The 57,671-nt window shown below is 64.2% G+C and carries 57 protein-coding genes and 1 riboswitch (2 of these 58 cut by a window edge); of the genes, 21 read left to right on the top strand and 36 right to left on the bottom strand.

Annotated elements, in window-relative coordinates:
- The 4 genes in view from KGZ40_03085 to KGZ40_03070 are tightly spaced (at most 29 nt apart) and all read left to right on the top strand, a layout consistent with a single transcriptional unit that may run on beyond the window.
- Positions 1–817 carry the 3' portion of a menaquinone biosynthesis protein gene (locus tag KGZ40_03085; GenBank protein MBS3956501.1) on the top strand. The gene continues 23 nt to the left of window position 1, outside the view, so 817 of the gene's 840 nt are visible here — the last part of the coding sequence; the start codon falls outside the window, past its left edge; its stop codon occupies positions 815–817.
- A 29-nt stretch (positions 818–846) separates the two neighbouring features.
- Entirely contained in the window at positions 847–1,926 is a 1,080-nt protein-coding gene (gene mqnC / locus KGZ40_03080; protein MBS3956500.1) for a dehypoxanthine futalosine cyclase, read from the top strand.
- 24 nt (positions 1,927–1,950) lie between these two features.
- On the top strand, positions 1,951–2,796 hold the full coding sequence (locus KGZ40_03075) for an MTAP family purine nucleoside phosphorylase (GenBank protein MBS3956499.1): 846 nt from the start codon (positions 1,951–1,953) through the stop codon (positions 2,794–2,796).
- Between the two features lie 2 nt (positions 2,797–2,798).
- Positions 2,799–4,088 carry an amidohydrolase family protein gene (locus KGZ40_03070; protein MBS3956498.1) on the top strand — a complete coding sequence of 430 codons (1,290 nt, stop codon included), beginning with the start codon at positions 2,799–2,801 and terminating at the stop codon, positions 4,086–4,088.
- A 7-nt stretch (positions 4,089–4,095) separates the two neighbouring features.
- On the opposite strand, the gene KGZ40_03065 is transcribed toward KGZ40_03070, so the two are convergent.
- The 7 genes from KGZ40_03065 to cysK form a co-directional block, all read right to left on the bottom strand.
- Positions 4,096–4,803 carry an ABC transporter ATP-binding protein gene (locus KGZ40_03065; GenBank protein ID MBS3956497.1) on the bottom strand — a complete coding sequence of 236 codons (708 nt, stop codon included), beginning with the start codon at positions 4,801–4,803 and terminating at the stop codon, positions 4,096–4,098.
- A gap of 12 nt (positions 4,804–4,815) precedes the next feature.
- The gene (locus KGZ40_03060; protein ID MBS3956496.1) at positions 4,816–5,598 is read right to left on the bottom strand and encodes an ABC transporter ATP-binding protein; all 783 of its coding nucleotides are present in this window, start codon (positions 5,596–5,598) and stop codon (positions 4,816–4,818) included.
- Positions 5,599–5,624: 26 nt separating this feature from the next.
- Positions 5,625–6,842, bottom strand: coding sequence for a branched-chain amino acid ABC transporter permease (locus tag KGZ40_03055; GenBank protein ID MBS3956495.1), 1,218 nt, complete (start codon positions 6,840–6,842; stop codon positions 5,625–5,627).
- Positions 6,843–6,844: 2 nt separating this feature from the next.
- Positions 6,845–7,714 carry a branched-chain amino acid ABC transporter permease gene (locus KGZ40_03050; GenBank protein MBS3956494.1) on the bottom strand — a complete coding sequence of 290 codons (870 nt, stop codon included), beginning with the start codon at positions 7,712–7,714 and terminating at the stop codon, positions 6,845–6,847.
- Between the two features lie 204 nt (positions 7,715–7,918).
- Positions 7,919–9,127 (bottom strand): branched-chain amino acid ABC transporter substrate-binding protein, encoded by a 1,209-nt coding sequence (locus KGZ40_03045; protein MBS3956493.1) that lies wholly within the window; start codon positions 9,125–9,127, stop codon positions 7,919–7,921.
- A gap of 208 nt (positions 9,128–9,335) precedes the next feature.
- Positions 9,336–9,752 carry an Rrf2 family transcriptional regulator gene (locus KGZ40_03040; protein ID MBS3956492.1) on the bottom strand — a complete coding sequence of 139 codons (417 nt, stop codon included), beginning with the start codon at positions 9,750–9,752 and terminating at the stop codon, positions 9,336–9,338.
- Positions 9,752–10,711, bottom strand: coding sequence for a cysteine synthase A (gene cysK / locus KGZ40_03035; GenBank protein ID MBS3956491.1), 960 nt, complete (start codon positions 10,709–10,711; stop codon positions 9,752–9,754). Before cysK ends, KGZ40_03040 begins: the two co-directional genes overlap by 1 nt.
- Positions 10,712–10,951: 240 nt before the next feature.
- Here cysK and KGZ40_03030 point away from each other — a divergent pair, with 240 nt between their 5' ends.
- Both KGZ40_03030 and KGZ40_03025 read left to right on the top strand, forming a co-directional pair.
- Complete coding sequence (locus KGZ40_03030) at positions 10,952–11,404, top strand: NfeD family protein (protein ID MBS3956490.1); 453 nt, start codon at positions 10,952–10,954, stop codon at positions 11,402–11,404.
- Positions 11,405–11,438: 34 nt separating this feature from the next.
- Positions 11,439–12,362: an SPFH/Band 7/PHB domain protein gene (locus KGZ40_03025; protein ID MBS3956489.1), complete on the top strand. Its 924-nt coding sequence runs from the start codon at positions 11,439–11,441 to the stop codon at positions 12,360–12,362.
- Between the two features lie 53 nt (positions 12,363–12,415).
- On the opposite strand, the gene KGZ40_03020 is transcribed toward KGZ40_03025, so the two are convergent.
- Together KGZ40_03020 and KGZ40_03015 are read right to left on the bottom strand one after the other, a co-directional pair.
- Positions 12,416–13,069 (bottom strand): Rieske 2Fe-2S domain-containing protein, encoded by a 654-nt coding sequence (locus KGZ40_03020; GenBank protein MBS3956488.1) that lies wholly within the window; start codon positions 13,067–13,069, stop codon positions 12,416–12,418.
- A complete protein-coding gene (locus tag KGZ40_03015; GenBank protein ID MBS3956487.1) occupies positions 13,066–13,311 on the bottom strand; it encodes a glutaredoxin family protein in 246 nt (81 codons plus the stop codon). The genes KGZ40_03020 and KGZ40_03015 overlap by 4 nt, the downstream gene beginning before the upstream one ends.
- Before the next feature lie 113 nt (positions 13,312–13,424).
- Between KGZ40_03015 and KGZ40_03010 the strand changes: the two genes are divergently transcribed.
- The 7 genes from KGZ40_03010 (at position 13,425) to KGZ40_02980 (ending at position 19,599) form a co-directional block, all read left to right on the top strand.
- Entirely contained in the window at positions 13,425–14,699 is a 1,275-nt protein-coding gene (locus KGZ40_03010; protein MBS3956486.1) for an NAD(P)/FAD-dependent oxidoreductase, read from the top strand.
- A gap of 91 nt (positions 14,700–14,790) precedes the next feature.
- The gene (locus tag KGZ40_03005) at positions 14,791–16,503 is read left to right on the top strand and encodes an ammonia-forming cytochrome c nitrite reductase subunit c552 (protein ID MBS3956485.1); all 1,713 of its coding nucleotides are present in this window, start codon (positions 14,791–14,793) and stop codon (positions 16,501–16,503) included.
- A 274-nt stretch (positions 16,504–16,777) separates the two neighbouring features.
- Positions 16,778–17,203: a DUF1284 domain-containing protein gene (locus KGZ40_03000; GenBank protein ID MBS3956484.1), complete on the top strand. Its 426-nt coding sequence runs from the start codon at positions 16,778–16,780 to the stop codon at positions 17,201–17,203.
- Positions 17,204–17,509: 306 nt separating this feature from the next.
- A complete protein-coding gene (gene msrA, locus KGZ40_02995) occupies positions 17,510–18,031 on the top strand; it encodes a peptide-methionine (S)-S-oxide reductase MsrA (GenBank protein MBS3956483.1) in 522 nt (173 codons plus the stop codon).
- A 236-nt stretch (positions 18,032–18,267) separates the two neighbouring features.
- Positions 18,268–18,456, top strand: coding sequence for a type II toxin-antitoxin system Phd/YefM family antitoxin (locus KGZ40_02990; GenBank protein MBS3956482.1), 189 nt, complete (start codon positions 18,268–18,270; stop codon positions 18,454–18,456).
- Between the two features lie 3 nt (positions 18,457–18,459).
- Positions 18,460–18,729, top strand: coding sequence for a type II toxin-antitoxin system RelE/ParE family toxin (locus KGZ40_02985; protein MBS3956481.1), 270 nt, complete (start codon positions 18,460–18,462; stop codon positions 18,727–18,729).
- A gap of 231 nt (positions 18,730–18,960) precedes the next feature.
- Complete coding sequence (locus KGZ40_02980; GenBank protein ID MBS3956480.1) at positions 18,961–19,599, top strand: DUF1016 family protein; 639 nt, start codon at positions 18,961–18,963, stop codon at positions 19,597–19,599.
- A 32-nt stretch (positions 19,600–19,631) separates the two neighbouring features.
- Here the strand turns inward: KGZ40_02980 and KGZ40_02975 are convergent, their stop codons facing one another.
- The 16 genes from KGZ40_02975 to KGZ40_02900 form a co-directional block, all read right to left on the bottom strand.
- Positions 19,632–20,648, bottom strand: coding sequence for a hypothetical protein (locus KGZ40_02975; GenBank protein MBS3956479.1), 1,017 nt, complete (start codon positions 20,646–20,648; stop codon positions 19,632–19,634).
- The gene (locus tag KGZ40_02970; GenBank protein ID MBS3956478.1) at positions 20,638–21,252 is read right to left on the bottom strand and encodes a hypothetical protein; all 615 of its coding nucleotides are present in this window, start codon (positions 21,250–21,252) and stop codon (positions 20,638–20,640) included. Before KGZ40_02970 ends, KGZ40_02975 begins: the two co-directional genes overlap by 11 nt.
- 163 nt (positions 21,253–21,415) lie before the next feature.
- The gene (locus KGZ40_02965; protein MBS3956477.1) at positions 21,416–21,841 is read right to left on the bottom strand and encodes a type II toxin-antitoxin system VapC family toxin; all 426 of its coding nucleotides are present in this window, start codon (positions 21,839–21,841) and stop codon (positions 21,416–21,418) included.
- Positions 21,838–22,107, bottom strand: a complete 270-nt coding sequence (locus tag KGZ40_02960; GenBank protein ID MBS3956476.1) for a hypothetical protein — start codon at positions 22,105–22,107, stop codon at positions 21,838–21,840. The genes KGZ40_02965 and KGZ40_02960 overlap by 4 nt, the downstream gene beginning before the upstream one ends.
- A 141-nt stretch (positions 22,108–22,248) precedes the next feature.
- The gene (locus tag KGZ40_02955) at positions 22,249–23,514 is read right to left on the bottom strand and encodes an ABC transporter ATP-binding protein (GenBank protein MBS3956475.1); all 1,266 of its coding nucleotides are present in this window, start codon (positions 23,512–23,514) and stop codon (positions 22,249–22,251) included.
- Complete coding sequence (locus KGZ40_02950; GenBank protein MBS3956474.1) at positions 23,511–24,500, bottom strand: iron ABC transporter permease; 990 nt, start codon at positions 24,498–24,500, stop codon at positions 23,511–23,513. Before KGZ40_02950 ends, KGZ40_02955 begins: the two co-directional genes overlap by 4 nt.
- A gap of 55 nt (positions 24,501–24,555) precedes the next feature.
- On the bottom strand, positions 24,556–25,503 hold the full coding sequence (locus KGZ40_02945; GenBank protein MBS3956473.1) for a cobalamin-binding protein: 948 nt from the start codon (positions 25,501–25,503) through the stop codon (positions 24,556–24,558).
- A gap of 245 nt (positions 25,504–25,748) precedes the next feature.
- Positions 25,749–25,886, bottom strand: a riboswitch (cobalamin riboswitch).
- A gap of 104 nt (positions 25,887–25,990) precedes the next feature.
- On the bottom strand, positions 25,991–26,641 hold the full coding sequence (locus KGZ40_02940) for a hypothetical protein (GenBank protein ID MBS3956472.1): 651 nt from the start codon (positions 26,639–26,641) through the stop codon (positions 25,991–25,993).
- Between the two features lie 185 nt (positions 26,642–26,826).
- Positions 26,827–27,525 (bottom strand): hypothetical protein, encoded by a 699-nt coding sequence (locus KGZ40_02935; protein ID MBS3956471.1) that lies wholly within the window; start codon positions 27,523–27,525, stop codon positions 26,827–26,829.
- 119 nt (positions 27,526–27,644) lie between these two features.
- Complete coding sequence (gene cls, locus KGZ40_02930; protein ID MBS3956470.1) at positions 27,645–29,081, bottom strand: cardiolipin synthase; 1,437 nt, start codon at positions 29,079–29,081, stop codon at positions 27,645–27,647.
- A gap of 10 nt (positions 29,082–29,091) precedes the next feature.
- Complete coding sequence (locus tag KGZ40_02925) at positions 29,092–32,109, bottom strand: PAS domain-containing protein (GenBank protein MBS3956469.1); 3,018 nt, start codon at positions 32,107–32,109, stop codon at positions 29,092–29,094.
- Between the two features lie 182 nt (positions 32,110–32,291).
- A complete protein-coding gene (locus tag KGZ40_02920; protein MBS3956468.1) occupies positions 32,292–33,392 on the bottom strand; it encodes an alanine/ornithine racemase family PLP-dependent enzyme in 1,101 nt (366 codons plus the stop codon).
- Positions 33,389–34,777 (bottom strand): glutamate mutase L, encoded by a 1,389-nt coding sequence (locus tag KGZ40_02915; GenBank protein MBS3956467.1) that lies wholly within the window; start codon positions 34,775–34,777, stop codon positions 33,389–33,391. The genes KGZ40_02920 and KGZ40_02915 overlap by 4 nt, the downstream gene beginning before the upstream one ends.
- Positions 34,767–34,916: a hypothetical protein gene (locus KGZ40_02910; GenBank protein MBS3956466.1), complete on the bottom strand. Its 150-nt coding sequence runs from the start codon at positions 34,914–34,916 to the stop codon at positions 34,767–34,769. The genes KGZ40_02915 and KGZ40_02910 overlap by 11 nt, the downstream gene beginning before the upstream one ends.
- Positions 34,913–37,165: a cobalamin-dependent protein gene (locus KGZ40_02905; protein ID MBS3956465.1), complete on the bottom strand. Its 2,253-nt coding sequence runs from the start codon at positions 37,163–37,165 to the stop codon at positions 34,913–34,915. The genes KGZ40_02910 and KGZ40_02905 overlap by 4 nt, the downstream gene beginning before the upstream one ends.
- Positions 37,162–37,524: an ornithine aminomutase gene (locus KGZ40_02900; GenBank protein ID MBS3956464.1), complete on the bottom strand. Its 363-nt coding sequence runs from the start codon at positions 37,522–37,524 to the stop codon at positions 37,162–37,164. Before KGZ40_02900 ends, KGZ40_02905 begins: the two co-directional genes overlap by 4 nt.
- A 73-nt stretch (positions 37,525–37,597) precedes the next feature.
- Between KGZ40_02900 and KGZ40_02895 the strand changes: the two genes are divergently transcribed.
- The gene (locus tag KGZ40_02895; protein MBS3956463.1) at positions 37,598–37,915 is read left to right on the top strand and encodes a type II toxin-antitoxin system HicB family antitoxin; all 318 of its coding nucleotides are present in this window, start codon (positions 37,598–37,600) and stop codon (positions 37,913–37,915) included.
- On the top strand, positions 37,912–38,325 hold the full coding sequence (locus KGZ40_02890) for a type II toxin-antitoxin system VapC family toxin (GenBank protein MBS3956462.1): 414 nt from the start codon (positions 37,912–37,914) through the stop codon (positions 38,323–38,325). The genes KGZ40_02895 and KGZ40_02890 overlap by 4 nt, the downstream gene beginning before the upstream one ends.
- A gap of 27 nt (positions 38,326–38,352) precedes the next feature.
- On the opposite strand, the gene KGZ40_02885 is transcribed toward KGZ40_02890, so the two are convergent.
- The 3 genes from KGZ40_02885 to KGZ40_02875 are packed head-to-tail and all read right to left on the bottom strand — an operon-like array spanning position 38,353 to position 41,120.
- Positions 38,353–39,744 (bottom strand): PLP-dependent lyase/thiolase, encoded by a 1,392-nt coding sequence (locus KGZ40_02885; protein MBS3956461.1) that lies wholly within the window; start codon positions 39,742–39,744, stop codon positions 38,353–38,355.
- 31 nt (positions 39,745–39,775) lie between these two features.
- Positions 39,776–40,123, bottom strand: a complete 348-nt coding sequence (locus tag KGZ40_02880; GenBank protein ID MBS3956460.1) for a 2-amino-4-ketopentanoate thiolase — start codon at positions 40,121–40,123, stop codon at positions 39,776–39,778.
- Positions 40,104–41,120: an NADP-binding protein gene (locus KGZ40_02875; GenBank protein MBS3956459.1), complete on the bottom strand. Its 1,017-nt coding sequence runs from the start codon at positions 41,118–41,120 to the stop codon at positions 40,104–40,106. The genes KGZ40_02880 and KGZ40_02875 overlap by 20 nt, the downstream gene beginning before the upstream one ends.
- 203 nt (positions 41,121–41,323) lie before the next feature.
- Between KGZ40_02875 and KGZ40_02870 the strand changes: the two genes are divergently transcribed.
- Positions 41,324–41,857 (top strand): N-acetyltransferase, encoded by a 534-nt coding sequence (locus KGZ40_02870; GenBank protein MBS3956458.1) that lies wholly within the window; start codon positions 41,324–41,326, stop codon positions 41,855–41,857.
- A gap of 99 nt (positions 41,858–41,956) precedes the next feature.
- Here the strand turns inward: KGZ40_02870 and KGZ40_02865 are convergent, their stop codons facing one another.
- From KGZ40_02865 to KGZ40_02840, 6 genes are all read right to left on the bottom strand, one after another.
- Complete coding sequence (locus KGZ40_02865) at positions 41,957–43,000, bottom strand: hypothetical protein (protein MBS3956457.1); 1,044 nt, start codon at positions 42,998–43,000, stop codon at positions 41,957–41,959.
- A gap of 762 nt (positions 43,001–43,762) precedes the next feature.
- Entirely contained in the window at positions 43,763–44,221 is a 459-nt protein-coding gene (locus KGZ40_02860) for a helix-turn-helix domain-containing protein (protein MBS3956456.1), read from the bottom strand.
- Positions 44,222–44,297: 76 nt separating this feature from the next.
- Complete coding sequence (gene recQ, locus KGZ40_02855) at positions 44,298–46,118, bottom strand: DNA helicase RecQ (protein MBS3956455.1); 1,821 nt, start codon at positions 46,116–46,118, stop codon at positions 44,298–44,300.
- Positions 46,119–46,206: 88 nt separating this feature from the next.
- Positions 46,207–47,115, bottom strand: a complete 909-nt coding sequence (locus KGZ40_02850; protein ID MBS3956454.1) for a DUF1295 domain-containing protein — start codon at positions 47,113–47,115, stop codon at positions 46,207–46,209.
- Between the two features lie 32 nt (positions 47,116–47,147).
- Positions 47,148–48,017, bottom strand: coding sequence for a pirin family protein (locus KGZ40_02845; protein ID MBS3956453.1), 870 nt, complete (start codon positions 48,015–48,017; stop codon positions 47,148–47,150).
- A 59-nt stretch (positions 48,018–48,076) separates the two neighbouring features.
- Positions 48,077–48,496, bottom strand: a complete 420-nt coding sequence (locus tag KGZ40_02840) for a DUF3221 domain-containing protein (GenBank protein MBS3956452.1) — start codon at positions 48,494–48,496, stop codon at positions 48,077–48,079.
- 227 nt (positions 48,497–48,723) lie between these two features.
- Between KGZ40_02840 and KGZ40_02835 the strand changes: the two genes are divergently transcribed.
- From KGZ40_02835 to KGZ40_02815, 5 genes are all read left to right on the top strand, one after another.
- A complete protein-coding gene (locus tag KGZ40_02835) occupies positions 48,724–49,698 on the top strand; it encodes a 4Fe-4S dicluster domain-containing protein (protein MBS3956451.1) in 975 nt (324 codons plus the stop codon).
- Positions 49,695–50,369: a cytochrome b/b6 domain-containing protein gene (locus KGZ40_02830; GenBank protein ID MBS3956450.1), complete on the top strand. Its 675-nt coding sequence runs from the start codon at positions 49,695–49,697 to the stop codon at positions 50,367–50,369. The genes KGZ40_02835 and KGZ40_02830 overlap by 4 nt, the downstream gene beginning before the upstream one ends.
- Before the next feature lie 84 nt (positions 50,370–50,453).
- Positions 50,454–51,899, top strand: coding sequence for a DUF2779 domain-containing protein (locus KGZ40_02825; GenBank protein ID MBS3956449.1), 1,446 nt, complete (start codon positions 50,454–50,456; stop codon positions 51,897–51,899).
- A gap of 75 nt (positions 51,900–51,974) precedes the next feature.
- On the top strand, positions 51,975–54,092 hold the full coding sequence (locus KGZ40_02820; GenBank protein ID MBS3956448.1) for a PAS domain S-box protein: 2,118 nt from the start codon (positions 51,975–51,977) through the stop codon (positions 54,090–54,092).
- A 157-nt stretch (positions 54,093–54,249) separates the two neighbouring features.
- Positions 54,250–55,029 (top strand): hypothetical protein, encoded by a 780-nt coding sequence (locus KGZ40_02815; protein ID MBS3956447.1) that lies wholly within the window; start codon positions 54,250–54,252, stop codon positions 55,027–55,029.
- 187 nt (positions 55,030–55,216) lie between these two features.
- Here the strand turns inward: KGZ40_02815 and KGZ40_02810 are convergent, their stop codons facing one another.
- Both KGZ40_02810 and KGZ40_02805 read right to left on the bottom strand, forming a co-directional pair.
- Positions 55,217–57,526 (bottom strand): hypothetical protein, encoded by a 2,310-nt coding sequence (locus tag KGZ40_02810; GenBank protein ID MBS3956446.1) that lies wholly within the window; start codon positions 57,524–57,526, stop codon positions 55,217–55,219.
- Positions 57,513–57,671 carry the end of a hypothetical protein gene (locus tag KGZ40_02805; protein ID MBS3956445.1) on the bottom strand. The gene runs 465 nt beyond the window's last position, so only the last 159 of its 624 coding nucleotides appear in the window; its start codon lies off the right edge, out of view — the gene reads right to left on this strand; its stop codon occupies positions 57,513–57,515. Before KGZ40_02805 ends, KGZ40_02810 begins: the two co-directional genes overlap by 14 nt.

Here is a 57,671-nt window from a genome sequence, read left to right as displayed (position 1 = left end):
CATCCAGTTTCTCAACTGCCTCCCGCTCTACTACGGGCTTGTGAAGAACGATATGCTGCTCGAAATCGACCTCGTGAAGGCGGCGCCGCGCGACCTGGCGTCCATGCTGCGTGACGGCATTCTTGATGTGGCCCCTATTCCCGCGATCGAGTACGCGCGTCACGCCGATGACTTCGTGCTTCTTCCAGACATCGCGATATCGAGCCACGGCAAGGTCCAGTCGATCCTCCTCCTCTCGAAACAGTCCCCGGCAACACTCAACGATGCGACGGTCGCGCTTGCCGACACCTCGCGGACGTCCCAGGTGCTCACCAGGATCTTGCTCGAACGTCACTGGAACGTCCGTCCCGCCTATGTCGAAATGCCTCCTGATCTCGCGGCGATGATGCGAGAGACAGACGCCGCTCTCCTGATCGGAGACGACGCGCTGCGCGCGTATTGGGAACCGCCAACCGGGCTTACGCTCACCGACCTTGGTGCCGAGTGGACCGCCTGGACCGGCTTGCCGATGGTCTATGCTGTCTGGGCGGTGCGCCGTGAGTTCGCCGCGACCAGTGCCGCGGCGGTCCGCGACGTGGCCGACGCCCTCTCGAAGTCTCTCACGTACTGCCGGTCCCACCTCGACGAGATCTCGTCGTACGCCGCCCGCTGGGAGCGATTCTCGGCCGGACACTTCCGAAGCTACTTCGACGCGCTCCACTTCCGTTTCGAGCCACAATATCGCGACGGTCTGACACGCTACCTAGCCGAAGCGCACGGCATCGGCCAGCTTGAGCGCGTACCGGACATTGAGGTATTCGGAGAGGACACCATGTGACGGCCCGGCGAGATCTCGCCACGTTGGCGATGGCGGCGGCGGGCGGCGAACACCGCCTCTCACCCGCTGAGGCGCTCACATTACTCGAGGAGGCCGACCTCCTCGCGCTCGGCGCGGCAGCCTCCGCAATGCGGGAACGGATGCACCCTGGCGCCGAGGTCACCTTCATCGTCGACCGCAACGTGAACTACACCAACGTCTGCGTGAGCGGGTGTTCGTTCTGCGCATTCTACCGGGACCCCGGCCACGCGGATGCCTACGTGCTCAGCGCGGCCGAGCTGTCCGACAAGGTTGCAGAGACGCTCGAGCTCGGCGGGACGGCCATCCTCCTGCAAGGCGGGATGCACCCGGACCTCGGAATCGAGTGGTACGAGAAGATGCTCGTGCGCATCAAGGCAGCGCACCCTGGGATCCACGTGCACGGGTTTGGCCCTCCAGAGATCGTTCACCTCAGTCACGTGAGCAGAATCGATACTCGTGAGGTGCTGCGGCGGCTGCGTGACGCCGGCCTCGACTCGCTACCGGGCGGAGGAGCTGAGATCCTCGTCGATCGCGTCCGGGCACACCTCTCGCCTAAGAAAGCGACCGCCAAGCAGTGGCTCGGCGTCATGCGCGAAGCGCACGCGCTCGACATCTCGACGACGGCGACCATGATGTTCGGGTCATACGAGACTTCCGCCGAGAGAATAGAGCACATGCGGGCCGTGCGTGAACTGCAAGATGAGGCCGTCTCGCTGGGACGTATCGGCTTTCGCGCGTTTATCCCCTGGTCGTTCCAACCGGGCAATACCGAGTACGGCGAGTCGACCGGTGCGACGCCCGCAAGCGCGTGGGAGTACTTGCGCGTTCTTGCGGTCTCGCGGCTGTTCCTCGACTCGATCGCAAACATCCAGGCCTCGTGGGTCACGCAAGGTGCCAAGGTAGGGCAAATCGCACTCGCGTTTGGAGCGAACGACATGGGCTCTACGATGATCGAGGAGAACGTTGTCGCCGCCGCGGGCACACACTTCATGCTTGCCCGCGAAGAACTGGTGCGGCTGGTCCAGGATGCGGGGTACACGCCCGTGCAGCGCGACACGCTCTACCGGGAAGTCAGACGTTTCTGGTAGCCTCGGCGGAAAGGAGGTAGGCCCATGACTGTCTCGCAGGCGGTCCCCGCAGCCGAGTTCGGTCTTTGCGGCGGAAGCGGCACGCTCTCGATCGGTACGGCGGCGGCGCTTGATGACGGACGCGTGACCGTCATCGCTGACGGCCTTGTCTTCGAGACGCCGTTTGGCAGGTCGCCAGCGTTCACTCACATGCGCATCATCGGACCTCACGGTTCCCGTGACGCCTTGGCGGTTCGCATGCACGGCTGGCGGCGCGGCGTGAAGCGCGCGGACGCGAGCCTGCAGGTATTCTGGGTCTTCCACGCCGCCGGGGTGCGCAAAGTGCTCGCTGACGGCGGGGTCGGATCGCTCAACCACCTGCTCGACCCGCGCGACGTGATGATTCCGGACGACTTCATCGACCTGACCGTGAAGCAAGACATATATGTGAACGGCGACCACCTGCTAATCATGCGTCAGCCGATCTGCCCGTCGCTCGCCTCGCTGCTCTCTGACTCGGCGGGCTCGACGTTTCCCCGCGTCTACCGGCGTGGCACGTATCTCGTAACTGACGGCCCGCGCTTCGAGACCGTGGCCGAAGTCGATTACATGAAGCGCCTCGGCGGTGACATCATCGGCCAGTCCCTCGCGCCAGAGGTCTTCCTCGCACGTGACATCGGCGCCTGTTTCGCGGGCATCTACATCGTGGTCAACTACGGCGAGGGCATAGTACGGCAGTGGGAACACGACGAGCTTAAAGCGGTCTTTTTCGATGAGTCCGCGACCATCGCCCGCTGTCTCATCGACACGCTCAGCGTCGCGACACTCGACGACAGATGCGGTTGCATGGAGCTTCGCAAGCCGAGTCTCCTCGGCCTGCCTGAGGAGTAGCGGTGATCGTCTCGGCGGAGTGGGTTGTGCCCGTCACGCGACCACCGATCCAAGATGGTGCGATCCTCATTCGGGGAGACCTCGTGGCCGAGGTCGGAAGTCGTGCGGAACTTGTCGCGGCCCGTCCCGCCGAACCCGTGTACGACCTCGGGCGATGCACCGTGCTTCCCGGCCTCGTGAACGCGCACACGCATCTCGCGCTGTCGGTCCTTCATGGAGTGGTTCCGTCCGCCCCCTTTCACGAATGGCTTCCTCGCGTCGTGCGAGCGATGCAAGCGCTCACGACCGATGACTTCGCCGCTTCAAGCGCCGCGGGCGCGCAACTCGCGATCGCCTCCGGCACCACTGTCGTCGGCGACATAGCGTATAGCGCCTGCTCCGCGACGATCGCCGAGCAGGCAGGTCTCGCTGGCGTGCACTTCTTCGAAGTGCTCGGCCTGGAGCCCAACGACGCGAGCGCCCGCCTTGCTGATGCGGGCTATTTGGAAGACTCTCACGCCCGCCGGTCAGACCGCGTGCGCCATGGCATCTCGGCACACTCTCCCTACACGGCAAGCCCCGCGCTCATCTCGGCCCTCCACGAACGCGCCGCCGCACAGAGCGTTCCGTTCGCTGTGCATCTCGCGGAGTCTCCGGCTGAGGTCCAGCTTCTTTTCGACGGTACCGGTCCGCTCGCCGCGACTGCCGCACGCTCAATCGCGCAGTTTCAACCGCCAGGCACCACGCCGGCGCGCTACCTCGACCGTCTCGGCGCGCTCGACGGAACCCTCGCCGTCCACTGTGTCCACACCGCAGATGACACCGCGCTTATCGCCGAGAAGTGTGCTGGCATCGCGCTGTGCCCTCGCTCCAACACGTATCTGCAGGTTGGCGATGCTCCAGTCGCCGCACTCGAGGCAGCGGGCGCCCGCATCGCGCTTGGCACCGACAGTCTCGCAAGCAACCACGATCTCGATCTGTTCGAGGAAGCGCGCGCCCTGCGCGTGCTCGCGCCAGGGCTCACAGCCGAGCGGATCGTGCGGATGATGACTATCGACGGCGCGGTCGCTCTCGGTCTCCGACAGCGTTTCGGAGCCTTGGAACCCGGCACGTCCGCTGATCTCGCCGCGTTCGCGGTCGCGGGGCCAGACCCCTACGCGGCCCTCCTCGACTCAGCCGGGCAAAAGACCACTGCCGCGGTGATGTCCGCCGGTGCATGGCGGGTGACTAACGGGCACCACACAAGCGGAAGGGACCACTCGATCGATTCCCGGCTGGCCGAGGCGAAGGCGCGTGCTATCGCCGCACTGTAACGAGCCCTTACATCTCCCCGAGGTACGTCTTGCGAACTCTCTCATTTCTGAGGAGCTCTTTGCCAGTGCCCTCAAGCGCTACGGTGCCTGTCTCAAGCACATATCCGCGATCGGCGACCTGAAGAGCCATTGCGGCGTTTTGCTCAACGAGCAGAATCGTGGTGCCCTCCTCGTTGAGTTTCTTGATGGTTCCAAAGATCACCTCGACGATCACGGGGGCAAGTCCCATCGACGGCTCATCGAGCATCAGGAGCTGTGGGCGCGCCATCATGCCGCGGGCAATTGCGAGCATCTGCTGTTCGCCGCCCGAAAGCGTTCCGCCCTTCTGGGCAAGACGCTCACGCAATCGAGGGAACAGCTCAAGCACATGCTCAAGATCCGCGGCGATCCCATCTTTGTCCTTACGAAGGAACGCGCCCATTTCGAGGTTCTCGCGAATCGTCATCTGCGGGAAGATGCGGCGGCCTTCAGGCACCTGGATCACGCGTTTTGCCGTAACAGCGTGGGACGGCATGCCCGATATCGTCTCGCCGAGAAACTCAATAGTGCCTTCTTTAGGACTGAGTTGGCCGGAAATCGTCTTGAGCGTGGTCGACTTGCCCGCGCCGTTCGCTCCGATGAGCGTGACAATCTCGCCTTCCTGAACCTCGACGCTGATGCCCTTGAGCGCCTCGATCTTGCCGTAGAAGGTATGTATCCCGTTGACTTTCAGCACGTAGGTACCCTCCTATCCCTCGGCCATGAGCGCTTCTGCGCCAGTACCCAGATACGCCTCGATGACTTTGGGATTCCTTCGCACCTCATCGGGCTTGCCCTCGGCGATCATCTCACCGAAGTCGAGCACCGAGATGCGATCCGCGATCTCCATGACGACCTTCATGTCATGCTCTATAAGCAAGACGGTGACTCCCGACTCGCGTATCTTGCCGATGAGCCCAGTAAGGGACGCCGATTCCTGCGGGTTCATCCCCGCAGCCGGTTCGTCGAGAAGCACCAGCTTAGGATCGGTCGCGAGCGCCCTCGCGATCTCCAGCTTACGCTGCTCGCCGTAAGGGAGGTTCATCGCCAGCTCATTCGCCTTCTCTTCAAGCCCCACGAATCGAAGCCGCTTGCGCGCCTCATCTTCCGTGTGTTGCTCTTCCCGCTTGAAGTTGGGCGTGCGGAGCACCGCCATGAGCGGCGTCTCCTTGGTCCTCGTGTGGCGTGCGACCATCACGTTCTCAAGTGTGGTCATGTTCGCGAACAGCCGGATATTTTGGAATGTGCGTGCGATTCCCATGACGCAGACGCGGTGCGCCTTCTTGCCGATAAGCGAAGTGCCCTCAAACTCGATAGTGCCCTCAGTAGGCCGGTAGATGCCGGTAAGAAGATTGAACAGGGTCGTCTTACCCGCCCCATTGGGTCCGATGAGGGCGACGATCTCGCCCTCATCGACGTGAAAGTTCACGTCCGAAAGGGCTTTGAGACCACCGAACTGCATCGTGACGTTCTTGATTTCTAGCATTGGCATATCGCGTCAGCGCCTTTCTTCCGCGCCTAAAGGATGTCGCTGTCGGAGTTGTGCTTGTGCTCGGCTTCCCAGAGCTGCTGGTTCTCCTGCGCGCGGATGTTTTCATTCGCTGGATTGAGCTCGCGGGCTCGGCGCTTGGAAGGCAGGATGCCTTGCGGCCTGAGTGCCATCATGACCACCATGAGACCGCCAAAGATTAAGAAGCGGTAGTCGCCTACGGTGGACGCCTGCTCAGCGGTGAGTACGCCAGAAAGCGCGGGTGACGCCGCGAGCGCGCGAATGACCTCCGGGACAGCGGTAATTATGACAGCGCCGAGAATGGTGCCTGGGATCGAACCCATGCCCCCGAGGACGACCATGCACACCACTAGGACGGATTCCATGAAGTTGAAAGACTCGGGACTGATGAAGCCGACCCAGTACGCGTACGTGTGACCTGCGATGCCTCCCCACGCCGCACCGAGCGCGAACGCCCAGAGCTTTGTCGTCAAGATGTTCACGCCAACCGACGACGCCGCGACCTCGTCCTCGCGCATCGCGACCCAGGCCCGCCCAAGACGGGAGTTGTCGATGCGATTGATAACGAAGATCGCGAAGAGCACGAGCGCAATGATGATGTAGTACCAGTAGAGATCCTTCGAGAACACGAAGTTCCCCGCCGAGAGGTTCTCTCGGACCCACAACTGTCCGGCTGCCGGGGCGACACTCTGACCGATTCCTGGCAGACCGGACGCGCCATTGGTAATCCCCGCGATATCGTTTGTGATCGCGATACGCACGATCTCACCGAAACCAAGTGTGACGATGGCAAGGTAGTCGCCGCGCAGGCGCAACACCGGCGTCCCGATCATGAGTCCAGCGATGACGCCTGGCACTGCGGCGAACGGCAATATGAACCAGTACGACCAGTTCTCCGGTGCTTCGCCGAGAAATCCGACCCCGATGAGCAACTCCTGCATCAGGAATCCGAGGTTCATCCCAGCGTACGCGCCCACCGCGTAAAACGCGATGAAGCCGAGGTTCAGAAGACCCGCTTGGCCAACAACTATGTTGAGTCCGAGCGCAAGTAGCGCGTAGATGCCCACGAGCGCAAAGATCCGCACCATGAACGCGTTACCCACTGACTGGAAATACACCGGCAAGAACAGCGTTACGAGCGCGAGCACGAAGAAGAAGGCGACCTTCCCCGGTGCGGTCGAGAAAAAATCGTTGACTCTGGTGAGTCCGCTTCTGATCGCTGTCATGGCTACACCTTCTCCGCGACGGACTCGCCCAGAATGCCACCGGGCTTGAAGATCAGGACGATAATCAGGATCACGAACGCGATAACGTCCTTGTATCCCGTGCTGATGTACGCGGCGGCAAGTGACTCCAGCAGACCAATCAAAAACCCTCCAAGCATCGCTCCGCGCAGGTTGCCGATTCCGCCGACAACCGCCGCGGCGAACGCCTTGATCCCTGGGATGAAGCCCATGTTGTACTTGATGTTGCCGTAGTACATGCCCGAGAAGATTCCCGCAGCGGCGCCGAGCGCCGGGCCAATGAAGAATGTCAGCGCGATAACGCGATTGATGTCGACCCCCATGAGGCCTGCGGTCTCCCGGTCCTGGGACGTCGCGCGCATTGACTTGCCGAGGCGTGTGCGTGAAACAAAGTTATCGAGCACCAGCATCAACACGATCGTGGTGACGATGATGAGAATCTGCATCGAAGAGATCGTCGCGCCTGCGATCTGGTACGTTTGCACCTCAAAGAGCACCGGGAATGGCAGAGAGCGCGAAGATATCCAGAGCAGCACGGCGTTCTGAAGGAACAGCGACACGCCGATCGCCGAGATGAGCGGCGCAAGACGCGGCGCGTGCCGTAGCGGACGATACGCGAAACGTTCGATGATCACGCCAAGAATTCCGGTCGCGATCATGGCGATCAGAAACGTGAGCAAGTAGAGAAGCAACAGCGCCGGACCGCTCGATGTGAAGAACTCGATACGGGCCAGGCCAGTGAGCGTGAATAGTCCCACATACGCACCGAACATAAACATCTCGGCGTGGGCGAAGTTGATCATCAACAAGATGCCGTACACGAGCGTGTACCCGAGGGCAAGCAGCGCGTACATCCCTCCAAGGGTGATTCCGTTGATGAATTGCTGTACTAAAATACCGAGTTCGGCTGACACGAGTGCTCCATCCGTGATTCGCGTGAATGGCACGGCGCAACGGGGCCATGCCAGTAACTCCGGGCCTGCCCCCACGCCGGCCCGGGCAGGTCACGTCACCGTGTCCCACCCGGGCCGAGTGTTTACGAGACTGCTCGGCTTCCGCTACTCGGTGTAGGGAACCCAGGCGCCATCGCGCACCACATAAGCGGTGATAGCTTTGTTGGTCGTGTCACCGTTCTCGTCAAAGGCGACGGTTCCGGTCACGCCTTCCATGTTGGTAGCCGCAACAGCATCAATGATGGCCTGCTTGCCAGCTGGGGTCACGACTTCAGCGGCGCCGAGATCGGCGGCGACCTTCTTGATCGCCTCGATGATCACCTTGGCTGCGTCATACGCGTAGGTGTCGTACGCCTCGATGGCCTGACCGGGGAACTTCGCCTCGAAGTCCGCCTTGAAATCTAGGCCCTTGGGCTGCTCGGCGAGCGGGAGACCAACTGATGTCGCGAAGTCGCCCTCGGCGTTCGCGGCACCGGCGATATCAACGTACTGCTGGGTGTAGAGGCCGTCTCCACCCATGACCGGACCCTCGAAGCCAGCGTCCTTGGACTGCTTGGCAACGAGCGCGGCCTCGGTGTACATGCCACCGAAGTAGATGAAGTCAGGAGCATCGCTACGGATCTTGGTCACGAGAGCGGTGAAATCCTGATCCTTGACCTGAACCTTGTCGGTCGAGGTCACGGTGCCGCCCTTGGCCTCGAACGCCTTCGCGAACTCTGCCGCTAGGCCCTCGCCATACGGGGTGGAGTCGTCGATCACCGCGACGGTCTTGTAGCCGAGGGTGTCGAAAGCGAACTCAGCCGCGAACGAACCCTGAACCGTGTCGACCGTGCAAACGCGGAAGACGTTCTCGAGACCCTGCAGCGTGAGCTGCGGGTTGGTCGACGCCGGCGAGATCTGGACGATGCCAGCCTCGTTGTACACAGCCGACGTCGGAATCGATACGCCCGAGTTCAGGTGGGCGACCACTCCGACCACCGCACTGTCAGAGACCATCTGATTCGCGGCGTTCACGCCGGTCTTGGGGTCCGCAGCATCGTCGACCGCGAGCATCGTCAGATTGATGCCGAGCTCAGCGAGCTCTGGCGCGGCCTCTTCAATGGCCAGCTGCGCACCGTTGCGGATGCCGAGACCGAGAGCGGCCACATCACCCGTGAAAGGCGAGCTCACGCCGATCTTGACGTCGACGGCGTCGCCCGTGGCACCAGTGTCACCGGTATCCCCGGTCCCAGTGCCGCCACCACAGCCGGTGACGACCATCGCAAGCATCGTCAGCATAGCGATGATGGCGAAGAAACGCTTTCTCTTTGCCACACTCATCCCTGTCCTCCAATTCGCTCCGTGCGGAATCGCACCTGTCACTGCGTCAGCGCACCTGCGCCACCGCTCCCTGCCCCAATCGGTATGCACCGCGTAGGACTGCTGGAGTGTATCAGAACACGCTTGGCGGTAACAAGAACGCCAGTACACACGCGGCCCATTTCCGTCCCGCCCGTCACACGCGCACAATCTCCGGGCCGCATCAGATGTGATACATGAAGCCGTTCATTTCATCCAACTCACGTTGGCGCACGGCTAGTTCCTCAAGATCGATCCCCTTGAAGTGCCGCTCGAGCGACTCAGCGGCGCTCCCCCACATCTCAGAAACCGCCGAGGCGCTCACCCGGGGCACATCGAGAAGATCGCCTTGGACCGCCACGATCACCTCGTACGCGGTGATCTGTCCGGCGAGACGGTTGAGCGCGACTCCGCCGCCCGGACCCCTGCGGCTGCGAACGATCCCGTGACGAACGAGAACGGTGACCTGTTGCTCAACAAATCGCCTCGGCAGTCCGAGACGATCGGCCAGCTCTCCGGCTGGCATCATACGATTCTCAGGGAGGGCCGCGAGTGCGGTCACGGCCCGCATCGCGTAATCGATTCGCTGGGCCACGCGCATCAGCCCAACTCCTCCCAAAGCCGCGTCGACAGGTAGCGCTCGCCAGTGGAAGGCGCGAACGTCACCACGGTCAAGCCCTCCATCTCGGGCCGCGCGGCTACCTCAAGCGCCGCGACAACGTTCGCCCCACTCGATATCCCGCCAAGAATGCCCTCTTCGGCGGCGAGCGTCCGCGCCATGACGAGCGCTCTCTCGCCCTCGACCGGAAACACCTCGTCGAGGACACCAAGATCGAGAGTCATCGGCACGAAGTTGGCGCCGATCCCTTGGATGAGATGCGGTCCAGGCGTGAGCTCCTGGCCCGCGCGAGTCTGCGAGATGATCGGTGACTCGGCCGGCTCGACAGCGATGACCCGTACGCCAGGGAAGCGCTCCTTGAGGTAGCGTCCGGCACCCGACACGGTACCTCCGGTTCCTACGCCCGCGACAAGCGCCCCTATCGGTTCCGCGGCAAGCGCCTGCTCGATCTCAGGGCCGGTGGTCTCATAGTGTGTCCGCGGATTCGCGGGGTTGACAAACTGCCCGACAAGAAACGCTCTCTCGCGTTCAGCGGTGATTTGTTCCGCCGCGGCCACCGCGCCAGCCATCCCCTCGCCAGCAGGAGTAAGCACCAACTCGGCTCCGTACGCCAACAAGAGGCGGCGGCGCTCGATCGACATGCTCTCGGGCATGGTGAGGACGACTTCGTAGCCGCGCGCGGCACCGATCATCGCCAGGGCGATGCCCGTGTTGCCGCTCGTAGGCTCAACAAGCACCGACTTCCCAGGTGATATGCGCCCGCTCGCCTCGGCGTCGTCGATCATGCCGCGAGCGATGCGGTCCTTCACCGAGCCGCCCGGATTTCGCGACTCTAACTTGATGGCGATGCGGCCAGGCAGCCCCGCACCGAGGCGCCTAAGCGCTACAAGCGGAGTGTCCCCTATGGTCAGATCGACCGAAGCAGTAAGTTCATGGCTCATGATGACTCCTTGATCGGCGGCTTCATGGTGATGGTACCACCCTCGAACCCACAATATCGCATCTCTTAAGTGCGCTTACTGCGTATTTATAGCGCTACGTCGCCGCGGATGAGTTAGACAGACGTGGCTGACCGGAAAACCCCCGGCACACGCCGCATTTGGGAATGATTGAGTAGAGTGTCACCAATCTATGAGAAGAGATCCCGCGTCCGACTGACCGATACTCAGGGGTGAACAAAGGTGGAGATCTGGTTCTGGGTTTGGGTCCTGCTTGCGGCGATCTTGCTCATCGCTGAAATGTTTACCGCGACGTTTTTTCTGTTGCCGTTTGCTGTCGGCGCCGCTGCGGCGGCACTCCTCGAATACCTCGGAGCGGATGTCGGATGGCAGTGGATCGCATTCATAGGTGTCTCGAGCGCGATGCTCGTGCTGCTCCGCCGGTATGCGAACCGCCTCACGCACGAACCACCCGTCCGCACGGGGGTCGACCGGCTGCTCGGTTTACCGGGAACGGTGATCGAGGCGATCGACCCGGACTCCGCGACAGGACGCGTCAGAGTGGAACGCGAGGAGTGGCGCGCCGAGTCCTTAAGCGGCGAGAACATTCCCTCGGGCACCCGGGTGACGGTCGAGCGAGTAGTGGGAACGCGCCTGATCGTGCAACCATCAGAAACGGACGTCGCGGCATCGTGAGAGAGCGCCGCGCACGAGCAGAAAGGAACGGATGATGGAGGTCTTCGCCGCTGTGGGGTTCGGCTTGGTCGTCTTGGTCGTACTCTTCGTCTACACGATGCTCGCGATCCGCATCGTGCGCCCGTACGAGAAGGGTATCGTCGAGCGGTTTGGCAAGTACCAAAAGACGCTCGACTCAGGACTTCACTTCATCATCCCGCTCGTCGACCGCATGACCAAAGTCGACATGCGCGAAAATGTCGTCGACGTACCGCCGCAAGAAGTCATCACGAAAGACAACGTCGTGGTCACAGTCGACGCCGTGGTGTATTACGAGGCGACCGACCCCGTGAAGCTCATGTATAACGTGGCCAACTTCTACATGGCCGCGACGAAACTCGCGCAGACCAACCTGCGTAACGTCATCGGAGAGATGCAACTCGACGAATCGCTCACGAGCCGCGAAACCATCAACGCCGCACTACGCCAGATTCTCGATGACGCAACCGACAAGTGGGGCGTGCGCGTGGTGCGCGTCGAACTGCAGCGCATCGAGCCTCCCGTCGACGTCACCGAAGCGATGCACCGCCAGATGAAAGCGGAGCGGACGCGTCGCGCGCTGATTCTTGAGGCCGATGGCGACAAGCAGGCCGCGATTACCCGAGCCGAGGGATCCAAACAGGCAAACATCTTGGAGGCCGAGGGTGAGGCCCAGGCGATCAAGGAAGTTGCTGAGGCAGAGAAGTTCAAGTACCACACCGTCGCCGAGGGCGAGGCGCTCGCGATCAAGTACGTGTTCGCCGCCATCCACGAGGGCAGCCCCACCAACGACCTCATCGCCATTCGCTACCTTGAGGCCCTCAAGGCGATAGCCAACGGCGAGGCGAACAAGGTCTTCTTGCCAATGGAGGTCACCGGGATCATGGGATCGATCGGCGGCATCGCCGAGCTGTTCGCCAAGGAGAAGACCGCCGAGTAACCGAGTAAGACTCAGGACGGGCAGCGGGAGCGCTCAGGCGGCCCGCGCGCCGCTCACACGGTGACGTAGACGTAACCGCCGCGCACCGCGACCGGATACGTCTTGACGTCCGCGCCGGGGTGGTCGGTACTCCCGTCGCGCACATCGTAACGCCACCCGTGCCACGGGCACATCAGCGCATACCCATCGATGAAGCCCTGGCCGAGCGGCCCGAATGCGTGACGGCACACGTTGCCAAGCGCGAAGAACTCGTCGCCGACTCTTACAAGCGCGATCTCCCGCGTGCCGACGCGTACAGTGCGCACACCGCCGGGCGCCAGCTCGTCAGCTGGAACGACCGGGACCTCGGCGGGCCCGGGAGACACCTCGATCACGCCGTGCAGCTCGCTCCCGTCCTCGACATCATGCATGACAAACAAGCCGCACCAGCACTTGCGCAGCTTCGCGAACTCATCGGCGAAAAACGGGATGCAGGGACAGACGACCTTGTAGTCCGCTTTCGGATCCCCAGTGCGCACCCGGCACGGACAGTACACGTCGCCCGTCTCGGCGAGGATCTCCAACTCACTTGCGAGCACCTCATCCACGAATTCCGCGTCGTCGTTGAACACGTAGCCGAGCCTCGCGACAAACGGAGTCATGTACGCCTTGAGGTCCTCGACCGTCGTGTCTTCATGGAATCGCATGCGCACCGACCGGTCGCTCACCCTGCCAGCAACTCCTTGATGCGCTTCTTGTTAAAGCCGACGATGACTTCGTCACCGGCCACCACGACCGGAAAAGACGTGCCACCCGAAAGCCGCTTGACCTCGGCTACGGCGGCTTCCTTCTCCTCGCCATCGAGCAGGTCTACCTCAGTTAGCTCATACTCGACACCAGCCTCGTCGAGAAACTTCTTGGTCATCCGACAGTACGGACACGTGGATAAACCAAACACGATGATCTGCATCAGAACTCCTTGTCGCGAGTGGTACCGGTAACACGCCATCTTGGGGGTTTGTTCCACAACTCGCAGCACGCCGAACGGGTAGAAGCCTACGTAAGCCGAGTGCGAGGAGCATGATGACAGACATCACCCAAATGGAGTGCGCAAAGCCAGGTTCCCGCCGCCGAGTGGTCATCGCCGGAGGCGGATACGGGGGAACCACACTGGCCGTCAGACTCGCGCGTTCGATGCGGCCATCCGACGACATCGAGATCCTCCTCATCGAGCCCAACCCGTGCCAGCAAGCGCTCTCCGAACTCGACCTCGTCGCGGTGGGACCGCCCCGCCCGGAGTTCTGCGAGCTGTGGCACCCCACCGTCTTCCGCGACTTGCCGGTGACCGTCTGCTACAACCGGCTCGATTCCGTCCATGCCGAGCAACGCGCGGTCACCGTTGGTCAGCGTGGCGAGAACGGCCAGCGTGTGGAGTACTGGCGACTCGTGCTGGCGACCGGTGCGATCGCGTTCGTGCCTCCTGTGCCCGGACTCGCGGAGCGCGCGGTCACGATGTGGTCGGTGCACGACGCGCAAGAGCTGCAACGCCGTATCGAGTGGGCGTTCAAGCGAGCGGCCACCCTTTCGGACAGGACAGCCCGTACCAAGGCGCTGTGTTTCACTGTGATCGGCGGCGGAGCGACAGGGATAGAAATCGTCGGGACCCTCGGCCAGATGCTTCCACGCCGTGCGCGAGACGCGGGACTTGACCCCGCGGATCTCAGGATCCGGCTTGTGGAAGGGCGGCCCGAGATCCTCTACGACCTGCCCCGAGCACAGCGCGTCCGCGCGATGGAACGCTTGCGGCGAATGGGGGTCGAGCTATACGTGGGCTCGATGGTCAAACGGGTAGATGATGACGCCGTCGTGCTGGAATCAGGCGAGCGAATCGAGACTCGGGTGCTCGTCTTCTGCGGAGGCGCGAAGGCGGATCCCGACGCGATCAGCTGGGGGCTCGACTTCGACAGCTCGGGACGGCTCGTCTGTGACGAGTACCTTCGCTCGCCTCGGCATCCCGAGATCTACGCCATCGGAGACGTCGCGGCGTTTAGGGATCCGGCGAACAACAAGATCCTGCCGATGCTCGCGCAGTTCGCGATTCGAGAAGGCGAGCACACCGCCGAGAACATCATGCGCGAGGCGCGAGGTGAGAGTCCTGTCGTGTTCAAACCGCATATGCACGGTGAGTTTGTGAGCGTGGGCCCGCGTTGGGGCGTGGGCTGGATGTTCAACATGAACATCTCCGGGGTGCCCGCGATCATCATGAAGCGTGCCACCTACGTCATGTATTGGTTCTCGGTAGGAGGAGCGGGGCTCGCGTGGAAAAGACTCAAAGAGATGCTCGCAATGGCTCGGTAGACCGGCGGCTGGCAGCGGATGCCGTATTCTCCTGCGCTCACGAGTATCTACGGCCTTGCATGGAATCCGGCCGCGAGGGAGGACCAGATCGATGAGAGGACCGCTTCGAGTAGCCGTCATGCTCGCTGCCACGATTTCCGTGACCGCAGCGATGTCGGGGTGTGGAAAGGCGGTCTACGAGCCGGTCGCTGTGACTGACGCGCGCGCCGCATGCGGTGAGTGTCACGCCGATAACGTGGATGCGTACGCCGCGGGACCCCATGCGGCTTCGGGATGCGCGACGTGCCACGAGGACGCCGAGGCCCACGCAGCCGACCCCGAGGGGGTGCGCGCGGTTATCGACTGGCGCGTCGACGCTTGCGCGGAGTGTCATTCATCCATCGCCGGGATGCATCTGTACGATGACAACCTGAAGGTAGGACCGTTTGGCGGTTCGCAGCGAGTGCCGCCGATCCACAAGGTCGAGGAGTTTCCCGAGTACAACACCATAGTGGCCGGGCACGGCTTCGTACGCGACTACCGTGAGGAAGGCGCGCACGTGTGGATGCTCGAAGAGCACTACGAGACGTTGCGCGCCAAGTTCGAGACGTGCCTCCAGTGCAAATCGACCAAGGTCGCGTGGGCGTGGCACACGGGTACACCTCTCACCGTGCCCGCGGACACCTCCATCAAGCTCACGCACACGGCAGGTGACGGCACGCCTGCACGGACCGTCGACATACCGGCAGGCACCGTCGTGAGCCTGTCAACCGACTTCGAGAGCTACGAGGTGAGTGCGACCGCCGTGTTTCCCGACGGACGCGTGTACACTTCGCGGCCATCAGCAAGTGAGGACCCCGCCGAGCACAGAGACATGCTGTGGGCGGCTACTATCGCGACCACCAAAGACACCATGCCGTACGGCATCGGCTGCAACCACTGCCACGATCCACACTCGTCTGAGCTCCGCCTCATCCGGCCCGCTATGGCCGACGCGATAGCCTCGGGCGGTGTCGACGGCCGCGGCGGCGTCAACCCCTACGCCCCTGACATAGTGAACGACGTCGCCTCCGCTTCGCGAAAAGACCTCGAGACTCTGCTGTGTGCCCAGTGCCACGTCGAGTACACGTGCGGCAGGAGCGCAATAGACGGCGTGGTACGTGACCACTACGGTTGGGCGAAAGCCGGTGATCTGCACGAGCACTACTCGCGCACCTTCGGCTACGCGCAAGACTGGACGCACGCGATAATCGGCGCGCCGCTCATCAAGAGCCAGCATCCCGAAGTCGAGCTCGCTTGGAACAGCGTCCACTACAACGCGGGCGCCACCTGCGTCTCATGCCACATGCCCCGCGTGCGCTCCGTGACGGGTGAGTGGGTCAGGAGCCACTGGATGACGAGCCCTTATAAGTACCACGACACCGCCGTGTACGGCGCATTCGCGCAAGCGACCGGATTGGCCGCGGTCATCGGGACGGGGCCGTGCGAAACGTGTCACGGAAACCGGATCGCCGACGCAATCGCCGGACAGCGGGCGGTCTATGAACGCCAGAAGATCGTTCAAGAGTTGCTCGCGCTCTCGGTCACCCGGCTCGGCGCGCTGCGCGAAGCCACTGACGCCGGTCGCACCGTTGACACGACGGCGCACGAAGCGGCCATCGAGGCACACCAGCAAGCCCACGTCCTCTGGGAGAACCTCATCGTGTCAGAGAACTCGATGGGGTTCCACAACTTCGACGAGGTCTTCGATGCGATGGATGATGCGGAACAATTTGCCCGAGAGGCTCTGAAGCGCGCCGGCGAGGCGCTCCCGGCCGAGGAGTAACGCGCGCGGAACAGCGCGGGTGCGTGAAGGCTGCAGAACTTCGCATATGGTACGGTTGTTGCAACGGGCAACTTGTCATCTGGCCGAGTGAGAGCTGAGCCGTGTGCGCACCTTCTATACTGCAGCGATTCGCACTACTCATAGCGATCAGCTCACTCATGTTGGCATCGGTACAGGTCGCGGTCGTGCAAACCTTCTCGAACTTGAAGCCAGCGCCGGTCATGGGACCAGAGTACAACCCGCCTCCACCGTGGATACCCGTGAGTTGACTGCCGTGAGCGTCGAGTCCGGTCCGCGACTCAGGGGACACCACCTCATCTGCTTACAGTTCATGCACGGCAAGGGCCACTCGGCGGAGTTCGCCCGCAACGTGATCGGCGTCCTCGAGCGGCTCACGGAGAGCCCAGGGACGGTCGTGGCTGGTCCGGACGACCTCTGCGCGCGTTGTCCCGCTCTCGTGGACGGCATCTGCGTGGGCACTGTCGAGGGTGAGGGCGAGGCGGTGGTCAGGGTACTCGACGCGCTCGCACTTGAGCTCCTGGAAATGCGCCCGGGAGACGCCTTCGAGTACGGAGCGACCACCCTGGCGGCGCAGCGTATCCTCAAACAGTGGCGCTCACTCGCATGCGCCGGCTGCCCTTCGGAAGCCGACTGCGGCCCGATGATCGATCTCATGCGCCGCTTCCAGCCGCTCGACTGATCTCAGCCGCCGCAGCGAGGGCAGCCTCGACGTCGGCGACCTGACGTGCCCCACAGGCGAGAGCGTCCGCGACAAGCGCAGACACTGTTATCTAGCACAGCGTTTGCTCCGAGGACGGTGGCGCCATCCTTTCCCCCTCGGAATCGAGTCCTCGTGAGTCTCAGGCCTCTCTCGGTCACATACCTACTGTTGGCCGCAGTGCTACTTCCCGCAACGCTCCTCGGCTGTGCGCCTGCTGCTACAGAAAACACCTCGCGTCCCGACCCGGATACGACCGCTTCGCCCGCCATCACTGAAGGAGACGACATGGCCACGATCTATCTCGCCGGAGGGTGTTTCTGGGGTGTCGAGAAGCTCATGGCCTCGGTGCGTGGCGTGAGCTCGACTGAGGCCGGGTACGCCAACGGCACGACCGACTCGCCCACGTACCGCGATGTCGTTACCGGCCGGACCGGATATGCGGAGACCGTGCGCGTGGACTACGACCCGTCCTTCGCACCGCTGCCGTTCCTGCTCGAAATCTTCTTCGAGGCCATCGACCCGACCTCGCTCAACCGGCAGGGCAACGATGTCGGTACGCAGTACCGCACCGGCGTCTACTACAGCGACCCCGCCGACCTTCCGTTCATCGAGCGCTCGGTCGCGAAACTCCAGGAACAGTTCGCGGAGCCTGTCGTCGTCGAGGTCGAGCCGCTGGGCGCCTACGTATCGGCGGAAGAGTACCACCAGGACTATCTCGACAAGAATCCAGGCGGGTACTGCCACATCGACATCCAGCTGTTCGCCAAGGCCGCCGAGGCCGTCCCGGACGCATCGCACTTCGAGTAGCAGAGGGCAGGCGGCGCAGATACTCGAGGTGCTGCATCAAGATCGGCCGAGGGATCTTGTGCTTGCCTGGGAGGCACTTGCTGCCCGGGGAAAAGCCATGGGTGAATCGGGTGGTGAAGTCCGTCGCGGCGCTGAATCGCGTTTCGCCCCTCGCGGCCACACGTTCACTTGCCGACGTCAAAGCTCACCTCTCGGAGATCGTCGATCTCGTCGAGTGACAGCACGAGCGTGTCGTTATCACCCGGCACGGGCGTCCCGCGGCAGTCATCATGAGCGTGCAGGACCTCGCAAGCCTTGAGGAGACGCTAGAGATCCTCTCGGCGCCCGGAGCTCTCGAAGAGATCCGTTCCGCAGAGCGCGAGATCAACCGCGGCCAGTACGTGAGCGCTGCCGAGCTGCGGGCGAAGTACCTCGATTCGGAGTAGCCGATGGAGGCGTACAGGCTGCTGGTCGCCTCATCGGCCGAGCGCACGCTACGCAGACTTCCCGAAGCCGCCGCCGCGGCGATGGTCGAGTTCATGACGGGGCTGCTGCTGGAGAACCCGGCAAGGGTGGGCAAGCCGCTGATGTTCGATCTCGAAGGCTACCTGAATGCCCGGCGCGGCCCGTACCGCGCGATCTACCGTGTAGACGAAGCTGAGCGCGCCGTCCGCGCCGTCCGTATCGAGCACCGCGTGGACGTGTACCGCGCGCGGTGAATGGGTTCCGACCTGGACATTCTTTCGCCAGTGGCGAGAATATCCTGCGGCCCCCACATGCAGTGCCGGACACCGGGCCAACATTTGGCCGCCAGTGGCGGCCAAATCTCTCAGGATCGAATGCGGAGCCACTTTCGTTCGGCGGTAAGACTTCGCACAGAGACCGGTAAGCCCTCGCCTGCACTCTCGGCCCAGGCGCATTCCGCGTCACCCCGAGACAGGGGGCGCTCTATGACGGGCAGAGGTGCCGACCCGAGTCCCGACGTCGTTAGCGACGCATTGTTGGGCGACGTCACGGAACTGATCGAGCGGGCACGGGCCCGCGCTGCTTCGGCGGCCAACACGGAGCTGGTAATGCTCTACTGGAGTGCCGGGAGGCGCGTCCGCCAGGACGTGCTCGGCGATGGGCGTACGGGATACGACATGGATGTACTGAAGGGATTGGCGGCCCGACTCACTGAACGTTACGGCCGCGGGTTCGGCTGGCGAAACCTTTCGCGAATGGTGAAGTTCGCTGAGCTGTATCCCGAGCCGGAGATTTTGCCGCCACTGGCGGCAAAATTGACCTGGACCAACATCGCGGAGCTTCTCACCATCTCTAAGCAGCCCAAACGCGACTTCTACCTTGCGCTGTGCGCGCATGAAGGGTGGACCAAACACACGCGCAGCGATCCATACGTGCTCGACTTCCTCGACCTGCCGCTGCAGCACAGCGAGTCGCAGCTCGAACGGGCGATCCTCGACGAGGTCGAGTGCTTCATGCTCGAACTTGGCGCGGGCTTCACGTTCGTCGGACGGCAAAAGCGCGTGACCATCGAAAGCAAGAATTACGGCGCGCGAGCAGCTGCAGCGGAGGCTGGCTGCGCTTGAGTGAGCGGTGCACTCTTGCCGACTCGACAACCCTATCGGTGCCCGGCGAGTTCGCGGCAGCGTGTGGCCACCTGGTGTACCCCGGCTTCGATCCGGATACTGCCTAGCGTCATCCACCGGTCCATACTCGGCAGATCAAGTTCGAATCCCTCTGCGGCGAGCGCCTCGCTCTGCGCATCGAGCACGTCAGCGAGCCGGACCCACTGCGCCTGCTCGCTGATATCGGCGGACGGCGCCTCCAGGATCGCGACGAGCGCGGGCCACACCCGGTGCCACGCCACGGATTCGGGGGCCTCGGGCAGCGCGTCTGTAAGAAGGCCTACGATGCGGTAGTCCACACGTCTGCCGCGCACGCGCTTCTCGACCTGAGCGGCGTCGAAAAGTGAGCCCAGGTAATCCGCAACGACCGACTGGTTGTACGCCGCGTACTCGGCAATCAGTCGGCCATGCGCCCACTCATGGGTCAGCAGATACGTCAGTACTTCGGCGCGCGCTCCGGTTCCTACGAGGCCCCTGAGTGCAAAGCGCAGACACGCCGGCGACGATCCGTCCGGTGATGTCGACATGCTCTTGGGGCGGGCGCTGGATCGTGAAAACCCGAGATCGGCGAACGTATCGTCGAGCGAGGTCCATTGCGCGGTTCCGGCGCTGCTCGCGTGGAACAGCGGCTCCGTCCCGTAGGTCTCGGCTTCCTCCCGTGCGACGAGTGCATCTTCGACTCGTCGCAAAGGTGTGATCTCACGTTCGCGGTCTGCTGAACGAAGGATCGCGAGGACGACGCGCCGCTGCGCCGGAGTCGCTCGCTCGGCCAGCCGACGCAGTCGTGCGGCGTCGAGAAGCGTACCGTTCGTCGAGACCCAGTCGAGGACCTCGTCGAAGAGGCGGGCATCCCACCGGGCGATACTCGTGCTCGCTACCAGCAGCGCCTCGGGGTCGATCAACGTACTCGCTCTCGCCCCCGATCCAGCGACGCCGATCGCAGTCCACTGACTCCATGCGAGCTCCGTGAGCGAATCCCGCAGTAGCGCGCGAAGGTCGCTAGGGTTCACTGTCGAACACCTCCGCTTCCGCGAGCGCGTCGCAGTATCTGAGCAGCGCAAGGAGCATGGATTTGAAGCCGGTGGAGGGATCCTGTGAACGCGCCCATCTCGCGCCGGCGAGCAACTCAGTGGGTGTGGCACCGAGCGCTACCAGGTCCTGAGTGTGTCTGCCCACCCCAGTGCCAGCTGCCGCGTAGACTTTGAGTGCGATCAGGTCCTCACGTGCGGGGAAATGCACCAGCAACCGGGTATCGAAGCGCCGACCCACGAGCCGCTCGGCGAACCCGGCGGGGAGGCCGTGGTCCAGGAGATTGGTCGGACCGGCGTTGAGCCAGTCCTCGCGGAGGCCCAGATCACGTTGAACGCCCTTGGCGGCTGTGCGCAGCGCGTCGGGGAGCGGGTGTGACTTGATAAGTAGGGGAGCCACCGAATCCGGTGTGCGCACGCCCAGCGCGAGCACGTCGACATCACGTGTACTGCGGTCGACGAATCCGAGCACGGACAGTGCTGCTCCACCGATGACTACGATCTCCAACTCCGGCGTGCCCATCGCTTCGAGCCGGGCACCGAGGGCGCTGAGAGCTTCGCTGATGGTTACGCGATTCCCAAGCATGGCAGTCCTTATTAATGACCGTTTTATACGGTCATTATGACCGATGAGTACGGTCATGACAAGGATTCTCTACGGGACCGGTTGGTGGCCCTGTTAAGTGGCTGCGTGTCGCCTGATCGCCAAGCGCTGCGTCCGCGCCGTCAGAACGCTGCCGGTCTGCAGCTCACGCGCCGAGCAGGCGGACGTGCGTGCCAAGTCCGATTGCGCGCGCGGCCGAGGCGAGACCCCGGTCCCCGGTGACGAGCACGCACTCCCGCTCGATCGCGAGCGCCAGGTAGAAGCAGTCGTACGCTGAGTGCCCGAGTACGTGCGCGAGCGACAGTGCGTGCGCATCGAGCTCGCGGGCGCCTGTCAGGAGCAGGGGTGCGTCGTGCGCCTCGGCGCCCTTGGTCTCGGCCTCGGCGATCGTGAGCGTGCCGCGGACCACGTGCATGCGGAGCGCGGAGACGACCTCGTAGAGCAGGAGGTCCGGTGCGTGAACCTCGTCGGCGCCGGCGAGCACGGCACGCGCCTCGTCAGAGTGCGCCTCGGGGAGCAGCACGGCGAGCACGAGGCTCGCGTCCGCGACGATGCGGTCAGATCCGGTCACTTCGTGCGGGGATCGCCGCGAAGTGTGCGGCCGTCACGGAGCTCGCGGAGGATGGCGGCCGAGGACTCCTCGAGCGATCCGCGCTCCGCCTCGATGCGTGTGCGCGAGCGATCGACGCGCTCGAGCCACTCGGCCATCGTGGGCCTGATGCCCGCCTCGACGATCGACTTGGCTTCCGCTTGCATCGAGCGGCCATGCGCTGTCGCCTGAGTTTTGAGGCGAGCGAGCGCCTCGGCGCTCAACCCTCGGATGAGAAGGTCTGGCATGGGTGATCTCCTCGGGTGGTGTGTCGTGTTCGCCATACTCCTCCTCGGTGTCGCGGTGGGTGAGGCGAGTATGATCGGCCTGTCTGAATGTGCTCTAACGGTTGACTGACAGAATGATAGCACAACGCTAGCATCCTGTCCTCATGCGCCGCTTCCAGCCGCTCGACTGATCTCCGCCGCCGCGGCGAGGGCAGCCTCGACGTCTGCGACCTGACGTGCCCCGCGGGCGAGAGCGTCCGCGACAAGCGCAGACGCTTTCCCATCGGTGAAGTCGCGACCTGGTCCAAACGCTCCCACGAAGACGGTGCGCTCGGGAGCGGCCGTCGCGGCGGCGAGGTTGCCGAGATTCGCCCCGCCCACCGGGATCTCCCCTACGATGACGACGTCTGCGGCGCGCGACTCCTCTTCGATCCTTCGTGCCGCAGCCTGATCTACGGTTCCAAACGCGGCGATCTTCACGTATGCAACCCCGAGTGCCTCGGCGACCGCTTGATCGATGTCGCCAACGCTCAACGCGGCCGCCCTTACATCGTATCCAGCAAGAAAGAGCCCGCGCATGAGCGGTGCCCCGGTTCCCGAACCGCCCACCACGAGCACCCGTCCACGGTACGACTGTTCCACCGCCTCCTCACGCAGGACCGGCGTCACCGTCACTGAGCCGGTCACCGGGTCGGTCCCAACAACAGCGCGTACCCTGAACACGCGCGCAAGAAGCGTGCCCGTCAGCACATCGTGCGGCGGACCGCTCGGACCGAGTCTCCCCGCATCCACGACGGCGAGACGATCACTGTAACGTGCCGCCAAGTCGAGGTCGTGGAAGACCGCGAGCACCGCCATCCCCGAATCGGCAAGATCACGGATGAGATCGAGCACCTGCAGGCGGTGATTGAGGTCGAGGTGACTCGTGGCTTCGTCGAGCAACAGGACCGATGGCTGCTGCGCGAGAGCCTGCGCAAGCGCCAGCCGCTGCAGGTCGCCGCCGGACAGGGTGTCCACCGCCTCGTCGGCAAGACGCAGGGTGTCGGTGTGTTCCATGACAGAATGAGCCAGCGACTCGTCTGCCGACGACAGCTGCTGGAGTCTGGAAAGATGCGGGTGGCGCCCCATGAGCACGAACTCACGAGCGGTGAACGAGAACGCCGCGCTCACTGACTGCGGCACCACAGCGGCCACCCTCGCGCGTTCGCGCACTGAGTACCGCGAGAGCGGTCGCCCGTCGAGTTCGACCTCGCCCGCACTGACGCGTGCGGCACCCGTCACCGCCCTCAGTATCGTCGACTTGCCCGCGCCGTTGGGGCCGATCAATCCGACCACCTCCCCCGCGGCGATATCGAGCGTGACGCGCTTTACAACCGCGGTGCCAGGGTAGCCGATCGTCGCGTCACGATATGCCAGACGCGGCTTCACCGGCCCACACCCCGCCTCACGAGCAGCCAGATGAAGAAGGGGCCGCCCACAAGCGCGGTCACTATGCCCACCGGCAGTTCAACCGGCGCAAGAATGGTGCGCGCCGCAAGATCCGCGAGCACCATGACGATGGCGCCGGCGATTGCCGAGGCGGGCAATAGCATCCGGTGATCCGGCCCGAGCACGAGCCGCACGATGTGTGGAGTCATCAGGCCGACAAAGCCGATCAGCCCGGACACCGCGACGGCCCCGGCCACAAGAAGCGAGCCGGACGCCAGCAATAGCCGCTTGAATCGCTCGACGTCGACACCGAGTTCGCTCGCCCGCTCTTCGCCAAGGAGAAGCAGGTTCATCTCTCGCGTCGCCAGGAGCGGAATCGCGCTTCCGAGCGCGAACATGGGCGCGACAGTCAGCACGTACGGCCACGACGCAGCCGTTAGCCCGCCCATCATCCAAAAAACGATCGTCGTCATGGACTCACGGAAGAACACCATGATGAAGGAGGTGAGGGCGGCAAGAACGTAGGAAAGCGCAACGCCAGCCAACAGCAGTGACGTCACGTCGAGCACCCCTTTGAGCGACGCCAGCCGAACGACGACCACGATCGTGAGTACCGCACCGATGAACGCGCCCAGCGGCACCGCGCCAAATCGAAACGCTGTCGCCCCGGCCGTCAGTGTGAGTGCGATGACCGCGCCGAGACCCGCTCCCGCCGACATGCCAAGAATGTAGGGATCGGCGAGTGGGTTGCGAAAGAGCGCCTGGTAGAGCACTCCAGCCGTCGCGAGGCACGCGCCGACCAAGGCCGCCAGCACGACCCTCGGAAGGCGGATGTCGACTATGACCGCGTCTCCGGCCATCTTTGGCGTTCCTGACACCATGCGACCGATCGCTTCGAAAACGTCCGCGGCGCCCACGCGGACCGCACCGAGCCCCACACCCGCAAGCATCGCGACGCCGAGCGCGACGAGCAACACGGCAAGCACCGTGATGCCGTGGCTCCGGGTGTGAGGCGGTCGGCGCATGACCTGAACGCCCTCCCTAAAACGCCTCGGGATGGAGCGCTTCCGCGATCGCTCTCACGCCCTCGACGACGCGAGGTCCGGGTCGGCTCACCAGGTTGTCGTCTAGCACATGGACCCGGCCACTCTTGACGGCGGTGAGTTCTGCGTAGCCCGGACGCCCGGCGAGATCATCGGGATCCGACATCGAGCCGAGCGTCGCCAGATACACTTCCGGATCCTCGGTCACGAGCTGCTCAAGCGAGTACGCGACCCACCCGCTTTCCGTGACCACGTTCACTCCGCCCGCCGCGTTGATGAGGTCGTTGAGCAACGTACCAGTACCCGCCGTGAACAGCGGATTTTGCGCGATCTCAATGAAACACCTCACCGGTTCGACGTCGCCGAGCGCCGCTGAGACCGCCTCAAGATCCGCGCGCATCGAAACGGTGAGATCGGAGGCTTGCTGAGCGGTGCCTGTCGCCGCGCCCAACATCTCAATCGAATCGAACAAGCCCTCGAGGTCGGCGGGGTCAACCGCGATAACCGTAGCGCCAAGCTCCTCGAGTTGGATGATCACATCGCCCTGAACGCCACCGGTCGCAACGACCAGGTCCGGGTCAGCCGCGGCCACAGCCTCAAGATTGGGCCCCACGAAGTCGCCCACTACCTCGATATCGGCCACCTCGGCCGGATAGTCGTCGTAACTCGTTACCCCGACGATGCGGTCGAGCAGGCCGAGCTCGGCCAGGATCTCTGTGTTCGCGGGAGCGAGACTCACGATGCGCGCCGGTTCAGTCTCTATCGTGACCTCGCGGCCAGTGTCGTCGGTAACGGTCACCGGAAACTCGACGACGGCCTCTATGGGAGCGGCAACGGGCGCGTCGGCGTCAGGCGCGGGCCCGGGACTCGCGCACGCGGACAGCGGCAACATCACCACGGCGAGGGCCGCGAAAAGGCGTGCCATTCGATAAATCCTGTCATTCATGTGTTCTCCTACCTACGGGCCGGGGGCTTTGTCCCTCCCGGCAAACCGGTGTACGGATCGATCTCGGCCGTCAGTGTGCGCGAGGCCCAGACCCGAGCGTTGTCGGCCGCATCCCTCCCTTCGTGTCGGAACGCGGCCTTACACGCAAGAAGACCCGCCCTGTCATGGGCCGGGTCTTCGGGTGTTTGGCAGATTGATGGTGGCACCGGTCGCCGGTGCCGCGTCCAAGCCTCGTACCACGAAGGCCGCGTCGCACGTCGTGAGGCAGGTCTCCTGACTTCGGGGGCTTCATGCCCCGCTTCACAGTGGCGGGTCCGTGCCGGGATCTCACCGGCTTCCCTATTCTCCCGCAAATCGCGGGCACCACACGACGTCACTATTCTGTTGTCGCTGGCATCGTAGCGCACGAATCCCGCGAGAGGAAGCAGCGGTCTTCCGCACGGAGCGTCGGACCACGAGCACCCGCGCCAGCGCTAAGGTCAACGCCTCACGCGACGGAGGTCGGCTCCGCGCTGGCCTCGGCGCGCTCGGCCGTCACACGTGAGGCAAGGAGCGCACTCAGGCCGAGAGAAACCACCGCGACCGCGCCGACAATCGCGAAGAAGGGTCCTTTGATCTCCCAACCAGAGTTCATGACGGGGCTCTCCGGATGCACGTAGTTACGGGCCCCGAGGATAAGCCAGAGCAACGCCGCCGCCATGCCGATATCGACTACAGCACTCAAGCGGTCTCGGGCCGCAAAATAGTCGATACCAAGCACCACGCCGCTCAAGAACAGCACGATGAACGTCGCACGAAGGCGAGGCTCGGCGGGGTTGACCGACCCCCAAGCCAAGTACGCAGCGAGCATACCGAGTCCTGTGTTGCCTATCCACGCGATGATTGCCAGCCGCCGAAGCGCGGTCGCCCACGCCACGATCAGTCCGCTGTGCGACACCAGGTACACCAGCGACACGACGCCCGCGAGTGCGAAAAGACCCATGTTCACCCACGTGTACGCGCCATGAAAGACCACGAGACGGACAAGCGCGCCCAGTTGTCTGTCCGGGGGCAACATAAAGGTCGCTACCGCAGCCGTAAGCGCGGCAAGCGCGAGCACCACTACTATGACGGCGCGTGAGGTGCCAGAAAGTGTCATGCGTGCCTCCTCGGTCCGGCGCGAGTGAAACCGGCTCATTCTATCAGTCCGCCGCGTGTGCCGCTCCCGTCGCTTGCGCGGTCGCTTGCGCGCGCAAGGTAGATGAGCGCACACGAAGAGGGCCTCGCGATTCGGCGAGGCCCTCAAATGGTCCCGTGTGGGATGCCGTGATAAGTCTGGATTGGCTAGCCCGCTGGCAGGGGATCGACCGTGCCAGTCTCCTCATCGGAGTAGGGGGGCTCGACCGTGGGCGTATCATCGACGGAACCGCCATCACCGTCGCCGCCGTCCGCCGGCTCACCGGGAACCTCAGGCGCCGGATCCCCGGATCCAGGATCAGGCGCAGCGTCGAGTCCGAGCCAGCCCAGGAACTTCGCCATCACTCTCAGCAGTCCAGGGGGAACGTAAGAGCGCGTTCCGGCCTCAATCTGCGCCTCTGCCCGCTCGATGTTGATAAGTATCCGCGAGAGCGCGTTCTCTATACCGTGTCGCTTGCCGGATCCTGTCGGCTCATCCGCGTCAACATCTGGGACAGGTGTGCCTGTCTCTACCTCGGAGTCATCGGGATCTCCAGGGCCGGTCGCGGGATCCGGGATGTCTGTGGCGGCCTGGGACGAAGCGGGCTTGCCACCCTTCCGCTTCTTCACGTCCGGGGTTTCCGCCGCGTCCGTGGTTTCCGCCGCGTCCGGGATTTCCAGCTCGCTTTCCGCGTCGCGCGCGGCGTCCCCACGCCCAGGCAGCTCCCCGCCGGATTTCTTGATCTGCCCCGGAGCGTACGCCGGACCCTTGCCTTCCGGGGGACCTCCCCTGCCGAGCGCGGCGACAGGCACCACCATCGCCACGCATACCGCGGCCACCGTCATAAGCACTACGATCCGCTTCATCCGCAATCACCCCTTCACGCTCGCACGGGCGCGCATCATCAGAGCGCCACGTCCACATCGGTTCATACCCCTCGCATCGGACGGTGTGCGCGAGTGCTTGAATCACGACGTGCGCGCCGTCACAACACCCGCGACATGAGGCGTACGAGCGAGTTGCGAAAGCGCTCGAGGCGACCGGCGCGTGCGATTTCCTCGGCGGTGATCTCCCTGCTCAGACGAGTGTCGTACTCGAAGACCGCCTCTACCTGCCGCGTGACCTCGGCGTCGTAGATGAACATAGCCATCTCGTCGTGTAGCGAGAAGGAGCGAACATCGATGTTGGCGGTCCCTATCGCGCAAAACGTCGAGTCCACCGCGATCGCCTTGGCGTGGAAGAACCCCGCCGTGTACTGGTAGACACGCACGCCTGCGGCGAGCAGCTTGGGGAAGTACGTGAATGCCGCCCAGAACGGGATACGCTTGTCCGGTACCCCGGTCATCATGAAGCGCGCGTCGATCCCCGAAAGCCCCGCTGTGATGAGGCCGTCGTAGAACGCCTGATCAGGCACGAAGTACGGCGACTGTATGCGGATCGACCGGTCTGCGCTCGCCACCGCGTGCAGGAACGTCTGCTTGATCGCCTCCCACTGGTCCCCCACGCTCGAGTGAACCATCTGGCAAAGCACCGCCGAGGAAGGGTCGGTAAGCGGCCGAACCGGGAAGTACCGCTCCGTGAACAGGAGTTCCCCGGTGCCCTCGAACCACCTCGTCGCGAACAGCCGCTGCATCTCGGCGACAAACGGTCCTTCGACGCGCACGTGCGTGTCACGCCACGTGTCAAAGCGCGCGCCACCGTCGATGTACTCCTGCGCCATGTTCATGCCGCCGGTGTATCCCGCCACCCCGTCGATGATGGCGATCTTGTGGTGGTTGCGGTAGTTGACCTCGTTGAGTTTCGTGAGGTCTGCCCGAACGTGCGCGCCCGCCCGTTTGAGCGCTCGCAGTTCGCCTTTCCCCCGAAAGACCGAGCCGATGAAATCGTAGACGACACGGACCTCCACCCCTTCTCCTAGCTTTCGAAGCAACAGCTGGGTGACGCGGGCGGTGAGCTCGTCCCGGCCCCAGATGAAGTACTGGAGGTGCACGTGATCACGGGCGGATTCGATGTCCTCGATGAGCCGAGCGAACTTGCCAGCGCCGTCGGTGAATATCTCCACGCGCTGCGCCGGAAGGGGTGGCGCCGCACACTGGCGCTCGATCATCGTGATGATCTTCGCCGTGTCGGTCCCGTCGTAGCGCCTGCGCCGCTCCTTCGCCCAGGAGGCGTGCGCGCAGTAGACCGCCGGCAGGACGTGTCTCGATGCCGCGTCTATCACCGCTGCGACCCGGGCTCGACGGCGGCGCCACGGCCATACCCTGCCGAAGAAAAAGTACAGCGGAATGCCCACTACCGGAAGAAACAAGAGCACGAGGAGCCATGCGAGCGTAGTCGACGGGTCGCGATCCTCGTAGATAAGAAGCACGACGATGACCGCCACGTACGCTATCGCCACCCATGTGACGAACGTGACGAGCACCGGTGGTCACCTACACTTCGGAGGGCTTGCTGGGAAGAAACAGCGTGAACGTCGAGCCGCTGCGTCCATCGCTCGCCACCGAGATCGAGCCACCGAGAGCTGTCGCAAGACTCTGCGAGATCGCGAGACCGAGACCCGTACCCTCCCGCACGCGATCCTCCCGGTCAAAAGCCTGTACGAACTCTCCGAAGATGCGCTGCTGGTCCTCCGGCGCGACACCTGGGCCGGTGTCGATCACACTGAAAGCGACGGTGTGTGCGGCTGAGGCGTTCACCGAAAGCGCCACCGAACCCTCGTCAGTAAACTTGAGCGCGTTGCCGAGAAGATTGATGAGTATCTGCCTGATCTTGCGTTCATCCGAGACGAGCGCGACGGGCTCATCAGGCACTGAGAGCTCCAGTCGCAATCCCTTCGCCTCCGCGGCGGCGTTCACACTGTCCACCACGGCATGAGCGAGCGACGCGACGTCGACCGGCTCCAAGACGACCTCGACCTTGCCCGCTTCGATTCGGGACAGATCCAGGATGTCATTGATGAGCGCGAGCAAATGCCGGCCGGCGGTGTCGATCATCTCGAGCTGTCGACGCTGCTCACTCGTCACGGTGCCGGCAAGCCCTTTGAGCATCACGCCAGAAAACCCGATGATCGAGTTGAGCGGGGTACGCAGCTCATGGCTCATCGCTCTTAGGAACCTCGACTTGGCCTGCGCGGCTTCGACCAGCCGCTCGTTGATGTGTTCGAGCTCTTCAGCCGAGCACTGCAGCTCTTCGTTGGCTTCCTGCAGCTCCCGGGTACGCTCGGCCACTATGGCCTCGAGTTCCCGATTGACGCGGTCGAGCCGTTCGCGAGCCCTCCTGAGCGCCGTGACGTCTTCGTAGGTGCCCATCACGCCGATGATCGCCCCCTGCGCATCGCGCAGGGGTATCTTGCTCAAACTCAACCAGATCGCACGGCCATCCGCCGTCACTTGTGGTACCTCGTTAGCGAGCCTCGGCGCGCCCGACTCGATGATCGCCCGATCATCGGCCCTGTATTGCTCGGCACTATCTTTCCAACTCAAGTCGAAATCGCTCTTGCCGGTGATCTCATCCGGTGAGACGAAGCCTGCGTCGCGCGCGAACGCGTCGTTGCAGCCGAGGTAGTTGAGGTCGAGATCCTTCCAGAAGACCCGCGCGGGCACCGTATCGAGCACGAGACGAAGCATCTGCCTGGACTCTTGAATATCTCGCTCATAAGCCGCTCGCTCAGTGACGTCCATCAGCGTTCCGGCGTACCCGGCCAGTGCGCCATTCTCGTCCACGACCACGCGCGTCTTCGTCACCAGCGTGCGTACCGGGCCGCGTGCGGGGTCGGTACGGTACTCGCCGTCCCTCGGTACTCTGCCGCACTCCATGTCAGCAAACGCGCGAGAAAGGGACGCGCGGTCTTCGGGGTGAACAAACGACAGCAGCGCATCTGCGTCAGGCGGCCCAGACAGGGCATCCAAGCCGAAGAGGTGGTATGCCTGCGGGGACCACCACGTGATACCCGATCCGGCCTCATACTCCCAGCTCCCCAGACCCGCGTGCCGTTCCGCCGCCTCCAGCCTGTCCCGTTGGAGCTGAAGCCTCACCCGCGCGGCGCGTTCCTCGGTCTGGTCGCGGAACACGAGCACGACGCCTGAGACTTCCCCATCGTCGACCCTCACCGGGGCACCGCTATCGGCGATGGGGCGCTCGGTCCCGTCGCGAGCGATGAGCAGGGTGTGGTTCGCGAGTCCGACAATCGCGCCGTTTCTCATCACCTCCCGCGCGGGATTCTCCACGACCTCGCGGGTGTACTCATTGATGATGTTGAAGACCTCTTCAAGCGGCCTCCCGACCGCCTCGGCCGCGGGCCACCCGGTAAGTTCCTCGGCGACCGGATTGATAAGCGTCACCCGGCATGCCGCATCGGTCACGATCACCCCGTCGCCTACGCTCATGAGTGTCGCGCCATGAGACTCCTCGCTCTCGCGGCGAGAACGTTCCGCTGCGAGGACAGTCTCGACCTGTGACAGGTGATCGCGCTGCCAGATGATCGCTATGCCGGCTGCGGTCGCGATCACTAAGCCGCCGCCAAGCAGTATCAACAGGAGCCGCTCGCCGTGCCATTCAGCGAACGCTTCGGCTTCGTCGACTTTGACGACCAACCGCCACGGCGAGTCCGGAATCGCTGTGAGCGCCGCGACCACGGGGACGCCCCGGTAATCCTCTCCCGTCACCATGCCCACGTCACCGAGGACAGCGCGGACCGCCGGCGTCTCGACTAGCGTGAGCGGCAGGCGCTTCGTGAGCGCCGCGTCTTCGACGTGACGCAACTCGTTGAGGAACAGCACGTCGGATCCGTCCCTGCGAACCAGCAGACTCTCCCCGGTTTCACTTGGGATCGGCCATGATTGGATGAGCGGATACAGGAATTCATCCGCGTCGCACTTGAGAAGCACCGCACCGAGAAACTCGGCCTCGCCCCCGGAACTGGTCACGATGGGAACCACGACGTCTATGTGCGGATTGGGATCTCCTGTAACCACGTGCAGATCGGTGAGCACGGGGATTCCGTTGCGCTCGGCCACAGCCATGGCCTCTCGTGCCGCAGGGTGAAGCAACTCATCGATCGGGTCTTCGGCAAAGTGGACGATTCCATCGCGGTCCACGAAAACGGCGGAATCGTACTCCGGTCGCGCGTCAAACGCACGCAACCTGCCGCGAATGAACTCCGCGTCTTCCGCGGCGCCCTGAGCCCGCCACCGCGCGACAGCGGCGATGAACGGCTGACTTGTGCCGAGCAGCCCTCCTTCCGAGAGACGCTCTCCGCGCCACCGGGATATCTGGTCCGCTTTGAGAACCGCAACCGCGGTGAGCTCTTGTTCGACCTGCCGCTCCACCTGTGCGCGCTGGTTCCCGTAAAACCAGTAGCCAAAGACAAGCACCGCCACGGAGAACACAGCCGCGATCACCACCAGCACGGCGGATGAGCGTCGCGCAAAAAATGTCCGTCTTGATCCCACTGTCTACTCCCTGGTGCGCGCCGGTATTCGTCCGCGATCGTCTTGTTGGGCGTGCGTGCACCTGCGATTCGGGTCACTGGCAAAGGATACCATTGTCGAGCGATCGCTTACGTACGTACCCGCACGTCCTCGCACGTGCGCACGTACGGGTACGTGCGGACATCACGCGCCGTCCCATAGCCTCACGCGCCCACGTAGTCGACCTTCACGTATGGTGACGTGAACAGCCGGAGTGTTGCCGAGTAGTCCGGGCTGAACCTGATCGGCTCACCGATGGCCGGACGGCTCGTCGCGTCCTCTATGTCGAGCACGAGGTGGTCACTCGACGCACCGAGCACCTCGATCCCTGGATCGACTGGCCGGATGCCGCGCGGGACAACGTCCTGGCGCCCTATCGCGCAGATCGCGCGCCACCGCTCACCCCGGTCTTCGAAGACGGGACGCCGACCAAACGCGTCCTGCGCGATCTCTCCACGCGGTGTGGACGGCTTGCGGCCACACTCGATGACAGGCGCGTCGAGTACGATCGCACCCGTGTGCAGCCCGGGTATAGGTCGCCGCGTGACCGTGCTCAACCCCAGCAGGATGCTTTCTCCTACACGCAAGTTGTCGACGCCAGCTGGCATCCGGCCTAAAAGCGCCAGCTCGAGCGAACTCGACATGCCTCCGCTGACGATGAAACGCTCGCCGCCAGAACGGCCGTCGCGTTGCGCTGCGATGTGCGATCGCGCCCCCTCGGCCAGCTCTACGAGCTCGCCAAGGTTCTCCTGCGACGGCACGACCGCGCCATAGCATGTGAGCGACGTGCCGATCCCGGCGATGTCGATATGCGCCAGAGCAGCGACGCGCTCGAGAAACCCAGCGAGCTCATCGGGGAGGAGTCCTTCGCGAAGGTCGCCCACGTCCACCATGACGAGGATCCGGTGGCGCGTGTTAAGCCGTCTGGCCGCTTCATCGAGCGCCTCGGCGGTGACGTGCGCGCTTACGAGCGACAGATCGGCAAGGCGCACGGTCTCCTCGGCTAGCGCGGGAGTGGGGGCGCGAAGCAGCCAGAATGGCGCGTCGATACCGGCGACACGCAGCCGCGCGATGTTCTCTAGCCGCGACTCACCGATTCCTGCGACCCCGCCCGCGAGCATCGCACGCGCGACCTGGGGTGATCCGCACGTCACCTTCGTGACACCGATGATTTCGATGCCGGGAAGCGCGTCGCACACGGTGCGCGCGTTCGCGGTGATTTTGGCAAGGTCAACAGTGACGGTTGCTTGGGCTAGCTGCGTCATGCGCGAACCTCCATCCCGATGCTGCGCCGCATGAGAGCGACGACCGTCTCGGTGTCGAAGTGGCCGAGGAGCGCGCCGCAGCACGCGAACACGTAGTCGGCGTCGAGTGCGATGCGGGCGTCGGCGGGCGGGAGAAGCCGCTCGCTCGCCAGCCCTCCGGACGCGGCGCGAGACGTGGCGCGCGTGGCGGCCAGCACGTCCGCGCCGCCGGGCAGGCGCGTGAGCGCGCCGCCGGTGCCGATCACGAGGCGGCACGCGGTCAGATCGCGTCCGCGCGCGACCGTCTGGCGGCCGCTGGGCGTGTAGAGGTGCGCCAGACGGCCAGCGTGGCGCTTGACGGCGGTGACTGCGGCGGTGCGCGCGAGTGTGAGCGCGGCGGCGCTCTCTTCGGCGGTGAGCGGGAGTGCGGACGGAAGCGGGGCGGGACGCTCGGCAGAGGGCATGAGCGCTGCGACGTGCGCGGCGCTCACGTACGTGCCGAGGTCGCCCTCGACGGTGCGCTTAGCGTGCGGCTGCGGGTCAGTGGCGATCGCCGCGATCTCAGGGCTGCCGTCGGTCACCGAGTGCACGTCAGTGGTCGCGCCACCCACGTCGATCACCACGAGGTCGCCGAGCTCGGTCGCGAGCGCCTCGGCGGCCATGAGGACGGCGCCCGGCGTGGGCAGGATGCGGCCGCTCACCCACTCGGCGATGCGCTCCATCCCAGGCGCGTGCGCGATGTGCTCCTCGAAGGCGTCGTGGATCGCGGCGCGGGCGGGCACGATGTCGAGTGCGTCGATGTCAGGGTAGACGTTGGGCGTCACGCGCACTCGAAAACCAGCCGCCTCGAGCAGCGCGCGCGCCTCTCCCACTACCGCCGAGTTACCCGCGTACACGACGATCGGGCGCGCGGTGATGCGCGTGAGGGCCTCGGCGTTGTGGAGCACGGTGCCGGTGTCGCCGCCCTCCACGCCGCCAGCGAGCAGCACGAGTCCGGGCCGCGCCTCCTCGATCGCCGCGAGATCGTGGCCGCGCAGCTTACCCGCCGTCTGGTGCTCGACCACGCCACCCGCCCCGAGCGCCGCTTCACGCGCCGCCATCGCGGTCATCTTCGCGGTCAGGCCATGCACCGTCATGCGAAGCCCGCCACCTGCCGAGGAGGTCGCAAGCGTGAGGCGTGGGGCGAGCGGGCCGGTTGCGGCCTCGAGTTGGGCACGCGCCGCGTCGACTCCGAGGCGCACGTCGCCCTCGGCCACCGTGGTCTCGGCGACGCCCTGGCCGAGAAGGTGCGGGGATACGGGCTTGCCAGAGGCGCCGGCCGTGAGCCCGTCGAAAGCGCTTACGAGCGTGGTCGTCGACCCGATCTCGGCGACAAGGGCGTCGATGGGGCGAGGGTCACTCGGCATGGTTTTGGACCGCTATTCCCCATGCGGCCTCCCACTCGGGCGGCTCAAACTCGAACGCAGGCTTAACCAGCTGCTCGACATAGGTGTTCTCCCGCACGAGCCAGTACACGTTCGCACGACCGGCCGAGTTCGCCTTCACGAGGCCCTGTCCCGCTCCCGCAGCGCCTTCACGATAAAGCTCGCCACATCCACGCCCTTCGTCCTCCGCCCGAAGCCGGCGTCCATCCCCCACGAACGCGCGAGCTCGTCGGTGACCTGCGTGCCGCCGCTGATGAGTAGCAGCCGGTCGCGCACGCCCTTCTCGGTGGCGAGGTCTGCGAGCTTTTCCATCATGAGGCGATGGATGTCGGCGTGCGTGATGATCGTCGAGACGAGCACCGCATGGGCGGCATGCTCGATGGCGGCGTCGAGCACCTTGTCGATGGGCACGCTCGTGCCGAGGTACTCGATTGCGAACCCCCACTTCTCGAGACCGCCGTGCTTGATATCGATGATCTCGCGCATCCCCACCGAGTGTTCGTCGTTGCCCACGGTGGCCGCGACGACCTTGAGGCCCCGCTCGGCCACGAAGGCGCGGATCTCCTCGTCGGTGAGCGTCTCGGGCGGCTCAGGGATCACGAGCGTAGCCGGGTCGATCGCCACATCGAGGCGGCCTTTGAGCTCGCAGAGCGTGCCCTCGGCCGGATGCATGACGCGCTTGTGGATGACCTCGCACTCTGTGAGGTTCATCGCGCGTCCGAGCTTGAGCGCGGCGGCCTCGGCCACATCGGCTGCCGCCGGTAGCAGCATCTGCACGACCACCACCCCATCGCCGGTCCACTCGACCTCCGGCTTGATGAGGCCGCGCTCGCGCATGTCCGCGGTACGGGCGAGGCGGGCGGCGGCGTTGTCCTCGGGATCGAGCTCGTCGATGTAGGGCACGCGGGTGTCGTCGCAAAGCGTGCATCCGCCGATGAGTGCGCACGGCGACGCGAGCCCCTCGCCCTCGCCGTACCCGGCCAGCAGCTCGAGATGGTTCTCGCCGAAGTGGTGGCAGACCGGCGCGAGGTAGTCGTCGGCTCGCGGCACGATGCTGTGCGCGGCCACGCCGCCGTTGCTCGCGCGCGCGATGCCGTCATCGTGCGTCTCGGGATACTCGCCGGAGTCAACGAAGTACGCGTCCTCCACGCCCGCGAAGTACCCGCCGTCGCGGACCATCGCCTCCAAGAACAGCACCGCGCGCTCTTTCAGCTCCCGCACGCGGGAGGCCACCTCGGGCGCCTCGCGGTCCACCTGCACCATCTCGCGCAGGCCGTCCATCCCTATGAGCGCCTGTTTGGCGGTCTCGACGGCGGCGACGTTGTTGTGGTGCCACGGCACGTTGCGGCCCTCGTCCGGCGTGATGGTCGATTGGATATCCGCCGAGGTAAGCCGCGAGACGAGCAGGTTCATGACGTGCGCGACGGTCGCCTCGCGCGTATCGGACTCCATGTAGCGAGTGTTTTGCTGCGCGCGCATCTTGTAGCCGCCAAAGAGGTCGCGAAGCGCGATCGCGTAGGGCAGGTCCATGCGCATGCACGGCGCGGGAGAAGCGTCCGGCGGCACCGTCGAGAGCGCGATCTGCTCGGGCCGCATGCCCACGGCTTCGCTGTACGCGGTGTTGATGGCGTGCTGAACGAGGAGTTCAGGCATGACCTTCCACGCCTCGACGGCGGTTGCGTTCGCGTTGTGCGCGCCGTCGATCTGCAGCATCCCGGCGGCTGCCATGACGTGCTTGGCGACCGCGGCGTCCACGAACGAGCGGTACATGTTGATGTTGCGGTACAAGACGTTGTACTGCGGGTCCTGGTGCGCGCCGTTCACGCCCTCCTCGGCGAACATGACCGCCATCTCGGGACCTGCCACCCCGCTCACGTAGGAGTGGAAGTTGATCGGGCGGCCCACCTCGTCTTCGATGAGGTCGAGCGCGCGCCGCGTGAAGCGAAGCTGCTTGCGAGTGATGGCGACGCCGCCGACACCCTCCGGCGTGCCTTCGAGCAAGCTGTCCATGTGGCTCTGGCCTGCGGTGCGGATGACCATCATGTGGTCGGCGCCGTGCCACGCGGCCATGCGCATGCGGCGGACGTCGTCTTCGGGGCGGCCCGAGGCGATCTCGGTCGTGATGACGCAGTCGGGCTGCGGGTCGATGTCGCCAAAGTAGTGCGCGGCGGGCAGCGGCACGCTGCGGGTGAGCGGCGCGCTCGTCTCGTGGTAGGTGAACGGGCCGATGCGCTGATCCGGTACCGGCGTGCGCCACGTCCAGCCGCGACGGCGCGGGCGGTAGTGCTCGAGTCCTTCGAGGAGCGCCTCGACGTCGAGCTTCGCGTGCGGCTCGAGCGGCGGGAGCGATTCGCGCCACGACGGACTCACCGCGCGCCACCCCACTTCGCCTCCGCAATCTCCCAGCCCTCACCCGCGGCGAGCCGGGCTGCCGCCGTGAGCGCGTCGCACTCCCACTCCTGCATCGCCACGAGTACCACGTGCCCGGCCCCGTGGCCGAGGAGTCCGCGCGTCTCACACCCGGTGACGACCGCCTGGCACGTGGGCGAATCCACGCCCATGCGCATGAGCACGCTGCGCTCTATCGAGGGCGACGTGTGTGTGCGTGCCAGCTCAACGAGCGGCGCGACAACCTCCCGCGAGAGCTCCCAGAAACGGGTCTCGAGCGCGGTGTCGTCGAGATCGGCGAGGTGGGCGCGGACTTCCTTGTAGGTGTCGGGGCGGACCATGGGGTGGGCCTCCTCCTCAGTACGCGATTGACGGTGTCAGAGCGGCGAGATACACTCGTGGTGTATCCGATTGGTGTATCTGAACGGAGTGGTTAACGTGGCGACGTACAAAGTGAATGTCTCTCTGCCAGAAGAACTGGTAAGCAAGATCGATGAGGCCGCAGAGGTGCTCGGCACATCGCGAAGCGGGTTCATCGCCGAGGCGAGCGCACGCTATATCACCGACGTGCAAGAGCTCACGGAAGCTGAAAGGCGTCGCAAGGATATCCAAAAAGCCATCGACGGCTTCAAGCGCATTCGCGAGAGGGCGCCCATCGGCTACGAGTTCGACTACGTCGCACAGATCCGGGCGGACCGCGAGCGAGACACGCCGGAGGGATGGAAACGATGAGTATCCAGGTCGTTGTCGACTCATGCGTCGCCTACAAGTGGTTCTATAAGGAAGACGAAGCTGGTCTGGAAGAAGCCGAGGATCTCCTTCAGTCTCACCTTGACGGTACTCGCATCGTCTCTGCGCCTACCGTGCTGCCTGTCGAAATCGCGAACACACTGCTTTCTTCCGGACTCCCGCTCGAGCAAACCGATGAGATCCTCGATCTTCTCGAAAGCGCCCGATTGCACCTCTATTACACCGGCACCAGGCAGCTGCAGCGAGCATCTGCCCTGGCGCGGAAACACCGGCTCGCTGTCTACGACGCCCTCTTCCTTGCCCTTGCCGAGGAGCTCTCCTGCCCGCTCGTCACGGCCGACTGCAAGGCGTTCGCCGGCATCGACACCCCGGTCGAGATCCGGCTGATCTAGCATCGCGACCCCGCCTGCCACGCCGCCTCACTTCCCCGCCGCGAGCGACGCGACGATCTCCTCGACCACTTCGGGCGTCGTGTTCGTATCCTCGGCGAGGAACGCGATGTCATCGGCGGTCGGCACGTAGCCCGCAGGCGCGTGCGCGAGCGCGTTACGCACGTAGCTCGTGTGCATGCGCGAAAGGTCGAAGTCGGTCGCGCGAATCTGCTCGGGCGCCTCGGGGATGACGACACTGCGCCCCGGCACGCTCTCGCGCGGATCACCGACCCGCACCTCGATGCCGCGCTCGGCAGCGAACGCAAGCTGCGACCAGTGGTGCTTGCCCGCGCCGGTGTACTCGGTTTCCTGCACGGCCACCGTCGCATCGCTCGGCAGATCGCGCGCGAGCGACATTGCGGCGGCAAGCGCGGTGTTGCCGCTCGGCCCGCGCTCGAGACCCTCGAGCTTGGCGAGCGCCTCGGTCGCGTAGAAGACCTCGCCTTGCGTGACGGTGAGGTAGCGATCCATGTAGCGCAGAGCGCGGGCGGCGTTGCGCGGCACGTCGGCCCTGTCGGGCCAGGTCGCGAACGGAACGCCAAAGCCGGTGTGCCCCGTCGTGAACGACTTGCGGTTGAAGTCGGTGTCGCTTGCCATATGGAGCCCGCTCAGGTCGACACTCGCGCTCACGATCTCGGTCTCACCGGCACCGGCACGCTTGAGCCCACGCGCGGTGCCGGTGGTGTTTCCGCCGCCGGCGTGCGTGATGACGACATGTGTGGGCGGCGCGCCGGTGAGTTCCCGCATCTGGTGAGCGATCTCATGCCCGAGCGTCTCGATGCCAGACACGCCAAAGCTCGAGTAGAGCGAAGCAGCGAAGTACCCAGTCTCTTCGAGCAGCTCAAGCATGTGCGCGAAAAGCTCCGGCCCCACCGTCATCTGCACGACCTCGGCGCCAAACGCCTCGCAGAGTCGCGCCTTCTCGATGATCTCGGGCTGGCCGAGGTGGACCGAGTCAAACGCCTCCTGACAGATGATGCACGCGAGCGAAGCGCGCGCCGCCTGGCTAGCCACTGCCGCTCCATAGTTGCCCGAGGTAGCCGCGATCACGCCGGTATACCCCTTCTCGCGCGCCACGTGGATGCTCATCGACGCGCGCCGGTCCTTAAACGAACCTGCCATGTTGGCGGCTTCATCTTTCACGAACAGGCGCGCGCCGCACCCCGGCTCAGCGTAGGAGCGCACGAGGTCGGTGAGGTTGCGCAGTTCGAGCAGCGGCGTACCGCCTACGCCCACCGCGCGCTGGATCGCGATGATGCCGTCAAGCGAGTAGCCGTGCGCTCCCATGAGCGCCTCGTAATCGAAGGAGATGGGAGTGCGCTCGAATGCGGCGTAGTCCATGCCAAGCGCGCGCTGCATGATCTCGCCGCGCCGCGCCATGAGCGCCTCGGTGCGCGAAACACGCGGCACGTCACTCACCCGGCCTGTGGGCGGTCGCCTCGGAATCGTCTGCCCGGTACGCGGCTACCCTCGCGCGCAAATCGCGCCCGATCCCAGCGATGCCCGGAGGCGGGGTGCCAAAGGTGTGCGTGTACCCCGGGTTGACAGCCGTGAGTACGCCAGCGACCACGCGGCCCGTCACCGTCTCTACCTCACACTCCTCGCCGAGCGAGACCTCATCGCGCGCGAACCCCCGCACCCACACGCGAAGCGGCTGTGCGGCGGTGTCGTCGGGCAGGTTTCCCGCCCGATCGGAAGGCTCAAGCAATACGCGCTCGATCTCGACCCACTGATCGACCTCACAACGATCGCGCGTCATCGCCGCACCAGCCTCCCGTACGCGTTGGCTCCCAGAACCTCGGCAGCGGCATGTCGACAACGGTCAGCAGACCTGGCGGTGCCGCGCCGATGAGCGGGATGTAGTTGCCCGTGCTCGCGTACGTGCCTTTGCCTCCGGGCACCTCGGGCATGTTGGTCATGCTGATCTCCGGGTCACCATAGATGCGGATACTATCTCCGGTCTCAACGCCTTCAAGGTGCGGGTGGATCTGTTGCGGATGGATGAGCTCGATCTTGAGCTCTCCTCTGCTGTAGCCGCGAGCGACGTGAGTGCAACCGGCCACTGTACCTGGCTCCACGCGCACATGTGGCGTCTGGCGTAGCACGCTTGAGACGATCGGCGAGCGCTCCTCGGCGATCTCGTCGATCGTCCAGCCAAGCGCGCGCGCGATGAGGTTGATCGACTCGGGAAAGCCGATATGACCGGCGATCGTGCCGTCGGCAACGCCGCGTTCGAACTCCGCGACGGTCACGCCGACGCCCTGGCTCGCCATCACGGTGGGCCCAAACGGCGACAGGTCGTTGACGCGCCGCGCCTCGATGCGGTCGACCCGCAGGCAGACCGATGTCCACGCCACAACAAGCGCATCCAACACGAATCCCGGGTTGATGCCGGTACCGAGAACCGAAACACCGTGCTGGCGCGCGAGCGCATCGATCCGTTCGGCCCATTCAGGATCGCTCGCCCACGGGTACGCAAGCGCCTCGGCTGTGCAGAGCACATTCGCGACGGCACGGACGCTCGCTTCCACCTGTCCGGTGATCTCGTGCAGGTTGCTTTGGGTGCAAATACACACGACGTCGGGTGCTCGCGCGAGCACCGCCTCTGAGTCGGTCGTCACCCGCACGTCACATTCCCTGCCAAGAAGCTCGCCCACACTCGCGCCGTCTTTGGCGGGATCGATATCGATGGCGCCCACGAGATCGACGTCAGCGGGACGATCGAGAAGGTAGCCGAGCAGCCCCTGCCCCATCATCCCAGTTCCCCATAGGGCGACCTTGATCACGCGGGCTCCTCCCGGCGTCACGCTGCATGCGGCTCGTTATGCAACGATGTGTGATTCCGATTCAACAATACCCGTTCGACGCCGGGTTTGGCAGAGGAACACGACATCTCGCTCGACTTCAACAACCTCAAGCCTGAAGATATCGAAGAGCACCTGAGGTAAGGAGCCCCTAGATGCTAGAGATCGTCGAAGCCACCGCATCGGACCTCGATGACGTACTCGCCGTCGAGCGGCTAGCGTTTGGGCAGGAAGACGAGGCCGATCTCGTTCGCGAGCTGATCGGCGACCCGACCGCACATCCCCTGCTCTCACTTCTGGCCCGCGATGGCGGTCACACGGTCGGTCACATCCTCTTCACCGCCGCCCGGATTGAAAACGGTGCCCACAACATTTCGGCATCCATGCTCGCGCCGCTCGCGGTCGTGCCCGAGGCCCAGCGCCAGGGAGTTGGCGGCCGCCTGATCGAACGCGGAGTCGAACTCCTCGCCAACTCCGGCGTGGCTCTCGTCTTCGTTGCCGGCCATCCGGAGTACTATCCACGTCACGGTTTCGTGCCGGCGTACCCTCACGGCCTGCCGGCACCCTACCTTGTCTCACCTGAGGAAGCGTGGATGGTCCGCGCGCTCACACCGCATGCGCTCGGCCTGGTGCGGGGTCGAGTCGTGTGCGCCGAGGCGATGGACCGGCCCGAGTACTGGGTGGAGTAGGGGTCTGGGTTCCGCGTGTCGCCTGCCGGACCGACGTGCTCGGCGTACCGCCAGGCCCGACCGGGTGTGGCCCGCGCTCATCGCGATCCTGGAGGTCGCCTATCCGACGAGATCCCGAACGCTCTGCGCAGCGCTGGGCGAAACGCGATCAAGCGCTGCGACGGACTTCACCACCCGATTCACCCACGACTTTCCCCGGGCAGCAAGTGTCTCCCAGGCAAGCACGAGATCTCCCGGCCGATCCTCATGCAGCACCTCGAGTATCTGCGCCGCCTGCAAGAGGTCCTTCTCCCGCTTCGACTGCATCGCAGCCGGACGCTCTCCTGCGATAATCAACTTGTGGAGAGCAAACCGCGCCGCATCGGGCACGTTGACTGCCACCACCCCGCCATCGACTACCGCCGCTTTCAAGGGTTTCTCGATAAGGTAGTCCAGGAACCTCAGGGGCTGCGCCACAGCGGCGAACCTGGGCAAGTCCACCGGACGCGATCGAGTCCTCGCAGACGGCGTCAGAAGGTCCACCCGCAGGCTCTGTCCCCGCACTTTGAACGAAGTGGACGGGCTGTTAGGGTCGAGACGAGGAACCGGAAGGAAGCCCATCTCCAGGCTGTCCAGCGCTGAAGGGAGGTCGGCCCTAGCGCCCGGAACCGCAACATCAAGCCCGGGGTCAGCCGCGATACCTACATCCTGTGTCCGCAGAGAAGTGGTCCAGCGGACTCCGAGGAGATTCCCAAGCACGATGAACGCATGAGTCCCTACCAGGACTCCGCCAGCATGGAAGACCCCGGCGTCCGCAAGCGCGCGAAGCACACGGGCCGATGGCGCATCGGTGACCATGGCGCCACCCACACGCAGCAGAGCCGCCAGCCGCTCCATGGATCGTTGGTCGTCGGCAACATTCGCTCTCCCCTGGGCGAACCGATCGGCCAGCTCGTCGAGTGAAGCATCCCGTCGGCCCAGGTAGGTTTGGCTCTTAGCTGCGCCGGGCCCCACCTGCTGGAAGTAGTAGTACTCCTGACCTTTCACCGTCTTCGTGACGAAAGAACCCGCAGTGTGCCCGATGGTGCGCGAAGCCTCGTAAGCAGCGATCCTCTCAAGCAGCTCGGCGTAGATCGTCTGGACTTCAAGCGGCTGTCGCTCCACGTGCCCACCTCCAGTTGTTATACGCACCATACATCGACACTGCGTATAACGCAAGCCGGAGAGTCCGAACGACCGCAATCTGTGGCCATCAGTGGAGAATCTCGATCACCACCGTGCAGCAGCCGGTCTTTTGAGAGGCGTCAAGTACAACAGGCCGGGACGGTCACGTCCAAGTCCACTTCGTACCACCACATTCTTACCCCGGCCTCCCCGGCCAGAACACCGGCGAGACGAGTGTGGCGTACTGCCACCCTTCCAGCACCGGGAACGCGACGATCGCCACCCCGGTCCACAGCACGATCTCCCATTCGCGAGATCATCGCCGGGCTGGTGGCGCGCGGTGTCGGCGGCATCGTGCTGGGTGCACGGAGATCCCGTTTCTCGTCTCGGCCGACGATTCGCCGGTGCCACTCTTCGACACCGGCGAGCTGCACACGCGCGCGGCGGTCGAGCTCGCGCTGGTAGAGGGGTAAACGATCCGAGGGGAGCGCGAGTCTGCCCGAGCGCTACCTCGGATGCCATATCGATCACTCGCCGAGCTGTGTGAGCAACCTGCGTGCGCGCTCGGCGAAGAGGGGCGCCGAGCGACCGACGGCGTCCAGAATCTCGCAGATCGACATCGGTGGATTGCTGGTGTCATCGGAGAACTGCCGGATCATCCGCATCCTACAGGAGGTCTAGCTCCGCTAGTCTGAGCAGGGAATCCCGGAGGGCCACCGGGTAGAGCACGCAGGCATCGAGAACCACGCGAGTCGCCACAGGTTAGAAGTCCAGGCCGGCATCTTGTGCGTCACGGGTGAGGCGTCTCAGCGCCTCGCGTCGACCGCTATCGCGGCGTCGCCTGTACGTCAGGAGGTCATCGAGGCGAACTCTCCGATGCGATCCGACCTTGTGAAACGGAATCTCACCTGCGTCGAGGAGCCCTACGAGGTGGGGGCGGGAGACATTGAGAACATCTGCCGCCTCGGTGCTTGTTAGCTCGTGCTGTGTCGGCAGTACCGTGACCGAGCTGCCGCCGGCTAGCGCTTCGGCGGCTTCCCCCAATGCGCGGTATACGGCAGGAGGCAGCCGGACCTCCTGACCACTCTCGCTGACAAGCCGCGGCACTGCGCTAGCGCCTTCCCGAGCGATGAAGTCGAGGAGCTGCTTGGCTTGCTCGGAATCTGCGGAGTCCGGAACGATCAACTCGCCCGTATCTTTCATACTGTATGGGCGGCTCATGACCTCACCTCAACGAATTATCCCTCCCTAAGTGTAATAAGTGTAACATCTGTCATGAACGAAAGACAGGGCGCCCCTACCCCTCCGCGATCGCCGCGAGGAACGCCTCCCCGTAGCGCTCGAGCTTCGCCGCCCCCACGCCGCTCACGGCGAGGAACTCCTCGCGAGTGCCCGGCGCACGGCGTGCCATGTCGGCGAGTGCGGCGTCGGCGAAGACGACGTACGCGGGCACCTGTTGTTCCGCGGCGATCTCGCGCCTGAGCTCGCGGAGCCGCTCGAAGAGCGCGACCTGCTCCTCGGTCTGAAGCGAGCGGGGGGCGCGCGCACCCTTGGCGGCGGGTTTCTCGGCAGGGGTCTTTGTGCGCGGCGCGGGCGGGCGCGCGAGCACGACCGTCTCCTCGCCCCGCAGCACCTCTCCAGCCCTTCCGGCGAGCTTGAGCGTCGAGTACTCGGCAACGTCGACGCGCAGGTAGCCGCGGTGGATAAGCTGGCGGACGATCGACGTCCACTCGTCGCGTGAGTGCTCAGCGCCGATCCCGTAGACAGAGAGCCGGTCGTGCCCGTTGGCGAGGATCCGCTCGATGGCCGCCCCCCGCACTACGTCGACCACGTACCCGAGCCCGAACCGCTCCCCCAGCCGGTAGACCGCCGAGAGCGCCTTCTGCGCGTCCACCGTCGCGTCGTAGGTCTCCGGCGGCGTGTCGCACACGTCGCAGCACCCGCACGCGTCCTCCAGCTCCTCGCCAAAGTAGCCGAGCAGCGCGGCCCGGCGGCACGAGAGCGCCTCGGCGAACGCTATCATCGCACCCAATTTGTGCAACTCGATGCGGCGCTGCTCTTCGTTCCCGCCCGCCTCGATGAAGCCGCGCGCGGTCACCATGTCTTGCATGCTCCAGAGCATCAGCGCCCGCGCCGGCAGACCGTCGCGCCCCGCCCGGCCGGTCTCCTGGTAGTAGCCCTCGATCGACTTGGGCATGTCGTAGTGGACCACGAAGCGCACGTCGGGCTTGTCGATCCCCATCCCAAACGCCACCGTCGCCACCACGATGTCGAGCCTGTCGCCGAGGAACGCCTCCTGCACCCGCGTACGCGCGGCCGCGTCCATGCCCGCGTGATACGCGCCCGCCGAGAACCCCGCCGCGCGCAGACTCTCCGCAACCTGCTCGACCCGCTTGCGCGAGAGCGCGTAGACGATCCCCGACGCTCCACGGTACTCGCGCAAGAACTCGACGAGCTGTGCGGCCGGCTTGCTCTTGTACGCCGCCGAGTAGTGGATGTTGGGCCGGTCGAACCCGGTCGCGAAGACCCGCGCGTCGCCAAGCCCAAGCTGGCGAAGCACGTCCGCGCGCGTCTGCTCGTCGGCGGTCGCTGTGAGCGCGACGATGGGCACGCCCGCGAACCGCTCGCGCAACACCGACAGGCGAACGTACTCTGGCCGGAAGTCGTGGCCCCACTGGCTCACGCAGTGCGCCTCGTCGATGGCGAAAAGCGCGATCTCGAGCCGCGCCAACTCGCCGAGGAACCCGTCGAGCACAAGCCGCTCGGGCGCGACGTAGAGGAGGTCGATCGCCCCGGCGCGCAGGTCGCGAAGGACCGCGCGCGACTCCTCGGCAGAAAGCGAGGAGTTCAAGACGGCTGCAGCGACGCCGTTGGCACGCAACGCGTCGACTTGGTCTTTCATGAGCGCGATCAGCGGCGAGACCACGACCGCGACCCCGGGGCGGTGCAGCGCCGGGATCTGGTAGCAGAGCGACTTGCCGCCGCCGGTGGGCATGAGCACGAATGCGTCACCGCCGGCGATCACATGCTCGATGATCTCTGCCTGATGCGGGCGGAACTCCGAATAGCCGAACACCTCGGCCAGCGTGGTTTCGATCGATGTGGTGCGCAGGGACATCCGCGGCTCTCCTGGAGGTAGGCGACAGCGTGCAGGCCGACTACAGGAGAGTAACCCATCGGGATGACAGGCCAACGGAGCCCTCCGCTTACGCGCGCGGCCTCCTCGGCACGAGTACCGGCGTGGCCGCCTTGTAGCGCTCGTAGCCCAGGTCGCCGCCCCAGCGGCCATCGGCGGCCCGCTCGAGCATCGGTACGCCGCTTATCCGCGTGAGCAGCACGTAGACGAACACCGGTGAAACTAGCGTGGCGTACTGCCATCCGCCAAGCGTCGGCAGCGCGATGATCGCGACCCCGACCCACAGCACGATCTCGCCGAAGTAGTTAGGGTGGCGCGACCACGCCCAGAGTCCCGTCGAGATGAAGCGGCCGCGGTTGGCCGAGTCTGTCCGGAAGCGGTGCTTCTGGGCGTCTGCGACCGCCTCGATCGCGAAGCCGGCCGCCCACAAGAGCACGCCCGCAACAAGGAACCCATCGACACCCGCAAGCGCACCTGCAAGCACGCCCTCCCCAGTGGCGGAGCCCTCGACAGATGTGATCGCAGCGAGCGCCGCGCCGAGCGTGAGACTCACCCAAAGTCCCTGCAGCGTCCACGCCATGAGGAAGCGCACAAGCGAGGGGCGGATCTCGTCAAAACGCGCGTCCTTGCCTGCGCGCCGCACGCGCGCGAACAGGAACGTGCCAAGCCGCACCGCCCACACGACCACGAGCGCCCAGAGCACGAGCGAGCGCACGTCGCGCTCTGGCGCGAGCACGAGCACGAGCGTGACCACTGTGATGTAGCTGAGGCTGCCGGTCAGGTCGTAAAAGTGCTCCGTCTGCAGCAGGTAGGCCGGCACGAATGCCACCCACTGGATCGCGAACGCCACACCTACCGCCAGGGCGAAGAGTGGGACGCCGCCCGCCGTCGCACCACCGGCAGAGCCGGCCACGGCGATAGCCGCTCCGGTCACCACCGCGCCCACCGTCGCGATGAGTGCGGTCCGCTCGGGCGTCATCGGGTGTCCTTCCGTCCCGGGATCCTCAGCGCTCACGCCCCCGGCACCGCACCCACCTTCACGAAGGTGCCTTCACGGTACTCGGCGAACGCGGTGCGAAGCTCCTCGTCGGTGTTCATCACGATCGGACCGCGCCACGCGATCGGTTCGCGCAGCGGACACCCAGAAATCAGCAGGAAGCACGCGGTTTCGTCGCCGAGCGCGCGGATGCGGACATGGTCCCCCTCGGCGAAGAGCACGACTGTCGTGTTGCCCGCCTCGACCCCGGGTGCGAACTCGGCGACACCGCCGTGCACGTACGCGAATGCGGTGCGGTCGGCCGCGATCGGGTGGACAAACTCGGCGCCTGCGGGCAGTGCGACATCGAGGTACTCCGGGTCGATGACGACGTCGTCGACCGGGCCGCGCACGCCGTCGACCTCGCCGGCGATCACGCGCACGTGAGCGCCGGACGCTGTCGTAACGAGCGGCGAGTCGTCAGCGGAAAGCGAGCGGTAGCGCGGGTCCATCATCTTGTCGGCTGCGGGCAGATTCGCCCAGAGCTGGAAGCCGCCCATGCGCCCCTCGGCATCGCCCTCGGGCATCTCCTGGTGGATGATGCCGCTACCTGCGGTCATCCACTGCACGTCGCCGGCACCGATCACGCCCGCGTTGCCGAGGCTGTCGCCGTGCGCGACATCGCCGCGCAGCATGTACGTGATCGTCTCGATACCCCGGTGCGGGTGCCAAGGAAAGCCTGCGCGGTAGTCGGCGGGGTCGTCTCCGCGGAAGTCATCGAGCATCAGAAACGGGTCGAAAAGGTGCTCGGCGCCAAATCCGAAAGCGCGCTTGAGCCGCACACCGGCTCCCTCGAGCGTGGGTTGCGCGTAGAGCCTGTCCGCGACAAGGCGGCGTGCGTCCATGGCGATCCCTGCCTTCCGCCGTACTCCTTACCTGACCTGCGGTTAACACGGGCGTCCTGCTACGGCTCAACCAGCCCGCCCGGTATCGGTAGCGGCCGGTTCGCGTCGAAAGTGCCAACGATCTCGATCGCATCTGCGGTCGCTTGCGGCGGGTAGGACTCGGCGATCGGACCGCTGATCCACACGTCGACCACGACACGCTCGGTGAGCACTGAAAAGTCCGCGAGCACGCCGGCGGCGTCGAAGACCTCGGTCTCAGGACCCACCCGCACGTCACACGAGTCAAGATCCATCATCTCTCCGACCGACTCGTCCCACACGACCCGCACAGTGCCGCCGTCACTGCCCGGCTCGGCCGAAACGATCACGCCACGCAACTGAGGCGCGCCGTCCGGCGGAGACGGCACCGCACACCCACCCGCACCAACCATGACGGAGAGCATCGCCGCTGTCGCCAGGGCCAACATTCGACGTCTCACAAGCATCCGTACTCCTCCTTTCGCGCAGGCCGACACGTACCGCCAGATTCTCCATCGACTCCACCGCAGCCACGAAACGAAAGTACATCCACCCTGCGAAAAATGCGAGCAACGCAGCGTCCCGGTTTGAGGTTCGCGTGTTTGACATACCCATGGGGGTATGTTAGAACTCCAAAAACCATTCCCCGCACGCCAGCGACTACAACACACCTGGAGGTACCCCGCCCGTGGAGAAGATCAGCAGACGAGCGTTCCTCGGCCGTTCATTGTTTGCCGGTGCAAGTGCCGCCGCCATCCTCGCAACCCCTGGACGCGCCGTTGCCGCGTCCGCCGAAACCGCAGTGGGCACGTTCATCGATCTCACAAAATGTGAGGGTTGCGGTGAATGTGTCACCGCGTGCCGCGTGAAGAACGAGTCGAGATACCCTAACCCCGTCGACGACATTCCCGCCAACTGGCCGAGCGGCACCTTTGAAGACTGGCGGGCCGAGCGCGAGGCTACCGACAAGCTCACCCCCTACAACTGGACGTACGTCGAGAAAGTCGAAGTCGACGGCGTCAGCCTCAGTATCCCCCGTCGCTGCATGCACTGCGACAATCCGCCGTGCGCAAACCTCTGTCCGTTCAGCGTCATGGACAAAACGCCCGAGGGCGCGGTAACCATCAACCCCGACGGCTGCATGGGCGGCGCTAAGTGCCGCTCGGTGTGCTCGTGGAACATCCCGCAACGCCAGGCCGGTACGGGCCTTTACATGAAGATCGCGCCGGGGCTTATCGGCGGGGGCGTCATGTACAAGTGCGATATGTGTGCCGATCTCATCGCGGAAGGCGAGCAGCCAGCATGCGTCTCGGCGTGTCCAAACGGCGCGGTCATTTTCGGGCCAAAAGAGCAGATGCGTGACGCGGCCCAGACTCGCGCGACACAGATCGGTGGCCACCTCTATGGCGCCACGGAAAACGGCGGGACCTCGACGTTCTACGTCTCACCGGTGCCTTTCGAGGCGATTGACGCCGCCATCGCCGAGCGCCGAGAGACGCTTCCCGAGAAAGTCCGCTCCGGTGTACCCGGCATGAAACCAAGCGCTGAGAACTACCTCGACACCGTCAACGGCATGGCCCTCGGATACGCCATCGCACCAGTAGCCGGGGTGGCCGCTGCCGCGTTTGCAGCCGTAAAGGCGATGAAGGGAGACGCCGAGTGAGCCGCCCTGTCGCACCATCGAATCGCGCGCCCCGCATTCTTCGGCAGGTTCTCGGTAACCGCATCGCGCACTGGACGGTCTCCCTCGCGACGCTCGCCCTCGTATTCTCGGGCTTCGGCCAGATGCCGATGTACGAACGGTTCGGCATCGCGAGCCTGCCTGGGATGGCCTGGGCGGCCGATTACGGCATCACGCTCATCATCCACTACGTCGCTGCCATGATCCTGATCGCGGGGATGGCCTTTCACGTCGTGTTCTCGGTGGCCCGCGGCCGCTTCACAATTCTGCCGAGGCGGGGCGATGCTCGCGAGTCAGTTCAGATCATCTCGGCGATGCTTGGGCGCGGCGAGGAGCCGGTCTCGCACAAGTACCTGGCGGAGCAGCGTCTGGCGTATGCGTTCATCGGAGTGAACCTCATCGTGGTCACGGTGTCTGGCCTAGTCAAGGTCGTCAAGAACCTGCCCGGTGTCGACCTGCCCTACATGCTCGTGTTCCTCTCGACGGCCACACACAATGTCGCGGCGGTGTTGCTGGTGCTCGGCATCGCGGGACACCTATTTGCGTTCGTGTTCAAGGCGAATCGGGCGCTGCTGCCAGCGATGTTCTCAGGATACATAGACGCCGAGTACGCGAAGGAACGGCACGGCGCGTGGTACCGGGAGGTGAGGTAAGAGCGCGGACAGACGCGTGTCAGAGCGGTGCGCTAACCTTCAGATACATTGAACTGACGAAGTCGGGCGAGCGAAGGTGCACCCATGAATCTGACCGACCGCCTCTCAAAATCGCGATACGTGAAGGGGTTGCGCTGTCCACGCGCACTCTACCTGTCGGTCCACCGCTACGAGCTTGCCACTCCGCCAGACACGGCACAGCAGATGCGATTCGACGTGGGACACCGTGTGGGGGATCTCGCGCAAGCCCGCTACCCTGACGGCATTCTGATCGAAGAAGGGCCTCTCGAGCACAGCGACGCCGTCACTCGGACTCGCGGCCTGATCGGCCAAGGGGCCGCGACACTCTTCGAGGCCGCATTCACTCACGACAACGTGAAGGTTCGCGTTGACGTCCTGCGGCGGCTGCCCGAGGGCGGGTGGGAGCTCATCGAGGTCAAGTCGACCGTCGGCTACCGGCGTGAAAAACACCTGCCCGACGTAGGGGTGCAGCTGCACGTCTTGCTCGGCAGCGGGATCGATGTGCGGCGTGTCTCACTCATGCACCTTGATCGCGCCTACGTGTATCCAGGTGGCGCGTACGACCCCTACTCCGTCCTTGCCGCGACGGATGTCACCCAGGATGCGTTCGAGTACGTGCGCGAGGTACCGCTCAACCTCGCACGGATGATGGCGGTGCTCGCGCTGCCCGATGTCCCCGACCGTCCTGCTGGGGTCTCGTGCGACCGTCCGTACCCGTGCGAGTTCGCCGAGTGGTGTGCACGCGGCGAGGTCCCAGTCGCTGTCGACGGAAAGCTCGTCACGGAGCCGACCGTCCTCAGCCGCCTCTCAGAGCTTCCATTCCCGCTGTACTTCGTCGACTTCGAGACTGTCAATCCCGCGCTTCCGCTGTTCCCAGGAACGAGCCCGTTCCAGACGGTGAAGGTGCAGTGGTCGGTGCACTCACTCGATCAGGACGGCACGCTCACCCACGCCCAGTACCTCGTCGACCACGCGCGGCACGACCCGGCGCTCGAGTTCATGCACTCCCTCTTCGAGACCCTCGGCGCCTCGGGCACGTTCGTGCACTACTCGACGTTCGAGCGCACCGCGCTTGTCGACATCGCGCTACGGTATCCGGAGTGGCGCCAACCGCTGATCGAACGGATTCCCGGGTTTTTCGACGCACTGACCCGAAAGCTCGCCGATGCGGGCGTCTCGTACGCCAGCCTCAGGTCTCCGCGCGGCGGGGGCTTAGTGGCCTTCGACCTCGGCACGCGCGTAGTCCGAGACGGTTGCTCACACCCGATTCTCGGTCCGCGCGGATGGTCGATCAAGCGAGCAATCCAGGTGCTCGCCCCCGACCTTCCGCCGTACGACGCGCTCGTGGTGAGCGACGGCGAGCAAGCGATGGCCGCGACGGCCGAGATGCTCGCGGCGGGCACGCCACCGCAACGCGCCGAGCAGATCCGGCGTGACCTGCTCGACTACTGCCGCCACGATACACTCGCGATGGTCGAGATCTATCGCGCGCTGCATTCGCGCGCGTAGCTTCCAAGCACTCTGGCACGTACTGACATTCACGCAGCGTTCACCTATCCTTGATCGAAGGTAAGGGGGCGTGACGTGGTCGTTCTCGGCTTGATCCACAATATCGCGTTGCTCATAACCTTAAGCGTGGTGCACCAGCTAATCCTGCGGCAGTGGGAACGGCACACCATCGGACACCACGTGTTTTCGGGACTTCTCTACGGCTCAGTAGCGATCGCCGGCATGATGACCGCTGTCACGGTGGCTCCGGGTGTCGTCTTCGACGGTCGCTCGATCGTGCTAGCGGTCGCGGGATTTTTTGGAGGCCCCGTCACCGGCATCCTCGCCGCCGCAATGGCGATTGCGTACCGTGTGTGGCTCGGTAGCGCTGGCGTGACGATGGGCGTTCTTGTCATCGTGACGTCAGCCGCGCTCGGCGTAGCGCTGTACTATCTACGGCGGCGATACCCGTGGCTCAATCGTCCGCTCCCGTTGTGGCTCTTCGGCATGTTGGTGCACCTTGTCATGCTCGCGTTGACGGTCACCCTGCCGCGCGATATTGGACCTGATATCCGCGCAGCCATCGCCGCACCTGTGCTCATTCTTTATCCCATCGGCTTCGTCCTGATCGCGAGATTGATGCTTGACCAAGAGGAGCGTATCGAGCGCGACCGGACGCTTAGAGACAGCGAAGCCAGGTTCCGTGCGATCATCGAGCAGACCGAACAAGGCATATCGCTCGCCAAGCAAGATGGCACCGTAGCCGTCTATAACGATGCGATGGAGGCAATCAGCGGCTACACGCTTGCCGAAGTGCGTGAGCACGGATGGTTCAACCTCGTCTACCCTGATGCGGTGCGCCGAGCGGAGGCGGTGCGCCTCACAACCGAGGCGCTCAACGGCGATCTGCCCTACGTCGAGTTTCCCATAGTCCGCAAGGACGGTACCGAACGCGTGGTCGGGTTCGCGACGAAACCGGTCGTCCTGAGCGGCGAAACGTGGGCCCTCTCTATCATGACCGATGTCACTGAGCGGCGCCTGGCCGAACGGCGGATCGTCGACCTCGACGAGATCCTCGCCCGCAGCCCAGCGGTAGCGTTCACGTGGGGAAACAGCGAGGGTTGGCCGCTCGAGTTCGTGTCCCGCGGTGTCACCCGGTTTGGCTACGACGCGGCGACGCTCATGCGAGAGAAATTCCTTCACAGTCGGCTCATCCATCCTGACGACGTCGAACGTGTCACTCGGGAGATCGCGGCGTACCTTGATGCGGATGCCATCAACATCGAACTCGAGTACCGCATCCTTACGCCGGAAGGTGAGACCCGCTGGGTCGCAGATCAGAGTTGGCCTGTCCGTGGTACCGACGGTACGGTCAACTCGCTCCAGGGCGTCCTTATCGACATCACGGCACGAAAAACCGCAGAAATCGAGCTGGCTCGCCATCGAGACCGCCTTGAAGAGATCGTGGAGGAGCGCACGCGCGAGCTACGTGAGACAAACCGGCTCCTAGAGGAAGCAAACACCGCCAAGACCCGCTTTCTGGCGAACATGAGTCACGAGCTCCGCACGCCGATGAACTCGATCATCGGATTCTCCGGCATCCTGGTTCAAGGGCTCGCCGGGAACCTCAACGAGGAGCAACACCGCCAGGCGGCGATGATCAACCGCTCAGGCAAGCAACTCTTGACGCTCATCAACGACATCCTCGACGTGGCCAAGGTGGAGATCGGAGCGACCGAGATCACGCGCGCACCGTTCGACCCCGCGGCACTCCTGTACGAGATCGCTGAGAACATGCGGCCGCTCGCCGAAACGAAGCACTTGGCACTCAATGTGGCGTGCACGTACTCCGGGAGTGAAATCATCTCAGACGCGATGAAGGTCCGGCAGATCCTTTTCAACCTGACCGGCAACGCGATCAGTTTCACCGATAGCGGCGCAGTGACACTCACGCTTGAAGACTCCGGTGACGGCTCAGTGACGTACTCGGTCGCTGATACGGGACCAGGAATTCCCTCCGAGGAGCTCGAGCGTATCTTCGAGCCTTTCGTCCAGTTGCAGCAGCCTGGTGTCGCGAAGTCGAGAGGGACCGGGCTCGGACTTCCGCTGTGCCGACAATTCGCGACGCTGATCGGCGGCGAGGTGCGGGTTGAGAGCGAAGTCGGAGTCGGCACGACGTTCATTCTCACGCTGCCGCCGGGGAGCCGGTTCTGACCTGCGTCAGGCTCCTTGTGGAATCGGCGGCGTTGGTGATTGATACGCTGATTTTGCGCTAACTTGGGAGTTCTTGCAGGGTCTAGGTCGTCTGTATTGGGAATTTCGACTCAAAAGTGTCACTTTCAGTGATAGTATCTCGTCAAGGAGACCAATTATGGGTGTTCAGTCCTACTTAGAAGTGCATCCCGTGTTCTCACTCGACGAGTTCCGCAGCGAGCTAGGCGAGAGTCAGACACACTACAACCTCCTGATGCGAGCCACTCGGAGAGGACTCGTCGACCGTGTCGTGCGAGGCGTGTACGTCTCTCGGGCAGGTCAGTACGCTTCGGTCGAACCGGACCCATTCGTGGTTGCGACGAAATTGGCTCCCGACACCACACTCGTCTATCACTCTGCCTTAGAGGCACACGGTCTCGCCCACTCCCCATGGCGTAGGGTTCAGTTCACTACCACCAGAAGGGTCAGGCGATTCGCCTACCGCGGCTTCTCCTACGAACGCTACGACCTGCCAAGCCCGTTGAAGCCCGAGGGTGACGTCCGCTTCACGACACTGCTTCGGCGGCCCGGAGGAGTAGTGCGGGTGTCGTCCCGAGAACGAACGCTAGTCGACGCGGTCAATCGCTCCGACTTGTGCGGCGGCCCGGAAGAAGTCTTCCGCAGTCTCGCATCGCTGCCATTCGTGGACTCATCGAACGTCATCGAGTATCTCAGAGCACTGGGAACGTCAACCGCAGTCGCCCGAGTCGGGTTGGTGCTGGAGCAGCGGGCAAGAGACTGGTACGTCGCAGAAGACGACCTTGTAGTGATGCGTGACATGCTTGGTCCCGGCCCGTACTACTTCACGGGCAAGAGCGAGACTGGGCGGTGGGTCGCAACATGGAAGCTGTACCTGCCTAGCGATGCCGCAGACTACGAGATCTGGCTGAACGGATAACCAGCGACACATAGGGCGCATCGCGACGGACTTTTGCCTCATCTTGACCGCTCCTGCTCAGTCAATCTCGGATGCACCGTCAAGGTGTTGAGGATGTTGACCAGCCCTATGACCGCTAAGAGGACTTCGACGTTCGGGTTAAACACAACACTCGAATGAAGCCGATACGAGCCCGATATATCACGTCTCAGAAGAGCTGTCCGTCCTCTTGCCTGTGAGTAGCCTCTGTTGACTCGACGAATTTGCGAACCTCACTGTCGCCAAGCATCGCCTTGTGGGCCATTGGCAGGAATGACTGAGTGAGTCGGTTGAAATGAACCATTACGTTGTCGACAATTTCCTCATTGTCTTGCATCCGCGCCCAGTCGAACTCCCAGGAGCGATTCCTAGCCTGATAGGTAAGAGTCCGTCTGCAGATTGCTTCGCTGACGATTTCGGCAAGCAGCAGTCGACAAAGGGACGAATCTTGACCGGCGTATTCCGGGGCTGCGCCGAGATAGCGCCTCACCGAAGGATGCTGTGCGGACACCTGCAGCACATTGGGTCTGCCCTCGGCATCGGACCACTGAGCCCTGAAGCCCCACAGTGGTTTGTCGACTATGTCAATCCTCAGCGGCACACCTTGTCGCTCGTCCTGGACCACCCTCACTTGCGCGACGCATGACGCGTCGTTCGCGGAGGCCGTGATGGTCACCGGCGCAGCGAGCTGACGGCGAGCCTCAATGACAATCTCCGCTGCCGCGAAGTTTGTTCCATCAACTGGCACAAGGGTGGCGTGACCGCGAACGACGACATCCTGCGGCGAGCTTGAGATTACACGGATTGGTGTTTCCCCAGTGACAAGATCCGGGTATTGAGCGAATATCCTCAGCGTCTTCTTACGGCCCTCTCGCACCTTGTAGTTTTTGTGTTCGAACTCAAGCTTCTCGATGAAGTTCCGATCCTCTATAGCATCAGGGACGATGCTAACCAGAGCTTCGGCACTGGGCAATCCCACCGCGGACGCGCTGACCAGAATGCCTTCCTCGGTAGACTCCCCTCGCAAAACAATGGTGCCGAGCATGACGTCCCGGCGCTTCTTGTGAGGCCGGAGATAAACAACCGAATCGACAACGGTTACGGAGCCGCTATCCGCGGTCACAGCAAACTCAGTCTCACTCGTGACCGCTAGCTTGGTCGACACGTAGAGGGTCAGGTTTCGCTCTCTCCCCTCTCGGATCTTGGCATAGGTCGGAACGAGGAGAACGCCGGACTGGAACAGATCGTCCTGCACTTCTTCATCGTCTGTGATTAGGTCCTCGGCCTCACCCTCATCTTGCAGGAATCGCTCGGCGAGCTTGGCAAGATCCCTCAGCCTCTTCTGAAGTGCCTCGCTGCCGATGCTGCCCGCATCCTGGGTCACCGAACGCCGGTCTTCGGCCACGAGTTCTCGCACCTTGCTCGTCGGATACTCATACAACGCCGCCGTGAACGGATGAGTTCTGGAGAGCCCACGCTGCCTCTGCGGATCGACTAGGAACTCGGGATTTTTCGCGGTGTGTGATTCCCCGGCTTCACGTGCTGCATCCCATTCCTCGCATATGGTGTCAATGAACTCGCACTCAAGACGCCCGAAGTACCGGCGCGCAAGCGGTTCGCTCTCCAACTCTCGGGCCAGCAGGAAGGAACATTCATGGATTGCTCGAGTCGCCTTGACGATGATGCCTGACCGGCGAAATCGGTCCGCGTCGTCAACGAGGGGATCAGGCGCCCTGTAGATGCGGAGGTGTGCAGACGCGCCCTCGTATCCGGGAACGGCGTATGACTCATCAAGCACCAACTCTGCCTCTGGCATCCGGTAGCACACTTTAATCGGGGCGAGTGTTTGCTGGGTCCCGTCTGCAATGAGCACCTCAGACGGGCCGTTCTCATCGAGAATGTCGCGGAGCGGCCAGAAGAGCGGGAGACGCTCCTCGAACGTGCGAAACCTGGGAACCCTCATTTGGGTTTCAATCGTCACCACAGTGCCGTGTCCCTTTATGCCAAGGCGGTCGTGATCCTCTTTGGTGGCAAGCGGAGACCCACCTTTGCGCCCATCGGCTTCCCAGGGAATGAAGTCCCAGTTCCTGGTGAACTGCGCTTTATGGTAGCGCCCGTCCTTAATCGACTCAAACGTCATGTCCCCCAACGCTGCACAGTCACGCGCTCCACGGGCGAAGAACCCCCGGTCCCCTGAACTGCTGGTCCGGTCGCCGACGCGCCGGATCTTCGCTTTCATTTCTTCCAACGTCATACCCTGAGCGCGGTCACGGATTCTGATGACCGAGGGAACGCTACCTCGATGACGCTTAACCTCGACGATTATCCGGCCGCCCTTGTGACCCATCCGGTGGTAGCTATCATCTGAGTTCGTTACGAGTTCACGCAGCGCATCGAATACATCGCGAATGGACTCAGAAGCGACAATCTGTCCATGACGTTTCGTTAACTCAACGGGCATCGCCTTACCGGGCCTCATCAGAGCCTCCTCCATGCAGAAGTGATGCGAAGCGCTCCACAAGCGCCGTAACCATGTCCTTGAGTTCTATTTCGTTCGACGCTTCAGCCGCGCTCTCAAGTGCGTCAAGTCTGCTTCTCATCACCTTCGAAGACGCATCCGGGCT

This window comes from Clostridiales bacterium (genome assembly GCA_018333995.1).
Taxonomy (GTDB): Bacteria; Actinomycetota; Coriobacteriia; order Anaerosomatales; family SLCP01; genus JAGXSG01.
This window is presented reverse-complemented; position numbering and strand designations above follow the sequence as displayed.

Excerpts from the sequence above, each read along its gene's own strand:
- mqnC (MBS3956500.1), top strand. The coding sequence starts at position 847 with ATGGCGGCGGCGGGCGGCGAACACCGCCTCTCACCCGCTGAGGCGCTC.
- KGZ40_03075 (MBS3956499.1), top strand. The coding sequence starts at position 1,951 with ATGACTGTCTCGCAGGCGGTCCCCGCAGCCGAGTTCGGTCTTTGCGGC.
- KGZ40_03060 (MBS3956496.1), bottom strand. The coding sequence starts at position 5,598 with ATGCCAATGCTAGAAATCAAGAACGTCACGATGCAGTTCGGTGGTCTC.
- KGZ40_03055 (MBS3956495.1), bottom strand. The coding sequence starts at position 6,842 with ATGACAGCGATCAGAAGCGGACTCACCAGAGTCAACGATTTTTTCTCG.
- KGZ40_03050 (MBS3956494.1), bottom strand. The coding sequence starts at position 7,714 with ATGTACGCGCTGCTTGCCCTCGGGTACACGCTCGTGTACGGCATCTTG.
- KGZ40_03040 (MBS3956492.1), bottom strand. The coding sequence starts at position 9,752 with ATGCGCGTGGCCCAGCGAATCGATTACGCGATGCGGGCCGTGACCGCA.
- cysK (MBS3956491.1), bottom strand. The coding sequence starts at position 10,711 with ATGAGCCATGAACTTACTGCTTCGGTCGATCTGACCATAGGGGACACT.
- KGZ40_03025 (MBS3956489.1), top strand. The coding sequence starts at position 11,439 with ATGGAGGTCTTCGCCGCTGTGGGGTTCGGCTTGGTCGTCTTGGTCGTA.
- KGZ40_03015 (MBS3956487.1), bottom strand. The coding sequence starts at position 13,311 with ATGCAGATCATCGTGTTTGGTTTATCCACGTGTCCGTACTGTCGGATG.
- KGZ40_03010 (MBS3956486.1), top strand. The coding sequence starts at position 13,425 with ATGACAGACATCACCCAAATGGAGTGCGCAAAGCCAGGTTCCCGCCGC.
- KGZ40_03005 (MBS3956485.1), top strand. The coding sequence starts at position 14,791 with ATGAGAGGACCGCTTCGAGTAGCCGTCATGCTCGCTGCCACGATTTCC.
- msrA (MBS3956483.1), top strand. The coding sequence starts at position 17,510 with ATGGCCACGATCTATCTCGCCGGAGGGTGTTTCTGGGGTGTCGAGAAG.
- KGZ40_02985 (MBS3956481.1), top strand. The coding sequence starts at position 18,460 with ATGGAGGCGTACAGGCTGCTGGTCGCCTCATCGGCCGAGCGCACGCTA.
- KGZ40_02980 (MBS3956480.1), top strand. The coding sequence starts at position 18,961 with ATGACGGGCAGAGGTGCCGACCCGAGTCCCGACGTCGTTAGCGACGCA.
- KGZ40_02970 (MBS3956478.1), bottom strand. The coding sequence starts at position 21,252 with ATGCTTGGGAATCGCGTAACCATCAGCGAAGCTCTCAGCGCCCTCGGT.
- KGZ40_02960 (MBS3956476.1), bottom strand. The coding sequence starts at position 22,107 with ATGCCAGACCTTCTCATCCGAGGGTTGAGCGCCGAGGCGCTCGCTCGC.
- KGZ40_02945 (MBS3956473.1), bottom strand. The coding sequence starts at position 25,503 with ATGAATGACAGGATTTATCGAATGGCACGCCTTTTCGCGGCCCTCGCC.
- KGZ40_02940 (MBS3956472.1), bottom strand. The coding sequence starts at position 26,641 with ATGACACTTTCTGGCACCTCACGCGCCGTCATAGTAGTGGTGCTCGCG.
- KGZ40_02935 (MBS3956471.1), bottom strand. The coding sequence starts at position 27,525 with ATGAAGCGGATCGTAGTGCTTATGACGGTGGCCGCGGTATGCGTGGCG.
- KGZ40_02920 (MBS3956468.1), bottom strand. The coding sequence starts at position 33,392 with ATGACGCAGCTAGCCCAAGCAACCGTCACTGTTGACCTTGCCAAAATC.
- KGZ40_02915 (MBS3956467.1), bottom strand. The coding sequence starts at position 34,777 with ATGCCGAGTGACCCTCGCCCCATCGACGCCCTTGTCGCCGAGATCGGG.
- KGZ40_02900 (MBS3956464.1), bottom strand. The coding sequence starts at position 37,524 with ATGGTCCGCCCCGACACCTACAAGGAAGTCCGCGCCCACCTCGCCGAT.
- KGZ40_02890 (MBS3956462.1), top strand. The coding sequence starts at position 37,912 with ATGAGTATCCAGGTCGTTGTCGACTCATGCGTCGCCTACAAGTGGTTC.
- KGZ40_02885 (MBS3956461.1), bottom strand. The coding sequence starts at position 39,744 with ATGGCGCGGCGCGGCGAGATCATGCAGCGCGCGCTTGGCATGGACTAC.
- KGZ40_02880 (MBS3956460.1), bottom strand. The coding sequence starts at position 40,123 with ATGACGCGCGATCGTTGTGAGGTCGATCAGTGGGTCGAGATCGAGCGC.
- KGZ40_02875 (MBS3956459.1), bottom strand. The coding sequence starts at position 41,120 with ATGATGGGGCAGGGGCTGCTCGGCTACCTTCTCGATCGTCCCGCTGAC.
- KGZ40_02870 (MBS3956458.1), top strand. The coding sequence starts at position 41,324 with ATGCTAGAGATCGTCGAAGCCACCGCATCGGACCTCGATGACGTACTC.
- KGZ40_02860 (MBS3956456.1), bottom strand. The coding sequence starts at position 44,221 with ATGAGCCGCCCATACAGTATGAAAGATACGGGCGAGTTGATCGTTCCG.
- recQ (MBS3956455.1), bottom strand. The coding sequence starts at position 46,118 with ATGTCCCTGCGCACCACATCGATCGAAACCACGCTGGCCGAGGTGTTC.
- KGZ40_02850 (MBS3956454.1), bottom strand. The coding sequence starts at position 47,115 with ATGACGCCCGAGCGGACCGCACTCATCGCGACGGTGGGCGCGGTGGTG.
- KGZ40_02845 (MBS3956453.1), bottom strand. The coding sequence starts at position 48,017 with ATGGACGCACGCCGCCTTGTCGCGGACAGGCTCTACGCGCAACCCACG.
- KGZ40_02825 (MBS3956449.1), top strand. The coding sequence starts at position 50,454 with ATGAATCTGACCGACCGCCTCTCAAAATCGCGATACGTGAAGGGGTTG.
- KGZ40_02815 (MBS3956447.1), top strand. The coding sequence starts at position 54,250 with ATGGGTGTTCAGTCCTACTTAGAAGTGCATCCCGTGTTCTCACTCGAC.
- KGZ40_02810 (MBS3956446.1), bottom strand. The coding sequence starts at position 57,526 with ATGAGGCCCGGTAAGGCGATGCCCGTTGAGTTAACGAAACGTCATGGA.